Raw genomic sequence first — 57671 nt, 5'->3', positions numbered from 1 at the left:
TCTAAAATCCGTGAGTTTTTCTGTGTGAATAAAATCTTTCAATGCACCTTGATTATCGCCTCGTGTAGGCGATTTTTTAAATAGACTCATTCTTTCACACCAAAGAAAATATTGAATTGCATCGGTGGCACCATCAAGCGTGATGCTGATTTGCTTTACACTTTCATTATTATTTAACGGTAAATCAAGGCAGGCAGTTTGTTTTTTCTCCTCTGTCATTTTTTGCAGTTGTAATGTTCTTTCCACATAGTGTTTTCGTTGATTTTGTTGCGCACGAAAAAAACTTAAATGGCTGTCATCTAACAATAAGAGCGCGGTTAATAATCCCGAAATAAAAATCAGAATGGTCAGCGTAATAATGCCTTTTTGTATTGTCATTATTTTTGATTCCGTTATTTTTGATTCCGTTATTTTTGATTCCAGAGCGCAACGACAAGGGATGTTTCATAACTGATGTTTGGGGTTTGTTTTAAATTTCCTTTTAGCTTGATTTCTAATCCTTTGCCTTCAATTAACCAATTAAATTGTAGGGTAGTGACTTCGTATTCATTGTTGTCTAATAAATCCGTCCAACCGCCTCCAGCGTTGCAAGCTGATTGTTGAAAAGCACGTTTACAAGTTTCTGCTGTGCAATTAGTAGGAATAACACGTTGATAAGTCAGTTTGGTTTTTATCATTTTGTTACTCACTTTATAACCGAATAATTCTTCAGTGCTGTTTTTCGATGTATTTTTCCCATTTTTCATACAGGTTTTCGGCGAATCTTTGCCAATACACCCATTTTTATTTAAATCATAAAAGAACAACACGCAGCTGTTAAGTGGGGCGTTATCTTCTTGGCTAATGAAAATGGCAGTGCCTTGTTCATCTAATTCAAATAAAGATAAATTGCTTTCTGTTGCTTTTGTATTTAATGCTCTAAATCCCAATCGACGAAGATCTTTACCAATAAGCTGTAATATTCGTTGTAATTCTGCTTGTAGTTTTAAATGCAATAACATGTGTTGATTTTGAGTTTGTATTTGCACATAAAAATGCGAAATGCTTAGCAATAATAAAGACGACAACGCCAGAGAAATCATCAGTGCTAATAGGGTTTGTCCTTTTAATAATGTTTTCATGATTGATTGCATGCACTAGCCGCTTGATTGGTTTTCAAACGAATACTGCCAACATTGAAAAATGAAAATAATGTACGTTCATTTTCCGCTTGTAGAATAAAGCAACGAGTAACACTGGTATTACGAGCACCATAAAACCTTGTTATTTCTTTGGGATAAATATAATGGCTTTGAATCATCGTTTTTTTAGGAAAATAAGGATAGTAAAAATGAGCATAGGCTTCTTTCGGGCAGTTTGTTGGGTTTAAACAATCACAAGTTTGATCGTTTTTTACTTGTGCCGTTAAGCACCATTGTTGTGTCGCAAGGTTACGATTGATAAGTAAGAACCACACTTCTGATGAATTTTCTGCACGAGCCTGAATTTGGCGTAGAAATAAATACAGGCGATGTTGCTCTTTGGCTAAAATCGTTTTAGGTGAATCCGTTTGCCATAATGGCACGGCAAAACTCAGCGCAATGCTGATAATGGCTAACCCAATCAATAATTCCACTAATGTCACACCTTTCTGCATAAAACTCTCCAATTTTCTACCGCACTTTAATGGTAAATAATGAGTAGAAAAATCGCTTCATACTATTTTTGCGATCCGTATCGCAAACTTTTCCTGAAAACCTATAAAAACCATTGTTTTATGATTTTCAACTGGTTATTTTGGCAAATCTCGCTATAATGGCGCGGAATTTTTCTGTTCTTTAAAATCTGGTGGAAATATGAATCCAATGTTAAATATCGCAATTCGTGCGGCACGAAAAGCGGGCAATGTGATTGCTAAAAATTATGAACGCCGTGATGCTATCGAAAGCACTCAAAAAGGTATTAATGATTATGTGACAAACGTTGATAAAGCGGCAGAAGCAGAAATCATTGAAATTATTCGTAAATCTTATCCTGACCACACCATCATCAGCGAAGAAACAGGTGCGCTTGAAGGCAAAGATAGCGATGTTCAATGGGTGATTGATCCACTAGATGGTACCCGTAATTTTATGACGGGCCTTCCTCATTTTGCCGTGTCTATCGCAATTCGTGTAAAAAATCGTACTGAAGTTGGTGTTGTTTACGATCCAATCCGTAATGAATTATTTACCGCGGTGCGTGGTGAAGGCGCAAAATTAAATGAAGTACGTTTACGTGTAGATAGTAAACGTGAAATTCAAGGTTCAATTTTAGCGACCGGTTTCCCATTCAAACAACCAAAATTAATGCCAACTCAATTTGCAATGATGAATGCCTTAATTGAAGATGCCGCAGATTTCCGTCGCACTGGTTCTGCAGCATTGGATTTATGCTATGTGGCGTCAAACCGTATTGATGGCTATTTTGAAATGGGCTTAAAAGCATGGGATTGCGCAGCTGGCGATTTAATCGTGCGTGAAGCGGGTGGTTTAGTCTGTGATTTTGATGCAGGTAACGGCTACTTACGCAGTGGCAATATCATTGCCGCACCATCACGCGTAATAAAAGAAATGTTAAATAAAATCCGCCCTTGTTTAGGTGCTGAATTTAATAATTAATTCTTTGATAACTAGAATAGCGCCAATAGGGCGCTATTTTTTTAGCTACGTTTAGATAATAAAAAACCCGACTTTCGCCGGGTTTTTATTTTACTTACAAGTTAATTACCATTGGTAGCCAACACTTGCACTTGCACCTGCATGGCCTTGTGAATTGCTGTTTACCGTGAATTTAACTCCAACTTTACCATTATCTGATAAGCGAGAGTAACCCACCGCTAACGCATTTTGTCCACGATATGTACCTGCACCGACAGACACCATAGATTTACCTGCTGTCGTAACATGATATAACCCACCTGATGCTAAAGCACCCGCAATACCTGCACGTAAGCCTTTATCAACATTATTGATTTGATTGCTGATATTACCTGCAACATATTTTAATTGGTTTACATTTACAGCATCAGTGCCATCTTTACCTGGTGCAACATTGGTAATACGTTTACCACCAGCGTTGATACCGTTTTCGTTGATATTAACGTCACCTACTTTCACTTCTTTTGCAGTGACAGAGTTTACTTTAATATCATCTTTCATCGATACTTTCACACCGTTTTCATCTGCAGTGGTGGTAATGTTTTTACCATCACCATTGACAGCCACCTTGCTACCTAGTTTTTTCACACCGGTGGTGCCTGTATCTGCATTAAAGGTTAAACCTTCCGTGGTAACTTTTGTATGCGCATCTACACCTTTCTTGATATCTTCTTTCGTTTTATCTGAAAGATCAACGGTATAGTCAGTCACACTTGTTGAACCATCTTTACGCGTCTTATCAGCTTTTGTCACTTTAACATGATTAGAACCAGCTTCAACTGCTGCAGAAGTATCATTAATACCTTTCGCACTCACTTTATAGATAGTTTGACCATTTGTTGCATCTGTACGAGATGTGATCTCAATATTTTCACCAGCTTCAACTTCTGTTTTCGCGGCTTTTAATTGTTTCACATTTACTGCATCGTTATCTGCTGTGCCATCTTTCACATTAGTAACGGATTGATTACCAGCATTGACACCACCTTTAGTTACACTTGGTCCACCTGTTATTGTTAAGCCATCATTATTTACAACTGTATCGCCAATAGTGATAGTACCATCATTACCCAACTTAACATCTTTAGAAAGTTTAACTTTCAAGCCGTTGGTCTCTTTGTCGTAAACCACACCGATATTATTTTCAGTGAGTTTAGTTGAGTCTGCCCCACCTGTAATATTTACTTGAGAACCTAACTTACGATTAATCACTTCTTTAGAGTCGCCTTTAAATTTCAAGCCATCATCTAAAGTCGCAACTTCACGTTTGATGTCGTTACCATTTTTATCTTTGTCAGTATAAACAATGCGAGTAACCTCTTTACCACCATCACGGTCATCATTAACCGTTGTCGTGCCTTTTTCTACGGTAATCGTTGCACTAGCTCCTGGTGTACCATCTTTTCCTTTCGGACCAGTTAATCCGATAGATCCATCTTTACCGCTGATTTCAACAGATGCGCCATCTTTGCCACGAACAGCAAGTGAGCCATCTTTTCCATCTTTGCCAGATTTACCTAAGCTAACATCAGGTCCCAGGCTTAATGTTACATTTGAGCCGTTTTTCGCAATTTTGATATTGCCATCATCATTATTCAAATCGACTGTAGTATCTCTCGTGATTTTGCTTGCATCCTTGCCGTGATTTACGCTTAGGTTCCAGCCATAGCCACCCACTTCATTTTTAAATTCTTTCAACTGTTTCAAATTCACGGCATCATTGTCATCAGTACCTGCTTTCACATTGTGAATTTGGTTTCCACCCATATCCACATTTCCACCACTCTTCACAGTTAAGTTCGTGGTGGTTGTATTGGTTGTGGTTACATTGGTAAATGTCACGTCATCTTTCGTAGCATAGATAAACTTGTTGCCGGATTTTTGTAACGCCATGTTTTTACCTGCAACGAAAGTCACGTTATTACCCGCTGCAACATTGCTATCTCCGTCACCAGAGTCCTCATTGGTTGTTACGCTATCGCCACGTTTAGCCACCCAATAACTTTCGTTAATCGCTTTCGTAATATTTTCTGCTGTAACCAGCTTGCCTTTGTCTGTGTCTTTTGGTGCTTCAACTTTACCTGCGTTATCGCCTGTTTTATTAACGGTTAAATCCACTTTTTCAACGGCTGGGATAACAGCTTTTAATACGCCACCTGTTTTTGTAATAGTGGTGCCATCAACAGCTACATCTAACTCATAGTTTTTAGCATTATCAGCACCAGTTGCGTTAATTGTGATTGGGCTATTCGTTGCTTTAGATACACTCGCTTGCGTGTTGGTATCTGTTGCCTTAATTGTGAAATTGCCATTACCATCATTATCAACAGTGACATTATCTCCACCTGTTAAGCTTGCTACGTTCGCATTCACTTGAACATCGCCATTCGCATTAACAACTGCTTTGGTGCCCTGTCCATCTTTAAAGGTTAAGCTATCACCTGGGTTGATAACAGTTTTAGCTGTAGTTTCATCCCCTTGTTTTAATTGGAAACCTGATTTTGCAATCGCATCGGCGACTGTTTTATCAGTCACTAAACCTGTTGCAGTTGTAATAGGGGTCACTGCGCCTGTTGCTTCTGTGACAGCAATCGTACCTGTTTTAGCCGCAACTGTATGGGTTTTTAAATGCTCCCCATCTTTCGGGGTGACGGTAATAAAATCACTACCTCTCACATCAACAGCTTCTTTCGCCACATCTTTCACATCATTTTTAGTCACGCTAACTTGATAAGTTGCACCTGCATCACCTTTAGCTTTGCCTGATTTCACATCTACCTGTGCAATGTTGTCATTGTCTTCTTTGCGCTCGACAACCTCAATCGCTTTCGCCTGAGCTTTAGCGGCTAATTTTCCGTTTTTAACCTCAAGCGTGCCCTCATCAATGTCTAAGCCAACTTTATAATCTGTTGTATGCTCTGTTGTATTCGGGGTTGGGGTTAATGTAATTGGACTATTATCCTCTTTTGATACAGTTGTTTTTTCTGAATGCACGGTAAATGTTTTACCTGTTGATGCATTTTCTGCAACATCTACAGATACATTTTTACCCGCAACAACAGTTGCAGCATTCGCTTTCAACTGAGCCACATTTACCGCATCCGTGTTGGCTTCACCTGCTTTCACGCCATGAATGATATTGTCACCCATGTTAATGGTTGAGCCTGCACCTACAGTAAATTTACCGTTTGGATTTACCGCAAGGTTAGTTGTATTGGTAGTTGTGAATGTGACCTCATCTTTTGTACCGTAGATAAATTTATTGCCATCCTTTTTCAATGCCATGTTTTTACCTGAAGCAAAAGTGAGTTCATCCCCAGCTTTGATTTTGCTATCAGCAGCGTCAGTTGATTCGGTGTTATCCTCTGTGTGCCCACCTTGTTTTGCTGTCCAGTATGTATCACCTACAATTTTAGCTACAGTGGTTGCATTGACCAATTTTTTACCGTCATCTCCAGTGACGTTTTCAACACCGCCCTTATTGCTAACGTTGAGGTCGGTTGTTGCTGCACTTAGCACCCCGCCCTTCTTGCTAATAGTTTTACCATCAACTGCAACATCTAACTCATAGTTTTTAGCATTATCAGCACCAGTTGCGTTAATTGTGATTGGGCTATTCGTTGCTTTAGATACACTTGCTTGAGTATTGGTGTCAATGGCGTTAATGGTAGAAACGCCATTTGTGGTCTTCACTGTTACATTATCACCCGCTTGAATACCAGCAACTGTCGCATTAATGGTAATTTTAGAAACGCCATTCGCTTCTGTAGTTGGTGTCACGGTAATGCCATTACCTGATGCAATATTGACTTTATCGCCTGGGTTAATTAAGCCTACTGTTTTATCACCAGCTTGTAATGTCCAGCCGCTATTATTAATAGCATTAGCAACTGCTTTATCGGTAGTTAATCCGGTTGGCGTGGTAATATTGTTGGCAGCCCCCGCTGTGAATTGAAGTTCGTTTGATTTGGTTGTATTGATTTCTAATTTATTATCATTTGCTTTGGTTGTAATAAAACTATCTGTCGCACCAACAACAGATAAACGTTGATCGTGTAAACGTACATCACCTTTTGTATTGTTGTCACCTTTGAAGGCAAGGTTCACGGATTTTAATTGCGCTACGTTTACCGCGTCATCATCTTCTTTACCTGCAGCTAGGTGGTTGATTTGACGGGTTTTGTCACCATTACCAATTGATAGTCCAGCAAGGTTAGAGGTAAGCGTTTTTCCATTGAGTCCACTATAGTGATTTGCTCGCTCATCATGTGTAGATGCATCAAAGCCAGTTTGACCTGAAGGTGCAGTTGTTTTTGATTCTGAACCTAAAGCAATACCATTGGCGATGTTTGCTATGGCACCTGAGCCAATGGCTACGGTGTTTCCTTCATTACTTATAGCTATATCATATGCATTTCTTTTTTGATCCCTTGAATCTTTAGATTTATCTGCAAGTTGAGCTTTTGTGATCAGGGCAGTTACTTTTGCATTGTTGCTCGTAGCTGTTTTTATTTGATTTATCGCATTAATGGCATCATTACTATTCGTAATTTTACGCAATTCATCTAGTGTCGCTTTATCTCCAGCAATAATCTCCCGGAAGGCTCTATCATAATCATAAAGTTTTGTTTGATAGTCTTTTTGTGCACTAATATACTCATTCACCGCTTTATTTTGTGAACCCGCAGTTGCGCCCGCACCGATAGCAACAGATTTATTTCCTGAAACTGAAGAATTTACACCAATCGAAATGCTTTGGTCACCAGCGGAAGACGCTGATTTTCCCATAGCAATAGCATCTGTTGCCATCGCATTAGCATTAGGACCAAGTGCTAATGCACTATTTTGATCAGAAATTGCATTGTTGCCTAATGCAAAACCATTTTCACCATAAGCACGAGAATCTTTACCTAAGGCGACCGCACTTCTTGCACGAGTATGTGCAGCTGTTCCTATAGCCATGGAGAATTCTGCATCAGTAATTGCTTCGTTACCTAATGCTATAGTTTTTTGACTGCGAGCTATCGTATCTTTACCTATGGCAATAGCATTATTGCCTTTCGCTCCATCATTATTTTCATTTCCGCCACCGCTAGATTTAACAGAGAAATATTTGATTTTATATTTAGGATTTATTTTTAAATCCCAAACAGTCTTATTTGGATCGGTGGTATCGGGATTAACGGTAATATCCCCATCTTTAGAGGTCACGTTATAATGTTTGATTGTCCCCACAACCGCCTTTAATTGCGCCACGTTTACAGCATCAGAATCTGCGCTACCTGGTGCTAGATTAGTGAGTTGGCGAGTAGTGGTGTCGTTACCTAGGGAGACTGCACCGGCAGTACCTTTAATAGTATCTTTTACTCGTGTTAATATTTTAGGATCGTTGATTAATTTAACTGGGGCATAAACGTCATTGTTGTTATTATTTTTATCATTATCATCAGTAATATGATTTGATTTTACGACATTGCCTTCTGAGCTGATTGTGATGTTTTTACCATCTAATGCAGCTCGAGTAGATGCTGATCCTTGACCTAATGCTACGCCACCTGCTTTGGTTACAGTTGCGCTAGTACCTACAGCCGTACCGTTCTCGGCTGTTACGCTTGATAAGCTTCCTAGTGCCGTGCCATTTGCGGCTGTAACACTCGCTTCTCGACCTAACGCAGAGCCGTATGTTGCTCCAGTATCTACCTTGCTATGCGCCCCCACCGATGTTGCATTTACTTCTAAGGCTTTTGCTTCATTACCAAAGGCAGATGCGTCCGCTTTAGTTGCTTGAGAATTATTACCAAATGCAGAAGAATAACTACCACTGGCTGTAGCGTTTGAGCCAAATGCGGCATCATAGATATTGGTTGCTCGTGCTGTTGCTCCAACTGCAACTGCAGAGTCTCCAGAAGCAGTAGCTTGTTTACCTAGTGCTGTTGCGTTGTTTGCTGTAGCTTTAGATTCGCCACCAAGTGCAGATGCGTACGAGCCGGTAGCGTTTGCTGATGCACCAGCTGCAAATGCAGCCTTACCATCTGCAATTGTTCTGTTCACTGCAATATCATCTTCATCGATTTTACCATCTCCTGTTAAATCCTCGCTAGGGACAACTCCAGAGCCAAGAGCTAGAGAAGATAATCCTTTGGCTTCTGTTTTAAAACCAACGGAAGTACTAAAGCTTTTTTCTGCGTGTGATTCTTTGCCTAATGCTATTGCATACATCTCTTTTGCTTCGGCGCCTTTACCTAAAGCTGTACTGTAATCAGCCTTGGCTTGCGCACCTTCACCAAACGCAGATGAATTATTTCCTAGAGCTTGAGCTCCATTACCTACAGCTGTTGAAAATTGTCCTTCAGCTTTTGCATTGGAACCAATAGCTGTATCTCCCTCTTTTTTAGCGTAGCTATTGCTACCAATAGCGATTTGACCTCTGGAGTCCGCAACGCCTACTGAACCTGCAGTCACTCTTTCCGTAACTGCATTTGCACCAATTGCAACGGCATATCCATCCTTGGCTTGAGCTTTATTGCCATACGCAACAGAATCGTGGTTATTAGCAAAGCTGCCTGTACCAATTGCCATGCCGTTTCCAATAACTTCTCCAGGAGGTATAGCTGATCTTGCAGCTTCAGCATCCCCAATAATAGCCCCAGCAGAAACTGCTGCTAAAACTACCGCACTTAATGTTTTACTTGATTTTGTTTTGCCTTTTGCTCGGCTAAGTTCGGAAACGGCAACCCATGTTTGTGTGATCGTATTCCAAATAACTTTATAGATATGATTCATATTTTTTAATCCTATTTTGAAAAATTGAGATGTCCCAGTTCAATACTCAGAGGAAAACTTGAGAAGATTGAATGAGTGGATGGTTTTACAAATTAAAGTGTTTAATGAAAAGAATGTTTCCGCCTGGAAAGTAGAAAGATGTGAAAAACTAATTGAGTGAGTAATGACTTTGTTGCATTAAAAAAGCCAATAACATTCCATGTTATGCAATGTATAAAGTTCATTTTATGACCTGATTTATTATAAAAATAGTGAGATTAACTTTTTAGAGATATCAATTCATTTGTTTACTGAACTAGAAATAGACAAATAGAATTTGGGAAGAGATTGTACCACTTTATTATTTGAAATAGAAAGAAAATTTTTAAGAATAATAACCATAACCATAACCTGCATATTTTTTCTATTTATTCATGTTATTTATTTCATGTTATTTATTCTTTATTATGCAATTAGTTTTAATCACAAACCACGTGCAAAATTTAGGATTTTCGGTAGAATTCGGGTGAGAAAAATGCACTTTAATACGGATTTAAATTGGCGTGTGTTTTTTAATTAGTAAATAACTCGTCAATGGACGAATCTGAACCTCAACGAAGAAAACGACGACATTATGCTTCCAGAACTTGGCTTTTTCCTTCTTTTACTCGCAACAGCTAGCGCATTTTTTCTTGCGTTAGTGCCTCAATTTGGGTTATTCAAAAAAAATTCGACTTTAATTAATGCCGCTTGGCCGCTTAGTTATATTTTTACCCTTGCGACGACGTTATCAATTGGTTTGCTTGCTTATTCTTTTGCGGTGGATGATTTCACCCTTGAATATGTAGCGGCACATTCTAATTCCCAATTACCTACATTTTTTAAAGTGGCTGCCACTTGGGGCGGGCATGAAGGTTCAATGTTGTTTTGGTTATTTTCATTGAGTTTATGGCTTGCTGCTTTTGCTTTTTTTAATCGAAAAAATGACCGCACTTTTTCCGCTCAATCTTTATCTTTATTGGGATTGATTTGCTTTGGTTTTGCAGTGTTTATTTTATTTTATTCCAATCCATTTGGACGCATTTTCCCTGCACCGGCAGAAGGTCGCGATCTCAATCCAATGTTGCAAGATGTGGGATTAATTTTCCATCCGCCTTTGTTATATGTTGGTTATGTGGGCTTTGCGGTAAATTTTGCGATGAGTTTGAGTGCGTTGATTTATAATCAATCAGCACGACAAATTGCACGATCAATGCGTGGCTGGGTGTTGGTTTCTTGGTTGTTTTTAACCATTGGGATTGTGCTCGGTGCGTGGTGGGCTTATTACGAACTCGGCTGGGGCGGTTGGTGGTTCTGGGATCCCGTAGAAAATGCGTCTTTAATGCCTTGGTTGCTTGGTTTGGCGTTATTACATAGTTTAATGGCGACGGAAAAACAAGGCGTATTTAGTTATTGGACAACGCTTTTTTCTTTGCTTGCTTTTGCCTTTAGCGTATTAGGCACGTTTATTGTTCGTTCTGGCGCTCTCACTTCTGTGCACGCTTTTGCATTGGATAACACGCGCGGTTATGTGTTGTTATTAATTTTCTTTGTTTTGACAGTGTTAGCCTTTGGGTTATTCGCCTTACGAGCGGGCAGTTCATCAGAAAGTGCGGTGAAATTTCAGTTCGTTTCTAAATCGGGTGGCATTTTATTGCTGAATATTTTGCTTACCATTGCCACTGTTTCCACCTTTTTAGGCACCTTTTACCCGATGTTATTCCAAGCAATGAATTGGGGATCAATTTCGGTGGGAAGTCCTTATTTTAATAGTATTTTCTTCCCAATTATTACGGTGGTTTTAATCCTAATGGTGATTTCACTCACCATTCGTTGGATGCAATTTGATCGCACATTATTGATACGTTGCGTATGGTTGCTGATTCCGTCTTTAATTCTTGCTGGCTTGATGATTTGGCAACAGCTACGCCATAATTCAGCATTAAATTTCCATGCTTTCGCCTTTGTGTTATTAACTCTTGCGATTTGGCTTTTGTTCGTCACTTTGTGGCAAAATTGGAGACAAATTCGTTTGTCTCAATTTGGTATGATTTTAGCGCATTGTGGCGTGGCGATTGTGACTATCGGTGCGGTAATGAGTGGTTATTTTGGCAGCGAAATTGGTGTGCGTTTAGCACCGCAACAAAGTCAAACGTTGGGGCAATATGAATTTCATTATCGCCAATTTTCTAATGAAATTGGGCCAAACTTTACCGCGGAAGTCGCCTTTTTTGACGTAACTGAAAATGGCAAGCCTTATGCAGAAATTATCCCAGAGCGCCGTTATTACGATGTGCGAACAATGACAATGAGTGAAGTGGGGCTTGATGGCGGTTTTTGGGGCGATTTATATATTGTGATGGGTGATTCTCTCGGCAAAGGAGAATTTACTTTTCGCTTACACTATAAACCACTGATTCGTTGGCTTTGGGCTGGTGGTATTTTAATGGCCTTTGGTGCACTTTGTAGTGTTTTTGGATTACGCAGAAAACAGGAAAAATAATGAACAAAAAACTTATCTTTTTTGCACCGCTCTTTGTGCTTTTAGGCGTGTGTGTATTATTAATTGCTGGGTTAAATCAAGATCCAAAAAAAATTGCATCGGCTTTAATTGATAAACCTGTTCCAGAGTTTTATCAGGCTAATTTACATGAGCCATCACAAATCGTAAGCCCGAAAGATTTCCCTAAACAGCCATTTTTATTAAATGTATGGGGCAGTTGGTGTGGTTATTGCAAAGAAGAACATCCGTTGTTAATTGAGATTGCAAAAACGTTGCCTATTGTGGGCGTGGATTATCGCGACAACCCTCAAAATGGCATTGAAATGCTCAAGCGAATGGGCAATCCTTTCGTCTTAACTATTGATGATAGTCATGGGGAATTGGGATTAAAATTAGGCGTGGATGGTGCGCCAGAAACTTATCTTGTGGATGAAAATGGTGTGATTCGTTATCGTCATTCAGGTTTACTGGATAAAGAAACTTGGCAAACGGTATTTTTGCCAAAAATTGAAGCATTGAAGAACAAATGAAAAGCATATTAGATATTTTTACTCGTGGTTTTATTCAGGTTCAAAAAATAGTCTTTTTTGCGACCGCACTTTTATTCGCATTTTCCTTATTTGCCCAAGCGGAAATGGTGGATACCTATCAATTCCAAAATCAGGATGATCGTACTCGCGCCGTAGAGTTGGCAAAATCTTTACGCTGTCCACAATGTCAAAACCAAAATTTGGTGGAATCTAATTCGCCTATTGCTTATGACTTGCGTCTTGAAGTGTACAAAATGGTGGATGAGGGCAAAAGTAATCAGCAAATTATTGATCAAATGACCGCTAGATTTGGTGATTTTGTGAATTACAAACCGCCGTTTAAATGGAATACGGCGTTATTGTGGCTGTTGCCAGTCACTCTTTTAATTTTAGCTGCAGCATTGCTTTATTTCTCAAATAGAAAAAAATTGGCTCTATCTTTAGTCGAGCAGGGAACTGCGTTGGAAAAAGAACAGCGATATTTTTCTGTTAATGCTGAGTCTCATTCGGATCCTAAGCAAAAGGAACAAAAGACAGATTTCTTTGGGAAAAGTAATTACAAACTTTCTTTTGTGATTTTCTTTTTATTAATTGCTATTCCAACCGCTTATTATTTTTCTCTTGATCGTTTTAGTCGTGTTCAACAAGGCGAGCAATCGATGATTGAGCAACATAATCAAAATATTGAAATGAATGATGAACACAAAAATGAAAATGTGATTGAGAAGATCCAAAATAAACTGAGAACTGATCCGAATAATACGGAAACTTGGCTTCAACTTGGGGAAGCCTATGTGCAGAATAATGAATTTGACAGTGCGCTTATTGCTTATTCTAACGCAGAAAAAATATCAGGCAGTAAACCTAATATTTTAGGTTTGGCAGCCACCGCACTTTATTATCAAGCAGGCCAGCAAGTGACACCAAAAGTCGAACAACTTTTGAATGAAGCTTTGGCAAAAGATAAAAATGAAGTATCGAGCCTTTCTTTGCTGGCGACGATTGCCTTAGAAAATCGTCAATATCAGCAAGCCGGTGTATATTTACAACAATTATTAGATTCTGGTAATGCGGCAGTGGATCGTCGTTCAGTTATTCAACGAATGAAGATGTTGGATTTTTTACAACGTGGTGAAAAAGGGCAAAATCCGTGAGCCAATATTCTGAAAACATTATTATTGGTGCGGGGGCAGCAGGATTATTTTGTGCTGCACAATTGGCTAAGTTAGGCAAGTTGGTGACAGTTTTCGACAACGGCAAAAAAATTGGACGTAAGATTTTGATGTCGGGCGGTGGATTTTGTAATTTCACCAATTTAGAGGTTACGCCTGCTCATTATCTTTCGCAAAATCCTCATTTCGTCAAATCGGCGCTTGCGCGTTATACCAACTGGGATTTTATTTCCTTAGTGGCGGAGCAGGGGATTGCTTATCACGAAAAGGAATTGGGGCAATTATTTTGCGATGAGGGCGCAGAACAAATCGTTGAAATGCTGAAATCTGAATGCGATAAATATGGCGCTAAGATTTTATTGCGTAGCGAAGTTTCTCAAGTTGAACAGATTCAACATGATGAAAAAGTGCGGTTTGTTTTACAGATAAATTCAACTCAATGGCAATGTAAAAATTTGATTGTTGCTACGGGCGGGCTTTCTATGCCAGGGCTTGGCGCAACGCCATTTGGCTATCAAATCGCGGAACAATTTGCCATTCCCGTTATTCCTCCACGCGCGAGTTTGGTACCTTTTACGTATCGAGAAACAGATAAATTTTCAACCACACTTTCAGGCATTAGCTTGCCAGTCACGATCACGGCACAGTGCGGAAAATCTTTTCATAACCAGCTTTTGTTTACTCATCGTGGTATTTCAGGCCCTGCGGTATTGCAAATTTCCAATTATTGGCAGCCCACTGAGTCAGTGGAAATCGATTTATTACCGAACCACAATGTGGAAGAGGAAATTAATCAAGCAAAACAGCATTCGCCAAAACAAATGTTGAAAACCATCTTGGTTCGATTATTGCCGAAAAAATTGGTTGAGCTTTGGATTGAACAAGGCCTTGTGCAAGATGAAGTTATCGCTAATATCAGCAAAGTGCGGGTAAAAAATCTGGTGGATTTTATTCATCACTGGGAATTTACTCCAAATGGCACAGAAGGCTATCGTACAGCTGAAGTGACAATGGGCGGGGTGGATACCAAAATGATCTCTTCTAAAACTATGGAAAGTAATCAAGTCAGGGGTTTGTATTTTATTGGTGAAGTGCTGGATGTGACGGGCTGGCTCGGTGGCTATAACTTCCAATGGGCGTGGAGCTCGGCTTATGCTTGTGCAATGGCGATTGCGGAATAGCGTGAGGACTTTAGGATGGTTGATTTAGGAGGATAAAAATATCCTCCTTTTTTATTTTAGATTAAAGAATATCTAATAATTCTACTTCAAATACGAGTGTTGAGAATGGTGGAATTGATGCGCCAGCGCCACGTTCACCGTAAGCAAGTTCGTGTGGAATAGTGAGTTTCCATTTAGAGCCGACAGGCATCATTTGTAATGCTTCAACCCAACCACGAATAACGCCATTTACTGGGAATTCAGCTGGTGTGCCACGAGCCACAGAGCTGTCGAATACGGTGCCATTTGGTAATGTACCAGTGTAGTGTACACGCACTTTATCTGTTGCAGCTGGTTTTGCGCCATTACCTTCAGTCATGATTTCGTATTGCAAACCGCTGTCGGTTACGTTTACACCTGCTTTTTTCGCATTTTCTTCTAAGAATTTTTTGCCTTCTTCTTCAATGGCTTTAAATTGCGCTTGTTGTGTTTCAGCTGCTTGTTGTTGAAGTGCCTGAACCGAATGCATTAACTCATTGATGTCTAATGCAGGTTGATTATGATTTAATGCGTCAAAAATCCCTTTCGCTACAGCTTCAACGGTGATTTCCATTTGGCTATCGGCTAATTGTTGGCCAATTTGCAAACCAATACCGTAGCTACCTTTTTCAGAAACGCTTTCTAATTTTACTTGTTCAAAATTCATTTGATGTTTTCCTTTCGTTAAAAATTATTTTTTATATGCCAAGATTTCGCCCATGCGAACAGGTTCGTTGACGCTTAAATGATCAGCTAAACGGACTTGATTTGCTTGGAATAAATTAATTACTGTCGAACCAAGTTGGAACCAACCCATTTCTTGACCTTTCAATAATTTGACCGCACTTTCGTCTTCATAAGTCCAAGTTTTCACTTCATTGTGGCGCGGTGGATTAATTACGCCCGCCCAAGTTGTGCCAATACTTGCTGTGATGGTTGCTCCGACTAAAATTTGTACCATTGTGCCAAATTTAGTATCAAAAACACAAATCACGCGTTCATTACGCGCAAATAAATTTGGTACATGTTGGGCTAAAAATGGGTTCACAGAGAATAAATCGCCTGGCACATAAATCATTTTGCGTAGCGTACCATCGCACGGCATATGCACTCGGTGGTAATCACGAGGAGAAAGATAAGTGGTAGCAAATTCACCATTTTTAAAGGTTTCCACTAATTCTTTATCTTCTGCCAGTAAGTCTTCTAGGCTGAAAAAATGCCCTTTAGCTTGCAATAAAAGATTATCGTCAATATGACCGCACTCGCTAATGCGTCCATCAGCAGGTAAACAAAGTGCGGTAGGATTTTGATTAATTGGACGCGCGTTTTCTTTTAACGGACGAATAAAAAATTCATTAAAACTTGCGTAATCAGAAAATTGTTCTTTTTGCGCAATGCTCATATCAATGTTGTATTTTTTCGCAAAAGCTTTAATTACAACATGGGTTAGCACACCCCATTTTTGTTTAGCAAACCAGCCTGCAATTTGGGTTAAATAAATTTGCGGCATGACATATTGAAATGCCACTTTTAAGCGTTGCCAATAAGAGTTTGAAGTCATCATTATCTTTCCTTGTTAAAAAAAGAGGCGTGATTATAGCAATTTTTGTTATAGTTCCAACCTTTTTAGTTAGCGGATAATTTCCTTTATTGAGTTATCCAATAAAAAATGTGATTTCCCTTTGACTATCTTCGCAACAACAGGTAATATTCACGCCCTATGCAAAAGGTAAAACTACCCCTAACCGTTGATCCGGTAAAAGATGCTCAAAGACGGCTTGATTATGTTGGTTATTATGCTGCTAATCAGCTTGAGCGTTTGGCGGAATCAGTGGTAAACGTGCTCAGCGATGCACAGGTAACATTATCGTTTTATATTGATCCACAAAAATTAGTGGTGATGAAAGGTAAAGTACAAGTTGATGTTGAATTAGAATGTCAGCGTTGTAACGAGCCTTACAAACAAACATTGGAATGTGAGTTTACTTATAGTCCAGTGGCTAATTGGGATCAAGCTGATGTATTGCCGGAAATTTATGAGCCAATCGAGTTCAATGAGTTTGGCGAAATAGATTTAATTGGCACGGTGGAAGATGAGCTAATTTTAGCTTTGCCGCTTGTACCAATGCATTCATCTGAACACTGTGAAGTGTCCGCGCAGGAACAGGTTTTTGGCGAATTGCCTGACGAATTGGCAAAAAAACCGAACCCGTTCGCTGTATTAGCTAATTTAAAGCAAAAGTAAATTAAATTTAGGAGTATGGCCAATGGCTGTTCAACAAAATAAAAAATCTCGTTCACGTCGTGACATGCGTCGTTCACACGATGCGTTAACTACTGCTGCAGTATCAGTGGATAAAGCAAGCGGTGAAACTCACTTACGCCACCACGTAACTGCAGACGGTTACTACCGTGGTCGTAAGGTGATCAATAAGTAATTTTTACTTATAGGTATTCACTTGACTCGTCTAACCTTGGCGTTAGATGTGATGGGCGGGGACATTGGTCCCCGTATTACTATCCCTGCCTCTCTTTTAGCGTTGGAAAATGATCCTGAGCTTTCTTTAATCCTCTTTGGCGATAGCCAACAAATTTCTCCTTTTCTCAATAACTGTTCTCAATCAGTTTTAGAACGAATACAAGTTCAACATTGCTCAAGTGTTATAGAAAATAATCAAGGCATATCTTATGCGTTGCGTCATAGTAAAGGTACATCAATGCGTTTAGCATTAGAAACGGTACAACGTGGCGAAGCGCAAGGTTGTGTCAGTGCGGGCAATACAGCGGCATTAATGGGATTATCGAAGATTTTATTGCAGCCTTTACAAGGTATTGCACGCCCTGCATTGATTTCTTTGATTCCGACCATTGATGGTGAAAAATCAGTGATGTTGGATCTTGGTGCAAATATTGAGTGTAGTGCGGAAAATCTTTATCAATTTGCTATAATGGGCGGCGATTTTTGCTGAAGCTCGTCTTAATTTGGTGTATCCGAGAATTGGATTATTGAATATAGGTATTGAAGAAATTAAAGGCCATCAATCTATTCGTGATGCTGCTAATTTACTGCAAAAATCAACCGCACTTAATTATGTCGGATTTATCGAAGGTGATGTTTTACTGAATGGGAAAGCCGACGTGATTGTGAGTGATGGATTTGCAGGCAATATAGCGTTGAAAACCTTAGAAGGGGCGGTGAGAAATTTGTTATCTCTGTTTAAAGATAAAGTGAATTCACGTTTTATAAAGCCCATTCTTGCTTGGCTTTTTCGCTTTGTATTTAAACAACGTTATAAACGCTTGAAACGAATTAACCCTGATGAATATAATGGCGCATCACTTATTGGTTTAAAAGCTGTGGTGGTAAAAAGTCACGGTAGCGCAAATGTGAATGCTTTTGCACATGCTATTGCTGATGCCGCTTTCCAAGCTCGCCAGCAACTTCCAGAAAAAATATTGGCTGGGCTTGCTCGTTATTAATGACTTAATTTTTATTTATTATGAATAGCAGAATTTTATCTACTGGTAGTTATTTACCAAGCTACATCCGTACAAATGCGGAATTGGAAAAAATGGTTGATACATCAGATGAATGGATTGTCACTCGTTCCGGTATTCGTGAACGTCGTATCGCAGCGGCAGATGAAACTGTTGCAACAATGGGATTTGAAGCAGCAAAAAATGCGATCGAAGCTGCTCAAATTAATCCTCAAGATATTGAACTTATTATTGTTGCAACAACAAGTAACTCACACGCTTATCCAAGTGCCGCGTGCCAAGTACAAGGGTTATTAAATATTGATGATGCGATTTCTTTTGATTTAGCCGCAGCTTGTACAGGCTTTGTCTATGCATTGAGCGTAGCAGATCAATTTATTCGTGCCGGCAAGGTGAAAAAAGCCTTAGTGATTGGTTCAGATCTCAATTCTCGTAAATTAGATGAAACAGATCGCAGTACTGTTGTGCTATTTGGTGATGGTGCGGGCGCGGTCATTCTTGAAGCGAGTGAACAAGAAGGGATTATTTCTACTCATTTACATGCTTCAGCAGATAAAAATAATGCGCTTGTTTTAGCTCAGCCAGAACGTGGTGTAGAAAAGTCTGGATATATAGAGATGCAAGGTAACGAAACGTTTAAATTGGCAGTTCGTGAACTTTCAAATGTGGTAGAAGAAACGCTTTTAGCAAATAATTTAGATAAAAAAGATTTAGACTGGCTTGTGCCACACCAAGCAAATTTACGCATTATTACAGCAACAGCTAAAAAATTAGAAATGGATATGTCGCAAGTGGTGGTAACGTTAGATAAATACGCTAACAACAGTGCAGCAACTGTGCCAGTCGCTTTAGATGAGGCTGTTCGAGATGGCCGTATTCAACGTGGGCAGTTATTATTATTAGAAGCCTTTGGCGGTGGTTGGACTTGGGGTTCAGCATTAGTACGCTTCTAATTAATTTGTTAGAATGGATAAGTAATTTAAAAAGTGCGGTTAATTTTGACCGCACTTTTGGTATTTTGTTGTCAGGTTTCGCCTGACGGCGACCAACTTTCTTCTACTCGTGTAAAAGAAAGTTGGCAAAGAAAACACGCCCCAGTTAAATCGCTGTTCTTTGCTTTGTTTCAATTTTCTTAACGACAATTTGCTGAACTCGCTGCGCTCAAACAGACGCAAATTGCCTAAAAATTGAAAGTCGCAAAGGCGATTTATATGGGGGCCCGAATTTATCGGAGCATTATTTAAAAAGTGCGGTTAATTTTGAATTCATTTTAAGAACAAAAAATATTTTGAGTTTTGACCGCACTTTAAATCGGAGAAAGAACAAATTTGGTTCCCTTCTTTTCCTCCTTTGTGGAATTGAATTTGTAGGAAATTTTCGTCTGTTTGAGCGTAGCGAGTTCAGAAAATTTCCGTTAAGCAAATTCAATGGAACAAAGGAAATAAGGAAAAGCAGGGGCGCCTTTCTTTTTGCTTATTTTTTCTTTGGCGAGGCAAAGAAAAAGTAAGTCGCCATCGGCGAAACCCGATTTTAATTACCGAAGAAGAATTTTCAATTAAAAAACAATAGGACAAAACATAATGAAAAAATTTGCAATGGTCTTCCCAGGCCAAGGCTCCCAAACTGTCGGTATGCTTGCTGATCTTGCAACTGAATATCCAATCGTTACTGAAACATTTAAACAAGCATCTGATGCGCTTGGTTATGATTTATGGCATCTTGTTCAACAAGGCCCTGCTGAAGAACTTAATAAAACTTGGCAAACTCAGCCCGCACTTTTGGCAGCGTCAATAGCTATTTATCGCGTATGGCAAGAAAAATTTCCTCAATTAAAACCAGAAGTAATGGCAGGTCATAGCTTAGGTGAGTATTCTGCCTTGGTTTGTGCTGGCGTGTTAGATTTCCAAGATGCGATTAAATTAGTGGAATTGCGCGGAAAACTAATGCAACAAGCTGTGCCTGAAGGCACTGGCGCAATGTATGCGATCATTGGTTTGGATAATGAAGCGATTATTAATGCTTGTAAACAAGCAGAGGAAGGCGAAGTAGTATCTGCGGTGAACTTTAACTCACCAGGCCAAGTAGTTATTGCGGGTGCGAAAGCTGCAGTTGAGCGTGCGGCTGCATTATGTAAAGAAGCAGGCGCTAAGCGCGCATTGCCATTAGCGGTGAGCGTACCTTCTCACTGTGCCTTGATGAAACCTGCAGCTGAGCAATTAGCGGTAACACTTGAGAATATTCAAATTAATACACCAACAACATCGGTATTAAATAACGTTGATGTGAAAGCTGAAACTGAAGGTGCAGAAATTCGTACCGCACTTGTTCGTCAGTTATATAGCCCAGTTCGTTGGACTGAAACAGTTGAAAAAATGGCACAAGATGGTGTTCAAGCGCTTGTTGAAGTGGGACCGGGTAAAGTATTAAATGGTTTAACTAAACGCATTGTGGGTGATTTACAAGCAATATCTGTAAATGATGTTGCATCATTCAATGCCTTAGAAGAATTTTTAGCGTAAAAGGAAGGAAAAATGCAAGGTAAAATTGCTTTAGTGACAGGGGCTACTCGTGGTATCGGTCGTGCGATTGCAGAAGAACTTAGCTCAAAAGGTGCATTTGTTATTGGTACTGCAACATCTGAAAAAGGTGCAGAGGCAATTTCTGCATATTTAGGAGATAAAGGTAAAGGTTTAGTTTTAAACGTAACGGATAAAGAATCTATTGAAACTTTACTTGAGAAAATTAAAAATGATTTTGGCGATATTGATATTCTCGTGAATAACGCTGGTATTACTCGCGATAATTTATTGATGCGTATGAAAGATGATGAGTGGTTTGATATTATGCAAACTAACTTAACTTCGGTGTATCATCTTTCTAAAGCCATGTTACGTTCAATGATGAAAAAACGTTTTGGTCGTATCATCAATATTGGTTCAGTGGTTGGTTCAATGGGTAATCCAGGACAAGCTAACTATTGTGCGGCAAAAGCGGGCGTGATTGGTTTTTCTAAATCTTTAGCGAAAGAAGTCGCTGCACGTGGTATTACTGTAAATGTGGTTGCTCCAGGTTTTATTGCAACGGATATGACAGAAGTGCTTACGGATGAACAAAAAGCGGGTATTTTATCTAATGTTCCAGCAGGTCGTTTAGGCGAAGCTAAAGATATTGCTAAAGCCGTTGCTTTCTTAGCTTCTGATGATGCGGCTTACATTACAGGCACAACGTTGCATGTAAATGGTGGTTTATATATGAGCTAATGCTGAAAATCAGCATTTCTCTTTATTTAGACTTGAGTGACGTTCTAAACACAAAATCATAGCCAAAGATTTTAGATAATGTTAGAATCCCACTCGCAGTGTAGCTTGGTTACGCCTTGAGCGTATGCAAAGGTACGTAACTATTTTTAATGTGTGTATTCAGATTGCTCGTTTTGTGGTGCGACCAGCCTATAAAATAGTTGCAAGTTGATAAAAAATACATACACTAACCGCTCTTTTATGAGTTAAAACCAACAAAATAGGAAAAACAAATGAGTATTGAAGAACGCGTGAAAAAAATCATCGTTGAACAATTAGGTGTTAAAGAAGAAGATGTTAAATCTGAAGCTTCTTTCGTTGAAGATTTAGGTGCGGACTCTTTAGACACAGTTGAATTAGTAATGGCTTTAGAAGAAGAATTCGATATCGAAATTCCAGATGAAGAAGCTGAAAAAATCACAACTGTTCAATCTGCGATTGACTACGTGCAAAACAATCAATAATTTCAAGTTGGGCGACTTTTTAAGTCGCCTAATTTTTTTCAAAAATTTCTTTCTAACATCACCGCACTTTTCTCTATTCCTGAATTGTAAAATTGATCTGAATTACCTTTTAATTAAATTCTTGCTCTAAAATTTAAAAAATATTTAGTTTTATGCCTCAAAAAGGGTATTATTTTTACAGTTTTTTTATTTTTGAGGTAATTATGCTTTATTTAGAATTTTTATTCTTATTATTAATGCTTTATATGGGAAGCCGTTACGGTGGTATCGGATTAGGCGTTGTTTCTGGTATCGGTCTTGCTATAGAAGTTTTCGTATTCCGTATGCCAGTGGGGAAAGCACCGATTGATGTAATGCTCATCATTCTTGCAGTAGTGACTTGTGCATCCGTACTTGAAGCTGCAGGCGGTTTGAAATTTATGTTACAAATTGCCGAACGCATTCTCCGTAAAAATCCAAAACGAGTAACTTTACTCGGCCCATTAGTCGTGTATTTATTAACGTTTATGCTTGGTACTGGCCACTCTGTTTACACAATTATGCCAATCATTGGTGATGTTGCATTGAAAAACAAAATCCGTCCAGAACGGCCAATGGCGGCGTCTTCGGTGGCATCTCAATTAGCGATCACATCTAGTCCACTCTCTGCAGCTGTTGTCTTCTATCTAGGTAAAATTACTGCAATACCGGGTTTTGAGCATATTAGTTTGTTAGATATTATTTGTGTGACTGTTCCTGCAACCTTAGCGGGTACGATAGCGCTTTCTTTATATAGTATGCGTCGTGGTAAAGAGTTGGAACAAGATCCTGAATATCAACGTCGCTTACAAGATCCAGTATGGAGCGAACGAATTTTAAATACTACAAGCACAACATTGAATGAAGCCCTTCCACAAGGTGCTAAAAAATCAGTTTATTTGTTCTTACTAGCATTGGTGGTGATTGTTGCGATTGCGATGATTCCTGAAATTCGTACTATCGGTAGCGGAAAAGCAATTTCCATGTCGCTAATCATCCAAATGATGATGCTTTGTTTTGGTGGTGTGATTTTACTCGCAACGAAAACGAATCCTCAAATCGTGCCAAATGGCGTGGTATTTAAGTCTGGTATGGTGGCAGCGATTGCGATTTATGGTATTGCTTGGATGAGCGATACTTACTTCCAATATGCAATGCCAGAATTTAAAGCCGCGATTACTGATATGGTTCAAACTTATCCTTGGACATTCGCCTTGGCATTATTTGCAGTTTCAGTCGTAATTAATAGCCAAGCTGCAACTGCAGTTATGTTATTACCTGTTGGTATTGGTTTAGGAATTCCAGCACCAATCTTGGTTGGTTTAATGCCTGCAACTTATGCCTATTTCTTTATTCCAAATTATCCATCAGATATTGCAACAGTAAACTTTGATGTAACGGGTACAACGAAAATTGGTAAATATTATTTTAACCACAGTTTCATGGTGCCAGGTTTAATTGGGGTTGTTGTCGCTTGCTTGGTCGGTGTTTCTGTAGCGGAATTAGTGATTCGCTAATTTACACACAAACTAAATCCTTTTAATATTAAAGCACCTTTGAATGGTGCTTTTATTTTTATGACAACCTACATCGCTTACGGCAATATAAATCAACCTTTTTCTTTGGAATCGTTACCCGATGAACTGATTCCAGAAAATCTATATCAAATTGAAACCGATAGCTCGCGTGTTTTTCAGCGTCATCAGTGCCGTAGGCTTGCTCATTTATTACTTTTCCAACTTCTAAAAATATCAGGAAAATCCACCGCACTTTTATCTCAAATTCATCGTACTGAAAGTGGCAGACCTTATTTTCTTGATGAGCGAATAGATTTTAATATTAGCCATTCTGGTGATTGGGTGGCGGTAATATTAGATATTAGAAATGAAGAAAAAAGTGCGGTTGGAATTGATATTGAATTTCCTAAAATAAGAAATTTTACGGCGTTGATGGAACATATTGCACCAAAAGAAGAAATTGATTGGTTTCATCATCAGCAGGATTCTTTGAAGACTTTTTATCGTTGTTGGTGTTTGAGAGAGGCTGTATTGAAATCTCAAGGATTTGGGATCGTAAAATTATCCAATGTTCGTCATTTTCCTGAACAACAAAAAATTTTTTCAGATTATTGCCCGAAAGGCCAGTTATGGTTTACTGATGAACTCCCTGTTTATTTAGCCGCTTTTGTCAATCATCAAGAAAAAATACCGCACTTTTATGAATGGAGTGGGGAAAGTTTACAGATAAAAGAACTTCAAAAATGCGTTCTTTATAATGTGAATTAATCAAGAAAATCTTTGTGTAAAATCAAGGATTTTTTATTGCCTAAAAAGCCTTGTATTTTCATAGACGAGCCCCATTTATTTAGCTAAACTCTTAACAATTTTTTGACAAATGGAGAATGAAATGTCACAGAACGGTTCAGATCGCGATCCTTGGAGTAAACCAGGGCAAAGCAACGACCAACAGCCGGAAAATTCATCCAATAATAATGGATGGAATAACAATCAAAATCGTGGGAATCAAGAACAATCTCCGCCAGATATTGAGGAGATTTTTAATAACCTTCTCAGAAAATTAGGTGGTGGAAATAAAAAGAGCGGTCAAAATAATGGTGGTTCTCAAAACAGTACGCCATTTAATTTTGGAAAAGTGGTTCCACTTGCCGTGGCTATTGGTGCGATTATTTGGGGCGTAAGTGGTTTCTACACCATTAAAGAGGCTGAGCGTGGTGTGGTGCTTCGTTTTGGTGAATTGCATTCTATTGTTCAACCTGGTTTGAACTGGAAACCAACATTTGTAGATAAAGTATTACCAGTGAATGTAGAGCAAGTTAAAGAACTTCGCACGCAAGGTTCAATGCTGACTAAAGATGAAAATATGGTTCGTGTGGAAATGACCGTGCAATATCGTGTGCAAGATCCTGCTAAATATCGTTTTAGCGTGACGAATGCGGATGATAGTCTAGGTCAAGCGACTGACAGCGCATTGCGTTATGTGATCGGCCATATGTCAATGAATGATATTTTAACAACAGGTCGTGCGGTTGTTCGTGAAGATACGTGGAAAGCATTAAATGACATTATTAAATCCTATGATATGGGACTTGAGGTTATTGATGTGAACTTCCAATCTGCGCGCCCACCTGAAGAAGTCAAAGATGCGTTTGATGATGCGATTAAAGCGCAGGAAGATGAACAACGTTTCATTCGTGAAGCAGAAGCCTATGCTCGAGAGAAAGAGCCGATTGCGCGTGGTGATGCACAACGTATTATTGAAGAAGCGACAGCTTATAAAGATCGTATCGTGTTAGATGCACGAGGCGAAGTGGAACGTTTGCAGCGTTTGTTGCCTGAATTTAAAGCTGCGCCAGATTTACTGCGTGAGCGTTTATATATTCAAACCATGGAAAAAGTCATGGCAAATACGCCAAAAGTGATGCTTGATGGCAATAATGGTAACAATTTAACTGTGTTACCGTTAGAACAAATCATGGGTAAAAAAGTATCAGCTAAAGCGTCAGCCGTAACAGAAAGAGCGGTAGAATCTGCGCCTGTTTTATCACAGCCAGAGCGTATTAATCATTCTTCAAGCCAACTACCAAGCACTGTTGAGCCGATTCGCCAAGGGAGATTTAACTAATGCGTAAATTTTTATTACCAGCTATTTTTGTCATTGCTGCAGTGTTGTATTCCAGTGTTGTGGTCGTGACTGAAGGTACTCGAGGTATTATGTTGCGATTCAACAAAGTACAACGTGATGCAGATAATAAAGTGGTGGTATATGAACCAGGCTTGCATTTTAAAGTTCCTTTGATTGATAGCATTAAAGTTTTAGATGCACGTATTCGTACTTTAGATGGATCGGCAACACGTTTTGTTACTGTTGAGAAAAAAGACTTGCTAGTAGATTCTTATGTGAAATGGAAGATTAGTGATTTTGGTCGATTCTATACATCTACTGGTGGTGGCGATTATACCCAAGCTTCAAGCTTGTTAAGCCGTAAAGTAAATGACCGTTTGCGTTCTGAAATTGGTACAAGAACCATTAAAGATATCGTTTCTGGTACGCGTGGTGAATTAATGGAAGGGGCAAAAAAAGCTTTAAATTCAGGGCAAGATAGTACGGCAGAATTGGGTATTGAAGTAATTGATGTGCGTGTAAAACAAATTAATTTACCGGATGAAGTATCTTCTTCAATTTATCAACGTATGCGTGCAGAACGTGATGCAGTCGCGCGTGAACACCGTTCTCAAGGTAAAGAAAAAGCTGCATTTATCCAAGCAGATGTAGATCGTAAAGTGACGTTAATTCTTGCTAATGCAAATAAAACTGCACAAGAATTACGAGGTTCAGGCGATGCTGCAGCTGCAAAATTATATTCAGATGCTTTTGCTCAAGAACCACAATTCTTCAGTTTTGTACGTAGCTTAAAAGCCTATGAAGCAAGTTTTGCAAGCTCTGACAATATGATGATTTTAAAACCAGATAGTGATTTCTTCCGCTTTATGCAGGCACCGAAGAAATAGATTTAAAATTGATAAAAAACACCTTCTTCGTGAAGGTGTTTTTTTATAGCCAGCGTCTTACTTTTTGTTTGTAACGACGATATTCATCGCCAAATTTACTTTCCAAATAGGTTTCTTCTCGGGCTATTTGAAAGCGATTCATAACTAGTATAAAGACAATCACGCCTAACCAAGCCAAACTATTACCCAACCAAAGAGACCATGCAATTAACATTAACAGCAAACTTAAATACATTGGATTACGGCTAAATCTAAATATGCCTGTAGAAACTAATTGTGTTGTATGTTTAAAGTTATGAGGATTGATGGTCGTTTTTCGGATAAAAAACTGAAGCACACTGCCCCCAGCAATCAAAAATGAAAGAGTAATGACAAAGGCAATAACTGCAAAATGGATAGAATAACTAGCAACTTTTGGCAAAAAATACATTGCTGTGCCAATTAATAAACAGAGTAGTGGTGGTGGAATAAATAACATCGCTAAATCTCATTAATAAAAATGCCGCCTAGTGATAGACGGCATGTAAAGTGCGGTCAAAATTTATTTTAATTTTGCTTTAATCGCTTCTGCCACAAGTTCAGCCTCAGGCCCTAAAATGACTTGTAATCCATCATTACCTAATTTTACATTGCCTTTTGAACCAAGTGCTTTAAGTTGATCTTCATTAATATTGTGATGATCAACTAAAGTTAAGCGTAAACGAGTGATACAAGCATCCACAGTTTTGAAGTTTTCTGAACCACCTAAAGCCGCAATAAATTTCACCGCTCTTTCTTCGCGAGATTGGTTGCTTTGTGTTGGGGCAGCTGTTTCTGCTTTATCTTCACGTCCTAGCGTTTTGAGATTAAAGGCATTAATTGCAAAACGGAACACAAAATAATAGATAGCAAAGAATACAATACCTTGTACAAGTAACATATACCAGCTAACGGCAAGTGGGTTGCGGCTAGAAAGTACCATATCCACTAAACCAGCACTAAAGCCGAAGCCTGCAATCCAGTGCATTGTGGCTGCAATGAATACAGAGATACCTGTTAATAACGCATGCAATACATAAAGTACAGGCGCAACGAACATGAATGAGAATTCAAGCGGTTCAGTGATCCCTGTAAAGAAAGAGGCTAATGCACCCGCAAGCATAATTGAGGCCACTTGTACTTTTTGATTTGGTTTTGCGCAGTGATAAATAGCAAGAGCAGCACCCGGTAAACCAAACATCATCACTGGGAAGAAACCAGCTTGATACATACCAGTGACCCCCACAGTTGCAGTGCCTTCAGCAATGGATTTAGCACCGCCCAAGAAGTTTGGAATATCGTTGATACCCGCTACGTCAAACCAGAATACAGAGTTCAAGGCATGGTGTAAGCCAACAGGAATTAATAAGCGGTTGAAGAAACCGTAGATCCCCGCACCGACTGCACCTAAATCTTTGATGGATTCACCAAATGAAACGAGCGCGTTAAAAATATGCGGCCAAATATAGAGTAAGGCAAATGATACGGCGATCATCACGAAAGAAACCAAAATTGGGACGAGGCGTTTTCCGCTAAAGAACGAAAGCGCTTTTGGTAATTCAACTTGATAGAAACGGTTGTAAAGTTCAGCTGAAATCACACCAATTAAAATCCCGATAAATTGGTTATTGATTTTTTTGAATGCTGCAGGCACTTCACTAATATCAATGTGTTGTAATTGTGCTACACCAGCAGGGGAAAGTAGGGTGGTCACTACGTAGAAACCAACAAGACCTGAAAGTGCGGCGGAACCGTGTTTGTCTTTTGCAAGCCCAAACGCGACGCCCACAGCGAAGAGTAAGCCCATGTTGTCAATAATTGCTGCACCAGATTTAATTAATAATGCCGCTAATTGACTGTTTGCCCCCCAACCATCTGGGTCTATCCAATAGCCAATACCCATTAATAATGCCGCAGCAGGTAAGGCTGCCACAGGCACCATTAAGGCTTGACCGATTTTTTGTGCGTAACTAAGTACACTCATATAATCTCCTTAATTTTTATATTTTGATGAAATCAAAAGGCTTGAGCCCATTCTTTGCCTCAAGCCTTATACATTATTCTATGCCAAATTATTCAACGGTCAATTTTTTACCATCGTAGCTAATGGCTTTGACGCTGGTTAATGCTTTACCACCGTCAGTTTCACCACCGATGAGCAATACTTTATTGTTGTAAGACACAGAGAAACCATAGCCAATATTCATTGGTAATTCACCAACGATACTCCATTTACCATTATTTAAAGTATAAACTTCATTATGCCATGTTTTGGTTAAACCTTTATGCGCATGAAGTTTGCCTTCTTTGAATTGTTTAATTGAACCAGGGAAGTTTGCTCCACCCGTGACTAAATAATGGCCATGACTATAGCCTGCGAGTGCACCAGCTAAACCATCTTGTGATTTACCTTTTGGCGCAGGTAAGTCAGGTAAGTTTTTCCATTGCACACCTTTAGCAGTGAATTTACCTTGATGCGTTTCTGCGGTACGAAGTCCCGGTTTCACTTCACCATTAACAACCACTAAGTCATTGCCTTGGATAGTGAATGCCGCACCAGCACGACCAGAAAATGGAATACGACCTTCATTGCGCCATTTATTGGTTGATGGTTCATAGCTCAATAATTCTGTTGTGAAGAAATAATCTTCTGGACGTTGATCGAAATAAGCTGCTGCGATTTCATCTTTTTTCGCTTTATCTTCACCTGCTGCCACGGTGTCTTGGAAGAAACCATTAAATATAGAGAGGTTAGAACCACCTAAAATATAAACTTTATCACCGTGAGATGCGCTGCTTGAACCGACTAAACCACGCGGAGAGCGAGTAGGAAGTTTCACCCAAGTATTATCAGCTGGGTTGTAGCTGTAAGCATCATTAACAAGTTGGAGTTCGCCCTTTTCATTTTTTTGCAAACCACCGAATACATAAAGTTTTCCATCTACGGCTGCTGCAACAGGTTGATTACGTTCACCACCAGGGAATGCTGCAATTTCTTTCCATTGTGCAGCAGGATCTTTTAAGTCTAAAGAATAGAATTTATTGCCACCTGAACCTAAGCCTACATATACGGTATCGCCGATGAGTGCGCCAGTTCCGCTTTTGATGCCTACTGGTAAATCTGGATAGGCTTGTGCGTTAGCTGAAAATGCAACAGTTGTAAAAAGTGCGGCGCATAATGCTGTTTTTGTCAATTTCATAATAAACCTCATTTATTAAGTTATGTTTATGGTTTGCTATTCATAAAACCGCATTGAATAGGATTTATTTTATAAAAAAAGTGCGGTTATAAAAGCCTTACTTTTTTTAACCGCACTTTAGTGTTAAGACATCAATAGATTTGGTACAAAAGTAATGATTTGTGGGAAAATCGTAATTAATACTAATGTTAAGAATATCGGTATTAAGAACGGCAATACCCCTTTAGTCACAGTGGATACTGACATATTACCCACACGCGCCACCACAAAGAGAGCCATACCCATTGGCGGTGTTAAGATACCGATCATCATATTCAAGGTAGTCATTACACCGAAGAATACTAAGTCGATATTAAATTGCATTGCGATTGGAATTAACATTGGTAACACTAAGAATTGCAATGCTAATGCATCAATGAACATACCCAAGAAGAGCAAGAGTGCATTGATCATGACTAATACCATAAGTGGAGAATCAGCTACGGCAACGAATACATCTGCAATACGCATTGCAACTTGTTCACGCGCGATCATATCTCCGAAGAAGGTCACAGTCATAATCATTAATGCAACCACACCAGTAATTGCCATTGCTTCAACGCAGCTATTAAAGAGCATTTTCATGGTTAATTCTTTATAAACGAATTTACCAATGATTACGGAATAAGTCGCAGCAACAACGGCAGATTCTGTTGGGCTAAATAAGCCAGAGAAGATACCACCGATGATGAGTAATGGGGTTAAAATTGCCCAGAACGCTTTTTTGAATGATGTGCAAAGTTCTTCACGAGTTGCTTTTGGTGTTCTTGGATAACCACGTTTTTTGGATACGTAGTAGTTCATGATCATCAAAGCAATTGTTACAAGTATGCCTGGTACAAAACCTGCAACGAAGAGTTTCGCAATGGATTCGTTGGCGATTACACCGTAAATAATCATGGCGATACTTGGTGGAACTAATGGACCGATGATACAAGATGCTGCAGTGATACCACCACAAATATCATCATCATAACCTGCATCGCGCATAGCCTTGATTTCTAACTGACCTAAGCCACCCGCATCAGCAAGTGCAGAACCTGACATCCCTGAGAACAATAAACTTGCACCAATATTTACATGACCCATACCACCAGTGTAGTGACCGAGTAAGGCTTTTGCGAAATTAAAGATACGTTCTGTGATACCGCCAGTATTCATTAAAATACCCGTTAGGATATAAAACGGCACAGCAAGTAATGAGAAACTATCTAAACTCATGGTCAGTTTTTCAGCTGCTGCGTTTACTACGTTCCATCTGGTCATTGAGAAATAAAGCAATGTAGTGATAAACAATGACCAACCTACCGGCACGCCCAGGAACATAATAACTAGCCAGAATATTAGGGCAACGTATACGGAGTTAGACCCAAATTTCACATATTCTGTAATGCGTAATACTTTGTACCACTCAGGGAACGTAAATAAAATGCCTAATAAAATGACCGCACTTACAATGAAGAATGTCGCCGGTAAATAGCTTTTATCTTCTTTAAAATTGTCTGCTTGTGCTTGGAAGAAGCGCACTAACATTAGGATAGAAATGATCGGCAGAGAAGCATAAATCCATTTCTCTGAAATTCCACCTAATGCGTCAATAGGGAAATCTGCACCAAGGAATGTTTTAATACCAAAATGGATAAAGAAAATAATGCCAAGGAAAATCATCAATTGCACAAAAGAGTTTGTTACTTTTTTGATAGAAGCAGGCATTAAATTGGTTAAGAAGTCGATGTAAACGTGTTCTTGTTTGCGGATAGCAACACTAATACCGAGCATACCTACATATACAAACAATAGCTTAGCGAGTTCTTCACTCCAAATTAACGGCGAGTGGAAAGCTTGGCGGAATAGGATTTGAGCAACAAGAATACCGAAGATGACAAGGAATAGCGCGCCGCCAATCCATTCTTCAAGTTTGTTAAAAAATTTCATACTTCACTCCGGGAGATTGTGGAGAACGAAAATGAGTGCGCCAACCAAATTGCTGGCGCACGTGATAGAGATTATTTAAGAGCTTGGATTTCTTTTAATGCTTTTTCACCTTTCTCACCAGTTTGTTTTACAAACTCAGCATAGAATGGTTTCATCGCATCTTTGAATGGAGTTAAATCAGGGTGAGTCACTTTAACGCCTTGTTTTTCAAAGAATGTCACTAAATCTTTTTCGCCATCTACGAATAATTTAGTGTGGTATTTTGCTGCATTTTCAGCGGCGTCTTTGACTACTTTTTGAAGATCTTCTGGTAATTCTTTATAAGTTTCGTTACTCACTAAATAAAGTTGGTCATTCAAAATGTGGTTAGTCATCGCTAAGAATTTTTGCACTTCATAGAATTTTTGCGCTTGTACTGTTGCTAATGGGTTTTCTTGACCATCTACAGAGTTAGTTTGAAGTGCAAGATATACTTCAGAGAATGCCATAGGTGTTGGCGATGCGCCTACATATTTTGCGTATGCTAAGTTAGTTGCAGCATTTGGTACACGAAGTTTTAAGCCTTTCATATCTGCAATGCTATTGATCGCTCTATTTGAAGTTGTTTGGCGAGTACCGTTGTAAGCTTGTGATAATAAGGTTAAGCCTAATTCTTTATTCATTTTTTGAACTAAATCTTTACCAAATGCGGTTTCTTGTAATGCTTTTTGTGCAACATTGTAGTCGGTGATCACATATGGTAACGCGAACACTGCTGCTTCAGGATAGAATAATTGGAAACGAGCTGATTCAGCAAAAGTGAAGTCAAGAGAACCGTCTTTTAATTGTTTTAACATTGCACGGTCATCACCAAGTTGTGAACTTGGATAAAGTGAAACTTCAATTTTACCATGTGATTTTTCTTTTACTTCTTTTGCAAACATTTCTGCTGCTTTGTACTCATTAGATGAAGTACCCGCATTCATACCAAATTTTAAGTCATAATCTGCGGCAAAAACGGCTGAAGAAACGCCTAATGTGATAGCAGTTGCAAGGAAAAGTTTAGTAAATTTCATAATGTTCGCTCCTGTGTGAACCTATGTTGATATAAGCCATAATTGGCTTGGATTGAAAGTGAATGCTTGATGTTTTAGACATCAAAAAAAAACTACTCGGGCTCTATTCTAAAGTAAAAAAATACTTTTTGAACTGATCTTTGAAGTTTTATTTCAAAATTGAGAGGTAGATCACATTTGCAAAAAAATACTTCAAAAAAACTTTTAAAATGGAGTTATGTTTTTATATAATGCTGAGCACTGACGAAAATGCAGGCTCAGTTATATTTTTGAGGATGGTTGAGTCTAAATAATGCTAAAGCCTAGATGGCTTGTAATAAAGCATTTGAGCATTATCGGCCTCAATATATTTAGGAGTGATATTATGTCGAAATTATCTCATCAAGATGTGCTTTCTCAAATTCAATATGGTCTCATTGCTTCTTGCCAACCTGTTGATGATGGCCCAATGGATAAACCTGAAATTGTTTCTGCTATGGCCCAAGCTTCCGTTGCTGGTGGCGCATCAGGTTTACGTATTGAAGGTGTAGATAACCTTAAAGCGACACGTCCTTTTGTAAACATTCCAATTATTGGTATTGTAAAACGCGACTTACCTGATAGTCCGATTCGTATTACGCCATTTCTGCAAGATATTGAAGATCTTGCCAATGCTGGGGCAGATATTATTGCGGTAGATGGCACTAGCCGCCCTCGTCCAGTTGATATTGAAAGTGCGGTGAAAAAAATCCATGAAATGGGCTGCTTGGCTATGGCAGATTGTTCTAATTTAGAAGAAGGCTTGTATTGTCAAAAACTCGGTTTTGATATTGTGGGCAGCACAATGTCTGGTTATACAGGTGGTCCAGTTCCCGAAGAACCTGATTATCAATTAGTGAAAGATTTAAAAGCCGCGGGCTGTTTTGTGATGGCAGAAGGTCGCTATAACACGCCTGAATTGGCAAAAGTGGCGATTGAAATTGGCGCAGATTGCGTAACCGTTGGTTCAGCATTAACTCGCCTTGAGCATATCGTGAGTTGGTTTGCTAATTCTGTGAAATCTGCAAGATAGTCGTAAGACGTGTGAGAAAATACTTCATACTATAAGGATAAGTTATGCGTTGTTTAGCTCTAGACATTGGCGGTACAAAAATCGCGGCGGCTATCGTAAAAAATGGCGAAGTTGAACAACGCCAACAAATTCATACGCCGCGTGAAAATGTGGTAGAAGGAATGCATCAAGCATTGGAACAACTTCTTACTCATTATGCGGGTCAATTTGATTATGTGGCGGTGGCTTCAACCGGTATTATAAATGACGGTGTTTTAACCGCACTTAATCCTAAAAATTTAGGTGGTTTGAATCAATTTCCACTAAAAGAAAGTATTGCTAAACACACGGATAAACCAATTGGCTTATTAAATGATGCACAAGCCGCAACTTATGCGGAATACCAACTCCAAGATTCAGAAAAAGTATCAAACTTTGTTTTTATTACTGTTTCAACTGGCGTGGGTGGCGGTGTCATATTAAACCAACAATTACAAACTGGTCCAAAGGGAATCGCGGGACATATCGGGCATACATTAGCGGATCCAAATGGCCCAATGTGTGGTTGTGGTCGCCGTGGGTGTGTAGAAGCCGTTGCTGCGGGTCGTGCTATTGAAGCGGTATCTTCCCAATGGGATGATCCTTGTGAGCCAAGAGAAGTTTTTGAACGTTTTAGAAAAAATGATGAAAAAGCTACCGCACTTATAGAACGTTCAGCCCAAGCCATTGCGAATTTAGTAGCGGATTTAGTGATTGGATTGGATGTTCAAAAAGTTGTTATAGGTGGTAGTGTCGGGTTGGCTGAAGGTTATTTACCATTAGTCAAACGTTTCTTACAGGCTATGCCTGCTGTATATAGCTGTGATATTGAATCTGCTAAATTTGGTCAAGATGCAGGATTAGTCGGCGCAGCTTATTGGGTGAAAGATGTTCTGCTTGATAAACCAAAAGGAACAATTTATGGCTAAATCCGGAAATGTGTTAAACACTATTAGTTCGCTTTACCATAGTCTAACCAAATCAGAGAAAAAAATTGCTGATACGATTTTGCGTTCGCCTGATTTGGTGTCTCAGTGCCCCCTTTCAGAAATCGCTAAACATTTGGAAGTTGGAGAAGCGACACTCGTCCGTTTTTGTCGAACCATTGGTTTTAAAGGTTTCAGCGATTTTAAATTAGAACTCTCCATTGAGCTTGCCACGAAAGATAACAATGATGAAACTGTGCTCGAAACAGAAATTATGCCGAGCGATGATTCTTTAACGATTGCACAAAAGTTGCAAGCGGCAGTTTCTAATGTAATGGAAGAAACGGTTAATTTATTAGATTTGAAACAGCTTGAACAAGTCGTTAAAGCCATTAAAAAAGCACGTCGTATCTTTTTATTTGGCGTGGGATCATCTGGCGTGACAGCTGAAGATGCGAAAAATAAATTGATGCGCATCGGTTTCCAAGTGGATGCAACAGGCAATAATCATTTTATGTATATGCAGGCGGCATTACTTACGTCTTCTGATGTAGCAATTGGTTTGAGTCATTCTGGCTATTCCGCTGAAACAGCACATACACTCAAAATTGCTAAACAAAATGGTGCAACGACAGTGGCATTAACTCATAGTTTGCGTTCACCCGTTACAGAATATGCTGATTATGTTTTGGTAAATGGTAATAAACAAGGGAAGCTACAAGGTGACTCTATTGGTACCAAAATTGCACAGCTTTTTGTATTAGATTTAATTTATGCTTTGTTAGTGCAGGGCGAAGAAGAACTTGCAGCTCAAACCAAGCAAAAAACCCTCAATGTGATTCTTGAACAACGTATAAAATAGGAGAAAACTTATGCGTGATTTAAAAGGTATTTTTAGTGCATTATTAGTGTCATTTAATGAAGATGGCACAATTAATGAAAAAGGTTTACGTCAAATTATCCGCCACAATATCGACAAGATGAAAGTTGATGGTTTATATGTAGGTGGTTCAACAGGCGAAAACTTTATGCTTTCAACTGAAGAGAAAAAAGAAATCTTCCGTATTGCAAAAGATGAAGCAAAAGATCAAATCGCGCTAATTGCTCAAGTGGGTAGCGTAAACTTAAAAGAAGCAGTTGAATTAGGTAAATATGCAACAGAATTAGGCTACGATAGCTTATCTGCGGTTACTCCGTTCTACTATAAATTTAGTTTCCCTGAAATCAAACATTATTACGACACCATTATTGCAGAAACGGGTAATAATATGATCGTGTATTCTATCCCGTTCTTAACTGGCGTGAATATGGGAATTGAACAATTTGGTGAACTTTACAAAAACCCGAAAGTATTAGGGGTAAAATTCACAGCAGGTGACTTCTATTTATTAGAACGTTTGAAAAAAGCTTATCCAAACCACTTAATTTGGGCTGGTTTCGATGAAATGATGTTACCTGCAGCCGCACTTGGTGTGGATGGCGCAATTGGTTCAACTTTTAACGTAAACGGTGTTCGTGCTCGCCAAATTTTTGAATTAACCAAAGCGGGTAAATTAGCCGAAGCGTTAGAAATTCAACACGTAACCAACGATTTAATCGAAGGCATTTTAGCGAATGGTTTATATTTAACCATCAAAGAATTGCTTAAATTAGAAGGTGTGGATGCGGGTTATTGCCGTGAGCCAATGAAAGCAAAAGCAACAGATGCTCAGCTTGCTAAAGCAAAAGAGTTGAAAGCGAAATTTTTATAATTAATGGAATATCGTGAGAACCTAGGGGATTGATTTCCCTAGGTTACTCATAATTTATCCCTCTTGGGGTAGCAATTCTCGTTTCCTGCTTCTCAGTTTTTCTATTTCGTAGTGGGGAACCATTATGTTTAACCGTTGGTTTGTTTATCCACGGTATTGAAAATAAAGGAAGTATAGTATGCGTCTTATCCCTCTACACAACGAACAACAGGTGAGTCGTTGGGCTGCACGCCATATTGTTGATCGTATCAATCATTTTAATCCTACGGCTGAACATCCATTCGTTATAGGTTTACCAACTGGTGGTACGCCATTAAAAACTTACCAAGAATTAATCGCACTTTGTAAAGCGGGAGAGGTGAGCTTTAAGCATGTAGTAACATTCAATATGGACGAATATGTGGGTTTACCAGAGGAACACCCTGAAAGTTATCATAGTTTTATGTATAACAATTTTTTCAATCATATCGATATCCAGCCAGAAAATATCAATATTCTTAATGGCAACACGGATGATCATGATGCGGAATGTCGCCGTTATGAAGAAAAAATTAAATCTTATGGAAAAATTAATTTATTTATGGGCGGAGTCGGTAATGATGGTCATATCGCCTTTAATGAACCAGCGTCATCATTGAGCTCTCGCACTCGTATTAAAACGTTAACTCAAGATACACTGATCGCAAATTCACGTTTCTTTGATAATGATGTAAATAAAGTACCTAAATATGCTTTGACGATTGGCGTAGGCACATTATTAGATGCCGAAGAAGTGATGATCCTTGCGACAGGCCATCATAAGGCGCTTGCAGTTCAAGCAGCTGTAGAAGGTGGTGTGAACCATATGTGGACAGTGAGTGCACTTCAGCTACATCGCCATTTTGTGTTAGTTTGTGATGAACCTGCACAACAAGAATTGAAAGTAAAAACTGTTAAATATTTTACTGAATTAGAACAGCGCGCCATTCATAGCGTGTTATAAGCACCTACCGCTCAAAAGAGAGGTAATTTTTCTGATTATTTTATTTAAGGACAAAAAATGAGATATGCATTAACGAATTGTGTGATTTACACAAAATATGATGTTTTACGTGATTTTGCTGTAATTATTAACGGTGAAATTATTGAAGCGGTAGTTCCACAAGCTGAATTAGAAACAGGTATCAAAGCCATTGATTTACAAGGTAATAATTTAACCGCAGGTTTTATTGATCTTCAATTAAATGGCTGTGGTGGCGTGATGTTTAACGACCAAACTAGCGTTGAAACCTTGGAAATTATGCAGGAAACTAACTTGAAATCAGGTTGTACAAGTTTCCTTCCTACTTTTATTACGGCACCGGATGAAAACATAAAAAGTGCGGTAAAAATTATGCGTGAATATTTAAACAAGCATAAAAACCAAGCACTTGGTTTACATATTGAAGGACCGTTTATCAGCGTTGAGAAAAAAGGGGTACACCGTCCCGAATATATTCGTGAAATTACGCCTGAAATGAAGGATTTCCTCTGTGAAAATGGTGATGTCATTACAAAAATTACCATTGCCGCAGAAAACCCAACTATTAACTATACGCCTGATTTTGTGAAAGCGGGCATTATTGTCTCTGTAGGCCATTCTAATGCGACTTATGAAGTCGCTAAAGCAGCCTTCCACAAAGGCGCAACTTTTGCGACTCACTTGCATAATGCAATGTCGCCAATTAGTTCTGGACGTGCAATGGGCGTAGTAGGTGCGGTACTAGATTCTGATGTTTACACAGGTATTATCGTGGATGGTGTGCATATCAATTACGGCAATGTTCGCATTGATAAAAAAATCAAAGGTGACAAACTTTGTATTGTGACTGACTCTCTTGCTGCAGCAGGTGCACCACCTGAATTGGAAACATTCACCTTTGTAGGTAAAACTATTTATATCCGAGATGGTCGCTGTTTTGATGCAAACGGTACGATTGCTGGTGCATCAATTACCATGATCGAATCCATTAAGAATGCAGTGGAGTTTGTTGAAATTCCACTTGCTGAAGCAATTCGAATGAGTAACCTTTATCCTGCACGAGCAATTGGTGTTGATGATCGTTTAGGTTCGGTAGAAAAAGGAAAAATCGCAAATTTAGCCGTGTTTACGTCAGATTATAAAGTGACAGCAACCGTGCTCAATGGTGAATGGAAACCTAATTGATTTAAAGTGCGGTAAATTTTACTGATCTTTTAGAGCCCAACCAATTGGTTGGGTTATTTTTTGCTTTACTACTTTAATAAGAATAATTTTCATCTATAATATAAAAACCAAGTTAATTACTAGGAGATAGATATGGCAAAAGATGAAGTAGGGCATAATTTTCTTGCACGTTTAGGTAAAACTCGTTTGCGTCCAGGCGGTAAAAAAGCAACAGATTGGTTAATTGCCAATGGCGATTTTAGCCAAGATAAAAAAGTGTTAGAGGTTGCCTGTAATATGGGAACGACAGCCATTGGATTGGCGAAACAATTTGATTGCCATATTGAAGGTGTTGATTTAGACGAACATGCGTTAGAAAAAGCACAAGCAAATATCGAAGCAAATGGCTTGCAAGAAAAAATTCATGTGCAGCGTGCGAATGCGATGAAATTGCCTTTCGAGGATGAAAGTTTTGATATTGTCATCAATGAAGCGATGCTCACAATGTTACCCGTGGAAGCTAAGAAAAAAGCCATTGCAGAATATTTTCGAGTGTTAAAACCAAATGGTTTATTGCTTACTCACGATGTTATGCTGGTGGGGAATGATCATCAAACTATTCTAGAAAATATGCGCAAAGCGATTAACGTGACGGTCACACCATTAACGAAAGATGGCTGGAAAGGCATATTCCAAGAAAGTGGCTTTAGAAATGTTGATACTTTCTCTGGTGAGATGACATTACTTTCACCAAAAGGAATGATTTATGATGAGGGCATTCTGGGGACGTTAAAAATCATCCGTAATGCTATGAAAGCGGAAAATCGCGAGCAATTTAAAAGAATGTTTAAAACCTTTAATGATCCTGAACATAAATTACATTTTATTGCTGTATGTAGCCAAAAATAATATAAAAAACGAACCGCTCTTTTATGTGCGGTTCGCTTTTTCTTACGATAATTTTTTAAATCGGGTTGTTTAGATTTATTTTGAATAATCCCTTGCACCGAAAATTGCAGTACCAATACGTACCATAGTAGAACCGCATTTTATTGCGCTCGGCATATCATCCGTCATTCCCATAGAAAGCGTATCAATTTGTTGATTAGGTAAGGCTTGTTTAAGTTGTTCAAATAGATCTGACATTTTTCTGAACACGGCTTCTTGTTCAGCGATTTTATCGGTCGGCGCGGGTATTGCCATTAAGCCACGTAAGCGTAAGTGCGGTAAATTTTCGATGTGTTTTGCCAGTGTTAACATTTCCTCTGGTTGAATGCCAGATTTACTTTCTTCATCGCTGATATTAATCTGAATCAAGACATTTAAGGGTGCCTTGTTAGTTGGTCGTTGTTCATTTAAACGATCTGCAATTTTTGCTCGATCAAGTGTTTGCATCCAATCAAAATGTTCTGCAACGAGACGGGTTTTATTCGATTGTAATGGACCAATAAAATGCCATTCAAGGTTAATATCTTGCGATTCAAAATATTGGATCTTTTCTACACCTTCTTGCACATAATTTTCCCCAAAGGCTATTTGTCCAGCTTGATAAGCCGAAAGAATAGCGGAAATAGGTTTGGTCTTAGATACGGCAAGTAATTTTACTGTATTTTGATTGCGTTTAGCTTCTTCGTAAGCTGTTTCAATTTTTTGATGAATTAGGTTGAGATTATGTTGGATATCCATAGGTTCTCCTTTATAAAAGTGCGGTTAGTTTACACGAAATTTATTTACTGAGAAAATTTCTGAAAAATTTGTTACTTTCTGTTTGACAAGCTCGGGAAATTTCGGTATTTCTTTACGCATTCATTTTTCAAGATAAAACACAATGAAAAATAACCGCACTTTATCCGTAATCATTAGCACGATTACCACCATTATGATGACCATTACTATGATTAATGGCGCGGGTTAGTGCACCAAAAAACAGGATACAGAAAACCCGCGATTCAACTGAATAGCGGGTTTTTTTATAAATTTAAAAACACAATATCTCTAGGAGAACCAATCATGCGCGTACTTAAATTTGGCGGCACTTCGCTTGCAAATCCAGAACGATTTTCCCAAGCAGCGAAATTGATCGAGCAAGCTCATTTAGAAGAGCAGGCAGCAGGTGTTTTATCAGCACCAGCAAAAATAACTAATCATCTCGTCGCCCTTTCTGAAAAAGCTGCATTAAATCAACCAACCGATACGCATTTCAACGAAGCAATCGAAATTTTCTATAACATCATCAATGGCTTACATGCCGAAAATAATCAATTCGACTTAAATGGGACAAAAGCGCTTATTGATGCTGAATTTGCTCAAATCAAAGGATTATTAGAAGAAATTCGTCAAGCAGGAAAAGTAGAAGATGCAGTTAAAGCGACAATTGATTGCCGTGGTGAAAAACTTTCTATCGCAATGATGAAAGCTTGGTTTGAAGCGCGTGGCTATAGCGTACATATTGTGGATCCGGTCAAGCAATTATTAGCAAAAGGCGGTTATCTTGAGTCTTCAGTTGAAATTGAAGAATCAACAAAACGTGTTGATGCAGCAAGTATTGCAAAAGATAAAGTGGTGCTTATGGCAGGATTTACTGCGGGTAATGAAAAAGGTGAGTTGGTACTGCTCGGTCGTAATGGATCTGATTATTCTGCAGCCTGTTTAGCCGCTTGTTTAGGCGCAAGCGTATGCGAAATTTGGACCGATGTGGATGGCGTTTATACTTGCGATCCGCGTTTAGTGCCTGATGCACGTTTATTACCAACTCTTTCTTATCGTGAAGCGATGGAACTTTCTTATTTCGGTGCGAAAGTGATTCATCCTCGTACGATTGGTCCATTGTTACCACAAAATATTCCTTGTGTCATTAAAAATACAGGAAATCCTTCTGCACCGGGTTCGATTATTGATGGCAATATGAAATCAGAAGGTTTACAAGTCAAAGGTATCACTAACTTAGATAACTTGGCGATGTTTAATGTATCAGGCCCTGGTATGCAAGGCATGGTAGGCATGGCATCTCGCGTATTTTCAGCTATGTCAGGTGCAGGCATTTCAGTCATCTTAATTACCCAGTCTTCATCTGAATACAGTATTAGCTTCTGCGTGCCAGTGAAATCTGCAGAAGTTGCGAAAACCGTACTAGAAACTGAGTTTGCTAATGAATTAAATGAACATCAATTAGAACCAATTGAAGTGATTAAAGATTTATCCATTATTTCTGTTGTGGGCGATGGAATGAAGCAAGCGAAAGGCATTGCTGCTCGTTTCTTCTCGGCGTTAGCACAGGCAAATATTAGTATTGTGGCGATTGCACAAGGTTCTAGTGAACGTTCAATTTCTGCGGTTGTGCCGCAAAATAAAGCGATTGAAGCGGTGAAAGCTACCCATCAGGCGCTTTTCAATAATAAAAAAGTCGTGGATATGTTTTTAGTGGGCGTTGGTGGAGTAGGCGGAGAATTAATTGAGCAGGTAAAGCGTCAAAAGGAGTATCTAGCAAAGAAGAGTGTTGAAATTCGAGTTTGTGCTATTGCGAATTCCAACCGCATGTTGCTCGATGAAAATGGATTATGTTTAGACGATTGGAAAAACGATTTAGAAAATGCGACTCAGCCATCAGATTTTGATGTATTGCTTTCTTTCATTAAATTACATCATGTGGTGAATCCAGTATTTGTAGATTGTACCTCAGCCGAATCTGTAGCGGGGCTTTATGCTCGTGCGTTAAAAGAAGGTTTCCATGTAGTCACGCCAAATAAAAAAGCGAATACACGAGAATTAGCTTATTACAATGAGTTACGCCAAAACGCTCAAGCAAGCCAACATAAATTCTTATATGAAACGAATGTGGGCGCTGGTTTGCCAGTAATTGAAAATCTTCAAAACTTACTTGCTGCGGGTGATGAACTTGAATATTTTGAAGGCATTTTATCTGGCTCGCTTTCCTTTATTTTTGGTAAATTGGAGGAAGGACTTTCTCTTTCAGAAGTCACCGCACTTGCCCGAGAAAAAGGCTTTACTGAGCCAGATCCCCGTGATGACCTTTCTGGACAAGATGTAGCACGTAAATTATTAATTCTTGCTCGTGAAGCTGGAATTGAGCTTGAACTTTCAGATGTTGAAGTTGAAGGTGTATTGCCGAAAGGTTTCTCTGAAGGAAAATCTGCAGATGAATTTATGGCAATGCTGCCACAGCTTGATGAAGAGTTTAAAGCTCGTGTTTCCACCGCTAAAGCTGAAGGCAAAGTATTGCGTTATGTTGGAAAAATTTGCGAAGGTAAATGTAAAGTATCTATTGTTGCAGTCGATCAGAATAACCCACTTTATAAAGTGAAAGACGGTGAAAATGCTCTGGCATTTTATACTCGTTATTACCAACCTATCCCACTTTTATTACGTGGTTATGGCGCTGGCAATGCAGTTACTGCGGCAGGTATTTTTGCAGATATCTTAAGAACATTACAACATTAATAAGGATTACCAATGTTAAGAATTTACGCCCCTGCATCTAGCGCGAATATTAGCGTAGGTTTCGATACTTTAGGCGCTGCGATCTCTCCTATTGATGGTTCATTGTTAGGTGATGTGGTTCAAATAGAATCTATTTCAAGTGGTTTTGAGTTAGAAAGTGCGGGCTATTTTGTTCGTAAATTACCGAAAGAACTACAAAAAAATATAGTTTACCAAGCTTATGTGCTATTTAGCGAGCAATTAAAATTACGCGGAGGAAATGTGAAACCTTTGCGTTTAACGCTCGAAAAAAATATGCCTATTGGCTCTGGTTTAGGCTCTAGTGCTTGTTCTATTGTTGCTGCATTAGTGGCATTAAATCAGTTTCATGATGGCCCTTTTTCGAAAATGGAGTTGCTTGAAATGATGGGAGAATTGGAAGGCCGTATTTCTGGTTCAATCCATTATGATAATGTTGCACCTTGCTATCTTGGCGGTGTGCAATTTATGGTGCAATCGCTCGGCAATATTTGTCAAAAGCTTCCATTTTTTGATAATTGGTATTGGGTGTTGGCGTATCCAGGAATTGAAGTTTCTACTGCTGAAGCGCGTGCAATTTTACCGAAAAGCTATACTCGACAAGACGTGATTGCCCATGGTCGTCATTTAGGTGGCTTTGTACATGCTTGCCATACCCATCAGGAAAACCTTGCGGCGATTATGATGAAAGATGTCATTGCCGAGCCTTATCGTGAATCTCTGCTACCTAATTTTGCTGAAGTAAAACAAGCTACGCGAGACTTAGGTGCACTTGCCACTGGTATTTCAGGCTCAGGGCCAACTATTTTCTCTATTGCTCCAGACTTACAAACCGCAATTAAACTTTCAACTTATTTAGAGAATCATTATTTACAAAATAATGAAGGTTTTGTGCATGTATGTAAGGTCGATAATGAAGGCGCAAGAGAAATTAAATAAGTTAATTTAAATAGATAAAATTAAATTAAAAACGGATTAAATATGAATTTATACAATATCAAACATCCCGAAGAACAAGTCACTTTTTCTCAGGCTGTTCGTCAAGGTCTTGGACAGGATCAAGGTTTATTCTTTCCTGAAGTTATTCCTCAACTTAATAACATTGATGAATTACTTGAATTACCTCTTGTTGAGCGTAGCCAAAAAATTCTAGGTGCATTAATTGGTGAAGAATTACCGAAAGCAACGTTAGACGAGATGGTGAGAAATGCATTCACTTTCACTGCACCGTTAGAAAAAGTTGAAGATAATATTTATGCACTTGAATTATTTCATGGTCCCACATTGGCATTTAAAGACTTTGGGGGGCGTTTTATGGCACAGGCACTTGCGGCAGTACGTGGTGATGGAAAAATCACCATTTTAACGGCAACGTCTGGCGATACTGGAGCTGCTGTAGCACATGCGTTTTATGGATTAGAAAATATTAATGTAGTTATCCTTTATCCAAAAGGCAAAATCAGCCCATTGCAAGAAAAATTGTTCTGTACCCTTGGGGGGAATATTCGTACAGTTGCGATTAACGGTGATTTTGATACGTGCCAGGCTTTGGTTAAGCAAGCCTTTGATGATGTTGAATTGCGCCAAGCTATCGGACTCAACTCTGCAAATTCTATTAATATCAGCCGCTTATTAGCTCAAGTTTGTTATTACTTTGAGGCTGTAGCACAATTGCCAAAAGAAAAACGTGATAATGTTGTGGTTTCTGTGCCAAGTGGTAATTTTGGTAACTTAACTGCGGGATTAATTGCAAAAACATTAGGCTTGCCAATAAAACGCTTTGTTGCCTCAACAAATGCAAATGATACAGTGCCACGTTATTTGAAATCGGGTAATTGGGATCCTAAAACGACAGTTGCAACTCTTTCTAACGCAATGGATGTAAGCCGTCCGAATAACTGGCCAAGAGTGGAAGAATTGTTTAAACGAAATGGTTGGAATTTAACTGATTTAGGTTCCGGAATGCTAAGTGATAGTGAAACAGAAGATACCTTAAAAGCGATGCAGTCAAAAGGTTATTTATGTGAACCTCATGGTGCGATTGCTTATCAGGTGTTGAAAGATCAAATTAAAACGGGTGAAACAGGAATTTTCCTGTGTACAGCACATCCAGCGAAATTTAAAGAATCCGTAGAACGTATTCTTGGTATTCAGCTTTCATTACCTGAAGCACTGGATAAACATAATCAGCTACCATTGCTTTCTGATGAAATGGATAATGATTTTGCACAACTACGGGCTTACTTATTAAAGTAATAAAGTGCGGTAAATTTTTATTGTATTTTGGATAGCGCTTGATTTTCAGGCGCTATTTTATTTTAGAAAATATAACGTAGCGATAAAATATATTAATTATTTTAGATTAGGTAGAAAGAATAGCTATTTCTCAATGAGCCAGTAATTGAAAAGTAGTACCAGATATTAGGCAATAAAAAAACACCTTTCGGTGCTTGCTTTATTTTTAAGTGGTGGGTCGTGAAGGATTCGAACCTTCGACCAACGGATTAAAAGTCCGCTGCTCTACCGACTGAGCTAACGACCCAATTAGATGATTTTAAAGTAAATTTTAAAATCTTTGGATTGGCGTTTAAATGGTGCCCGAAGCCAGACTTGAACTGGCACGCCTCGAAAGGCGAGGGATTTTAAATCCCTTGTGTCTACCGATTCCACCACTCGGGCTAATTGGAGCGGGAAACGAGGCTCGAACTCGCGACCCCGACCTTGGCAAGGTCGTGCTCTACCAACTGAGCTATTCCCGCATTTATCACTAATCAGCATTGCTGCGTGACAACGGGGCGTATTTTACGGTTTTATAGTCTTGTGTCAAATGAAAAAATAAAAAAAAACTTTGATTGATTAAAAATAAGACAAAATAATAAAAGTACGGTAGAAAATTCCGCAATTTATCCAGAATTAGAGTTTTAGGTCATCTAATAGGCTACCTTTTGCTGCCTGTAAATATTGGATCATTGACCATACTGTTAAAATGGCTGCTATGTAAAGCAAGATTATAGCGGCAATTTCCATATAGTTATTGTAACGCCATAATAATCCGCCTAGGGCTAACATTTGTGCGGTTGTTTTCCATTTTCCCCACCAAGAGACAGCGACTTTACTACGCTCTCCGAGTTCAGCCATCCATTCACGTAATGCGGAAATAATAATTTCTCGAGAAATCATAATAATGGCAGGAATTGTAATCCAAAGAGAGTGTTGGTATTCAACGATGAGAACCAAGGCTGCGACAACCATTACTTTATCCGCAACAGGATCCAAAAAAGCGCCAAATCTTGTAGTTTGTTTCCATTTACGAGCCAAATAACCATCAAGCCAATCAGTAACACCAGCAATAAAGAATATGAATGTAGTAATAAAAGGGGAGGATTCGATAGGTAAATAAAATGCAATCACGAAAAACGGAATTAGGATTACGCGAAACATCGTTAGGAAAATAGGAATATTAAATTTCATAGAAATGAACCGCTCTTGGTGTTAGAGATACGCCTATTCTAAAGTATCTAAGACTATAAAAAAAGCCACATTATGTGGCTTTCTTCTAAATAATTAAGGATTAAAGTTTATCAGCGTTTTGTTTTAAGTATTTTGCAACGCCTTCAGGGTTATCTTTCATCCCTTCTTTACCTTTTTCCCATTGAGCAGGGCAAACTTCACCGTGATCTTCATGAAATTGTAATGCATCAACCATACGTAACATTTCATCGATGTTACGACCTAATGGAAGATCGTTTACTACTTGGTGACGAACGATGCCATTTTTGTCGATTAAGAATGAAGCGCGTAATGCAACGCCTGCTTCAGGATGTTCAATACCGTATGCTTGAGCAATTTCGTGTTTTACGTCTGCCGCTAATGCATATTTAACTTGGCCGATACCACCATTTTCAGTTGGGGTGTTACGCCATGCATTGTGAGTGAATTGAGAGTCGATAGAAACACCAACTACTTCTACGCCACGTTTTTTGAATTCTTCATAACGGTGGTCAAATGCGATTAACTCAGAAGGGCAAACAAAGGTAAAGTCTAATGGGTAGAAAAAGATTACTGCAGCTTTTCCAGCAATGTGTTTTTTTAAGTTGAAGTTATCAACGATTTCGCCATTGCCTAATACAGCAGATGAAGTAAAATCTGGTGCTTGACGGGTTACTAATACCATAGTCATAATTCCTATATAAAGTTAAGTTAAAGTTTTGCCACACAAAATAGCGGCGCGGTTCTATTTGAAACGCCAACATTTTATACTCGATTTTATCTATTAAAGCAATTAATCTTATCTAAAATAAGGTGGAAATATGCAACAACACAATCTCTCAACAACATTTGTCCATGCAGGGCGTAAAAAACGCTTTTCACAAGGATCTGTAAACCCCGTTTTACAGCGAGCTTCTTCATTAGTATTTGACAGTATTGAAGATAAAAAACACGCTACTCAACATAGAGCAAAAGGCGAATTATTTTATGGTAGAAGAGGGACGCTAACACATTTTGCTTTACAAGATTTAATGTGCGAAATGGAAGGAGGGGCAGGTTGTTATCTTTATCCTTGTGGTGCAGCAGCAGTAACTAATTCGATTCTTTCTTTTGTGAAAACTGGCGACCATATGTTAATGAGTGGCGCAGCTTACGAGCCAACCCAAGATTTCTGTAATATTGTGCTGAAAAAAATGCAGATCGATACAACTTATTACGATCCTCTTATTGGTGCTGATATTGTAACGCTTATTCAACCGAATACAAAAGTACTTTTTTTGGAGGCACCGAGTTCTATTACAATGGAAATTCCAGATATTCCGACTATTGTGAAGGTTGCAAGAACTGTGAACCCTGATATTGTGATTATGATTGATAATACTTGGTCGGCAGGTGTTCTATTTAAAGCGTTAGAGCATGACATTGATATTTCTATTCAAGCGGGTACGAAATATTTAGTGGGTCATTCAGATATTATGATTGGTACTGCTGTTGCGAATGCGCGAACTTGGGATCAACTTAGAGAACACTCCTATTTAATGGGGCAAATGGTGGATGCAGATTCTGCTTATACGACCGCTCGTGGTATTCGCACATTGGGTGTACGATTAAAACAACATCAGGAAAGCAGTATTAAAGTAGCAAAATGGTTGAGTGAGCAACCAGAAGTAAAAACTGTGTACCATCCAGCTTTACCAAGTTGCCCTGGTCATGAATTCTTTTTACGAGACTTTAGTGGTAGTAGCGGTTTATTTTCTTTTGAATTAACTAAGCGATTGACATCGGAACAAGTCTCAAATTTCATGGATCATTTTCAACTTTTCACTATGGCTTATTCATGGGGAGGATTTGAGTCTCTAATTCTTTGTAATCAACCAGAAGAAATTGCACATATTCGTCCAAATATTAAACGTAACCTTACAGGTTCATTAATTCGTGTGCATATTGGCTTTGAAAATGTAGATGAATTGATTGCAGATTTAAAAGCTGGATTTGAGCGAATTGCCTAAAAGTGCGGATAAAAAAATGCCTGTTTTACACAGGCGTTTTTTATAGGATTATTTTTGTTCTGATACTAAGCCAACTTTCGAACCGTCAGCAAAATGTACTGAAGTCCCGATAATATCTACTTGGATATTTTTTCCTTGTTGCAAGTGCGGGCGAATTTGAGAAAGCACAGCTTCTTCAGTTGTTGATAATGTTACTGTTTCGCTAGCTTTTGGTGCAATTGTTTTTCCAAATTGTAATGCTGGAAGATTTGCTACATAGAATGGTTGGTTATTTTCTTTATAAACAGTTAACCATTGCGCTTCTAAAATAGCTTTATCACTTAAATTTGTGATTTCATAAGTGATAGAAAACGATTTTAAATCATCTGTTACAGAAACATTTGTTACTTTTACATTCGCAACTTTTAGAAACTCTGCATTTGCTTGAGTGACTAAATCATCAGTTTTTACTTGAGGTGGTTGTACTGCTTGTTGAGCTGGTTGAGTAGTTTTTGTTGCTGCAGGTTTTTCTGCTACTTTTTCTTCTTTATCATTACAAGCGGTTAATGCAATTGAACCTGCGATGATACTTGCGAAAAGAAATGATTTATTAAATTTCATTGTAAATTCCTTCATTATATTTTGTTAGTTAAGTTGTACTCGTTTTTTAAAGGCTCAATTATAGCCCATGTGAGCTTTTATGACAGTCTTTTATTTTGAAAGTTCATAGAAGTTGTTTTATTATACTTTTCATTTTCCTTAATAAGTTAAGTAGAGAAGTACAATGAAACATATTCATATCTTAGGTATTTGTGGCACATTCATGGGCGGCGTGGCGATGATTGCTAAACAAATGGGCTATCACGTGACGGGTTCCGATACTAATGTTTACCCTCCAATGAGCACTTTTTTAGAAGAGCAAGGCATCCAGATTATTCCAAATTATGATGTTGCGCAATTACAACCTGCGCCTGACATGGTAATCATTGGTAATGCGATGAAACGTGGAAATCCTTGCGTAGAATATGTGTTGGAAAATAATTTGAAATACACATCTGGTCCTCAATGGTTACATGATCATTTATTGCGAGATCGTTGGGTATTGGCAGTTTCTGGTACGCATGGAAAGACAACTACAACAGGCATGTTAACGTGGATCTTAGAACAAAATGGATTAAAACCAGGCTTTTTAATCGGCGGAATTGCCGGTAATTTTGGCATTTCAGCTCGTTTAGGAGATAGCCCTTATTTTGTTATTGAAGCTGATGAATATGATACAGCTTTCTTTGATAAACGTTCGAAATTTGTTCATTATAATCCGCGTACACTTATCGTAAATAACATTAGTTTTGATCATGCAGATATTTTTGATGATCTCAAAGCGATCCAACGCCAATTTCATCATATGATTCGAACTATTCCGGCAAGTGGCTTGGTATTAAGTTCGGCGAGTGAACAAAGTGCAAAAGAAACTTTGGCATTGGGATGTTGGTCGCAACAACAATTTTTAGGCAAAGATAATGAGTGGTTTGCTGAGCGTATTACAAATGATGCCTCACATTTTGCGGTCTTCCATCATGGTGAAAAAGTGGCAGAAGTAAAATGGAATGTAGTCGGACAACATAATATGCATAATGCTTTAATGGCGATCGCTGCTGCTCATCATGCGGGTGTGGCTATTGAAGATGCGTGTAAAGCATTGGGATCTTTTGTAAATGCTAAACGTCGTTTAGAAGTAAAAGGCGAAGTTAATGGCATCACCGTTTATGATGATTTTGCTCATCATCCAGAAGCTATTCTTGCTACGCTAACAGCTTTACGAGATAAAGTGGGTGGTGGCGTGCGAATTCTTGCAGTGCTTGAACCTCGTTCTAACACAATGAAAATGGGTGTTCATAAAGATGAAATTGCGCCTGCACTCGGCCGAGCTGATGAAGTGTTTATGCTTCAACCAGAACAACTTCCTTGGGAAGTGGCAGATATTGCAAACCAATGTGTACAACCTGCCTATTGGAATGCAAATTTAGATCGATTAGTCGATATGATTGTCGCTGAGGCCCAACCTACAGATCATATTTTGGTGATGTCTAACGGCAGTTTTGGTGGCATTCATCAAAAAATTCTTGATAAGCTTAAACAGAAATAATCAAAGTGCGGTTAATTTAGAAAATGTTTTTAGGTTGACCGCACTTTTTATTGAGTTGGCGTAACATCTATTTTTAATTTGTAATTTATAAAAGGAATCTTTGTAGAATGGCTGATCCACATGTTAAATCCCCGATGGATTTTTTAGATAATCTGACTGTCATTATCTATCGTTCCGGCTTTGTGATAGCTGCGTTGGCTATTCTTGCCATGAGTTGGTATCCAGATTTATCGCTCACATTTATATTAATTGCGACAACTTGCTGTTCCTCTTCATTACATATTTATCTCAAATCCTTCCGATTGCTGTTTCAATTTGCTACTTGGATAGGATTACTTTTTTATATTAATCATTATCCCGCTTTGGCCCTTGGCGGTGCGTTACTTACTTTAGGTGGTTTGTGTTTTAAAGAATATTTTTGTTTCCGCGTGCCTTTGCTAAATTTACAGCCGATATTTGTGGCTTGCTTGTGGTTTTCATGGGTGTTAAATAATCTTATCGCATTACGCATTTTTTCTATTATTTCTGGCGTATTACTTTTAGTTTTAGCGATACAAAAATGGCGAATGCCTTTGCATTTTGATATTGGAGACAAAACAAAATATCAAATTTAGAAAAGAAAATGACCGCACTTTTATGTGCGGTCATTGTTTTTAGAAAGGTTTATTTAGCTAAACATTCCATGTAACTATCTGCGGTAGATTGCAAGAATGTTGCATAAGAATTTTTGCCTAAATTGACTTTATCGCCAATTGGATCGAGTTGTCCTACATTGACTTTAGTATTTTGTGCTAAAGATTCAATCACTTTCGGCGTAAATTGAGGTTCTGCGAATAAGCAATTTACTTTATGTTCTGCGATTTCTTCTTTAATGTGCGCTAAAGTTTTTGCACCCGGTGCTACTAATGGATTGATGGTGAAGTAACCCGTTTGTTTTAAACCATAAGCATCGTTGAAATAACCGTAAGCATCGTGGAAAACGTAGAAACCTTTATCTTTAACGTTCGCAAGTTGTGCTGTGATTTTTTCACCTTGTTCTGCCAAAGTGCGGTTAAAATCTGAAAGATTTTGAGCAATCAAATCCTTTTTATCTGGGAATTGTGCCGTTAATTTATCCGCTACTTTTTGTGCAACAATTTTGCTGATAGCTGGAGAATACCAAACATGCCAGTTTGTTGTTAAACCTTCGTCATGATCATGGTGATCGTGGTCATGGTCGTGATGTTCATGCTCGTGCTTATGATCATGGCTGTGTTCATGTTCGTGATCGTGTTTATGTTCGTGTTTGTGCTCATGCTCATGTTTATGATCGTGATCGCCATCTTCATGGAAATGCTCGTGGTGAGCTTTGCTTAATAAAGGTTCAACATCCGCAAGATCGGCAATGGTAATCACTTTTTTACGTTCAATTTGGCTAATTGGCTTGTCTAAGAATGAATCAACATCTTCACCAATCCACACAACTAAATCTGCTGATTTTACTTTTTGAATATCAGATAATTTCAAATTGTAGTCATGCGGAGAGGCGCCTGCAGGAACAAGGACTTGTGTACCAGTTACACCATCAGCAATAGATGAAACAATAAAGCCTAAAGGTTTTACTGATGCCAATACATCGGCATTAGCCATCATTGGCGCACTTAAAAGTGCGGCAGAAATGGCGCTAATTTTTAAAAGTTTTTTCATATTTCTGTTTCCTTACGTGTTGGTAATAATTCTCAAAGGGAAAAAGAGTACGCCTTTTTATATAAATTGCAACGATTTTATAGAGAACGCGAGAGAAAATTTTTCATTTTCAAAGTAAATAGGTTTCATTCGATAAAAAATGCACATTTATGGTCAATGTGCATTTTCAAGAGGTGATTAAGATTTTTTCTTTAGTAATTTATCTATTACACGTGACACCGCAAAAAAACCAAAGGTTGCTGTAATCATCGTGGCTGCACCAAACCCATTTGCGCAATTCATTGTGGCAGAAATAGAACAGCCTTCTGTCATTTGTGGGAATATTAGAGGTTGTGTTGAAAATACCGCATCGATACTAAATTTACGCTTTGGATTTTGACTGAAATTGTAATCCTTGCGTAAAACTGAGCGCACTTTGGCGAGGAGCGGATCCTGAATGGTTTTACTGAGATCGGCAATTTGAATTTGGGTTGGATCAGTTTGACCGCCAGCACCGCCAATAGTAATCACATTAATTTTGTTACGTTTACAATAAGTAATCAGCGACGCTTTAGTTTTCACATTGTCAATGGCATCAATCACATAGTCATAGCCTCGGTTGAGATAATCCGATTGATTCTCTGGCGAGATAAAATCATCAATAATATTGATGGTACATTCTGGATTAATTAATTTTACCCGCTCTGACATGACTTCAGTTTTTAATTTGCCGATTGTGCCGCTCATCGCAGGAAGTTGGCGATTGATATTTGTGACACAAATATCATCCATATCAATTAATGTTAGTTCACCAACGCCTGAACGTGCTAAGGCCTCTACGACCCAAGAACCCACGCCTCCAATGCCTATTACGCAAATATGAGCTTGGCGTAAGCGCGCGAGTCCATCAGGTGTATAAAGTCGACCGATACCGCCAAATCGCTGTTCATAATTGTCCACTGGCGCCATTATTGCAACACCCATACTCGACCATAGTGTTTAGATAATCCTGCAATATGACCTGCTTGATCACCAATGCCGCGATATAAGTCAAAGTGGTGGCCTTTCACCGCACCGCCCACATCAAGTGCAACCATTAAATGTAATTTGTGTGTGCCAAGCCAGTTTCCGTTATTATCAATGTCAGGCACTTCGACTAAAAGAACAGTACCAGATGGTACAACGCTACGATCTGATGCTACTGATGCCATTGGTACAAGTGGTACGCCTGCAGAACCTTTTACTTTGCCACTCGGATCATTTTTAAAGAAGACATAAGAAGAATTACGTTCTAACAAACTTTGTACGCGAGAGGGATTGCGATTGCCCCATTCACGAATTGCTTGAATAGACATTTTCTCTTTTGGTACTTCACCATCTTCAACTAATAAACGCCCAACAGCGGTATAAGGAAAGCCATTTTGTCCTGCATAAGCGAAGTAATTAAGGTTGCCATCACCAAAATCTACATAGCCGCTGCCTTGTACCCCAAGTAAAAAGTTCTCTAACATGGAATCACTATACGCTAATTCTAATCCTTGACCCGCTAATGCTCCGGCATAGATTTGCGCTCGGCTAAAACGTTTATTTGCTGGCATACGATAAATTGGATTTTGGAATTGACCTTGTGGTGAACGGCGTGCATGAAGGACAGGAGAGTAGTAGCCTGTCATCAAAACATTTTGATATCCATCGAAACCACGCATAATTTGCGGGTTAATGCCAAATTTAGAAAGCTCACTTACATTGGCGCCAGAAAGCACCCAATTCGTAATTTTTTCATAGTTGCCATAGAAACGATCAGATAGTTTGCTTGAATAACTTTGTACATTCGAAAGTTGCGTTAAAAAATCACCCTGATTAATGACCGCACTTTGGTTTTCAACTTGAGAAACAGGCATAAACACAGCTTGTTGATAATTACGACCCGAATATTTCGCACCAAATTGTTGAGGATCGCTGCCATTTGAGGTGGTGGGAATTTGAGTTTTTGTTGTATTAGAAGAACCACAGGCAACTAAAAGTGCGGTTGTCACTGCAATAGAAAATGTTTTTAGTGAGAAAAATTTTCGAACTGACATTTTTAATCCTAAATAAGCTTAAATAAGGCTGCATACGCTATCAAAAATCATTCCAAACGACCAGTGTTATTTAGTCAAGCTGATTAATAAAAACTCACATTGAACATTTTATTAACAAATGAAACATAAACTTTTGTTTAATTCTTGCAAAAAAATATTAATAGCGTATAGTGCACCACATCAGACGCGGGGTGGAGCAGCTTGGTAGCTCGTCGGGCTCATAACCCGAAGGCCGTCGGTTCAAATCCGGCCCCCGCAACCAACAAATTCTAAAGCCCTGATTTAAGAAAATCAGGGCTTTTCTTTTTACAGTTTAACTCGCTATGATGATCTCAATTAGATCATCTTTTTCTATGCTATAATCCCTCAAAATTTTCAAAATCGGTACCTAAATGAAACAATTATTTTCAACGACTTCTCGTGGCTTTGAAGAATTATTAAAAGTTGAACTCACTGAACTTGGTGCGCAAGAGGCAAAAGTGGTTCAAGGTGGCGTTCATTATCAAGCAGATGACGAAACTTTATACCGCACTTTGCTTTGGTCACGTCTTGCTTCACGCATTTTATTTCCTTTGATTGAAACCAAAATTTACAGTGATTTGGATCTTTATGCGGCTGTTTCAGGCTTTAATTGGTTAGCGCAATTTGATGAACGAGTTACATTCTTTGTAGATTTTAATGGAACCAACCAAGAAATTCGTCATACTCAATTTGGTGCGATGCGCGTTAAAGATGGAATTGTCGATTACTTTGAACGTCAAGGTAAAACTCGCCCTGATGTAGATAAAATTCAGCCGGACGTGCGTATCCATGCTTATTTGAATCGTGAAAATTTAGTGATTTCTTTAGATTTAAGTGGGGATGCATTACATTTGCGAGGCTATCGTGAGGATGCCGGTCAAGCGCCTTTACGTGAAACTCTAGCGGCAGCAATTGTTATGCGTTCCGGTTGGCAGGCTGGTTCTCCATTAGTAGATCCAATGTGTGGGTCAGGCACGCTTTTAATTGAAGCGGCACAAATGGAAGCCAAAATTGCGCCGCAACTTTATCGTTTACATTGGGGATTTGATTTTTGGAAAGCGCATAATCAATCGGCTTGGGAAAAAGTAAAAAATGAAGCGATTGAATTAGCAGAAGAAAAACAAAGTGAACTTCAACCGCACTTTTATGGATTTGATCTCGATCACCGCGTATTAAAAAAGGCGCAGAAAAATGCACAAAATGCAGGCGTTTCACATTTAATTAAATGGCAACAAGGTGATGTTGCAGCGTTGAAAAATCTTCGTTTAAATGAAGTTGGTACGGTTATCTGTAATCCACCTTATGGGGAACGTTTAGGCACAACACCAGCTTTAATCGCGCTCTATTCTGTATTTGGGCAACGACTTAAAAAAGAATTTTGTGGTTGGAATGTTTCTGTTTTTAGTAGCGAATCCACATTGCTTGATTGTTTGAGAATGCGTGCCAGCCGACAGTTTAAAGCAAAAAATGGCCCACTAGATTGTGTGCAGAAGAATTATCAAGTTTCAGAACGAAAATCTGACGAAATTACAGCTGAAAATGAACTAGAATTTAACCGCACTTCGGAAATTGCAACCGATTTTGCTAATCGATTACAAAAAAATATTAAGAAAATTAGTAAATGGGCAAAGCAACAAGGATTAGACGCTTATCGTTTATATGATGCCGATTTGCCTGAATATAATTTAGCCGTCGATCGTTATGCTGATTACATTGTTGTGCAAGAATATGCAGCGCCGAAAAATATTGATGAAAATAAAGCGCGTCAACGTTTATTAGATGCGGTTACTGCAACTTTGCACGTTACAGGTGTCGAAACGAATAAGTTGATCCTCAAAGTTCGTCAGAAACAAAAAGGTACTAACCAATATGAGAAATTAGCCAATAAAGGTGAATACTTTTATGTGAATGAATATGGCGCGCAACTTTGGGTAAATTTGACAGATTATTTAGATACTGGCTTATTCTTAGATCACCGTTTAACAAGAAAAATGATTGGTGAGTTGGCAAGAGGTAAAGATTTCTTAAATTTATTTGCTTATACCGGCTCAGCAACTGTTTATGCGGCACTTGGTGGCGCTAAATCGACAACGACCGTTGATATGTCAAATACTTATCTTAATTGGGCGGAGCAAAATCTTATCTTGAATGATATTGAAGGTAAACAACATAAATTAATTCAAGCAGATTGCCTTCAATGGCTAGAAAAATGTGATCGTCAATTTGATTTAATATTTGTGGATCCACCGACGTTTTCGAATTCTAAACGTATGGAAGAGAGTTGGGATGTTCAACGAGATCATGTGAAATTGATGAGCAATTTAAAACGAGTTTTGTCGAATAATGGTACAATTGTTTTTTCGAATAATAAACGTGGATTCAAAATGAATTTAGTTGCGTTGGAAGAATTAGGTTTAAGTACGGTAGAAATTTCGCATAAAACGTTACCGCTAGATTTTGAACGTAATAAACAAATTCATAATTGTTGGATGATTCAACATATATAATGATTTGCTAAGTTGTAAAAATAGTCGAAAAAATAGTGAATTTTAAACAAACTGAATAAAAAACTATCGCTCAAACATTTTTTTTCAAAAAGTGCTAGACAAGGTTTTATTAAATCATTAATATACGCCTCCGCAACGACGCAATAACGCGTTCGTAGCTCAGTTGGATAGAGCGTTGGCCTCCGGAGCCAAAGGTCGCAAGTTCGAATCTTGTCGAGCGCGCCAGGTCAGTGCAATAACAACTTTTAATGGTGGCTATAGCTCAGTTGGTAGAGCCCTGGATTGTGATTCCAGTTGTCGTGGGTTCGAATCCCATTAGCCACCCCATCTTATCTTTATAAGATCTGACGGCGAGTAGCGCAGCTTGGTAGCGCAACTGGTTTGGGACCAGTGGGTCGTAGGTTCAAATCCTATCTCGCCGACCACTTTATTTTGCTCTTTAACAATGTA

The 57671-nt window shown here is 38.7% G+C and carries 47 protein-coding genes, 7 tRNA genes, 1 pseudogene and 1 other annotated feature (1 of these 56 running past the window's edge); of the genes and pseudogenes, 34 read left to right on the top strand and 21 right to left on the bottom strand.

The window, feature by feature from the left end; translation table 11 throughout:
- The 3 genes in view from A8M50_RS07770 to A8M50_RS07760 are tightly spaced (at most 29 nt apart) and all read right to left on the bottom strand, a layout consistent with a single transcriptional unit that may run on beyond the window.
- A protein-coding gene (locus A8M50_RS07770; RefSeq protein ID WP_005645957.1) for a DUF2572 family protein crosses the window boundary here: on the bottom strand, positions 1 to 378 show its 5' portion. The gene continues 306 nt to the left of window position 1, outside the view; the window shows 378 of its 684 coding nt (coding positions 1-378); the start codon lies at positions 376 to 378; the stop codon falls past the left edge of the window.
- A 29-nt stretch (positions 379 to 407) separates the two neighbouring features.
- A complete protein-coding gene (locus A8M50_RS07765) occupies positions 408 to 1124 on the bottom strand; it encodes a PulJ/GspJ family protein (RefSeq protein ID WP_032826561.1) in 717 nt (238 codons plus the stop codon).
- Positions 1118 to 1636 carry a type II secretion system protein gene (locus A8M50_RS07760; protein WP_005645912.1) on the bottom strand — a complete coding sequence of 173 codons (519 nt, stop codon included), beginning with the start codon at positions 1634 to 1636 and terminating at the stop codon, positions 1118 to 1120. Before A8M50_RS07760 ends, A8M50_RS07765 begins: the two co-directional genes overlap by 7 nt.
- Positions 1637 to 1835: 199 nt before the next feature.
- On the opposite strand from A8M50_RS07760, the gene suhB reads away from it, so the two are divergent.
- On the top strand, positions 1836 to 2639 hold the full coding sequence (gene suhB, locus A8M50_RS07755) for an inositol-1-monophosphatase (RefSeq protein ID WP_005633301.1): 804 nt from the start codon (positions 1836 to 1838) through the stop codon (positions 2637 to 2639).
- 105 nt (positions 2640 to 2744) lie between these two features.
- Here the strand turns inward: suhB and A8M50_RS08925 are convergent, their stop codons facing one another.
- Positions 2745 to 9461, bottom strand: a complete 6717-nt coding sequence (locus A8M50_RS08925; protein WP_081277089.1) for an ESPR-type extended signal peptide-containing protein — start codon at positions 9459 to 9461, stop codon at positions 2745 to 2747.
- A 613-nt stretch (positions 9462 to 10074) separates the two neighbouring features.
- Here A8M50_RS08925 and nrfE point away from each other — a divergent pair.
- Genes nrfE through A8M50_RS07700 form a run of 4 tightly spaced genes read left to right on the top strand, consistent with a single transcriptional unit; the run spans position 10075 to position 14865 of the window.
- Complete coding sequence (gene nrfE, locus A8M50_RS07715; protein ID WP_005646233.1) at positions 10075 to 11982, top strand: heme lyase NrfEFG subunit NrfE; 1908 nt, start codon at positions 10075 to 10077, stop codon at positions 11980 to 11982.
- Positions 11982 to 12512, top strand: a complete 531-nt coding sequence (locus A8M50_RS07710) for a DsbE family thiol:disulfide interchange protein (RefSeq protein WP_005646224.1) — start codon at positions 11982 to 11984, stop codon at positions 12510 to 12512. Before nrfE ends, A8M50_RS07710 begins: the two co-directional genes overlap by 1 nt.
- Positions 12509 to 13666 carry a heme lyase NrfEFG subunit NrfF gene (gene nrfF, locus A8M50_RS07705; RefSeq protein ID WP_005646251.1) on the top strand — a complete coding sequence of 386 codons (1158 nt, stop codon included), beginning with the start codon at positions 12509 to 12511 and terminating at the stop codon, positions 13664 to 13666. Before A8M50_RS07710 ends, nrfF begins: the two co-directional genes overlap by 4 nt.
- The gene (locus A8M50_RS07700; RefSeq protein WP_005646226.1) at positions 13663 to 14865 is read left to right on the top strand and encodes a BaiN/RdsA family NAD(P)/FAD-dependent oxidoreductase; all 1203 of its coding nucleotides are present in this window, start codon (positions 13663 to 13665) and stop codon (positions 14863 to 14865) included. Before nrfF ends, A8M50_RS07700 begins: the two co-directional genes overlap by 4 nt.
- Positions 14866 to 14926: 61 nt before the next feature.
- Here the strand turns inward: A8M50_RS07700 and bamJ are convergent, their stop codons facing one another.
- Both bamJ and asd read right to left on the bottom strand, forming a co-directional pair.
- Positions 14927 to 15550, bottom strand: coding sequence for a BamJ family beta-barrel-assembly machinery protein (bamJ, locus tag A8M50_RS07695; RefSeq protein ID WP_005646256.1), 624 nt, complete (start codon positions 15548 to 15550; stop codon positions 14927 to 14929).
- Between the two features lie 24 nt (positions 15551 to 15574).
- Positions 15575 to 16444: an archaetidylserine decarboxylase gene (gene asd / locus A8M50_RS07690; protein WP_032826582.1), complete on the bottom strand. Its 870-nt coding sequence runs from the start codon at positions 16442 to 16444 to the stop codon at positions 15575 to 15577.
- 159 nt (positions 16445 to 16603) lie between these two features.
- On the opposite strand from asd, the gene yceD reads away from it, so the two are divergent.
- The 11 genes and pseudogenes from yceD (at position 16604) to hflC (ending at position 26691) form a co-directional block, all read left to right on the top strand.
- Positions 16604 to 17128, top strand: a complete 525-nt coding sequence (gene yceD / locus A8M50_RS07685; RefSeq protein ID WP_005633285.1) for a 23S rRNA accumulation protein YceD — start codon at positions 16604 to 16606, stop codon at positions 17126 to 17128.
- Between the two features lie 22 nt (positions 17129 to 17150).
- Positions 17151 to 17321, top strand: a complete 171-nt coding sequence (gene rpmF, locus A8M50_RS07680; protein ID WP_005544470.1) for a 50S ribosomal protein L32 — start codon at positions 17151 to 17153, stop codon at positions 17319 to 17321.
- 21 nt (positions 17322 to 17342) lie between these two features.
- Positions 17343 to 18363 (top strand): annotated as a pseudogene (gene plsX / locus A8M50_RS07675) (phosphate acyltransferase PlsX).
- Between the two features lie 20 nt (positions 18364 to 18383).
- Positions 18384 to 19334, top strand: a complete 951-nt coding sequence (locus tag A8M50_RS07670; RefSeq protein ID WP_005646206.1) for a beta-ketoacyl-ACP synthase III — start codon at positions 18384 to 18386, stop codon at positions 19332 to 19334.
- A gap of 627 nt (positions 19335 to 19961) precedes the next feature.
- Positions 19962 to 20900 (top strand): ACP S-malonyltransferase, encoded by a 939-nt coding sequence (gene fabD / locus A8M50_RS07660; protein ID WP_005646246.1) that lies wholly within the window; start codon positions 19962 to 19964, stop codon positions 20898 to 20900.
- Positions 20901 to 20912: 12 nt separating this feature from the next.
- A complete protein-coding gene (gene fabG / locus A8M50_RS07655) occupies positions 20913 to 21641 on the top strand; it encodes a 3-oxoacyl-ACP reductase FabG (RefSeq protein WP_005646241.1) in 729 nt (242 codons plus the stop codon).
- A 272-nt stretch (positions 21642 to 21913) separates the two neighbouring features.
- Positions 21914 to 22144, top strand: coding sequence for an acyl carrier protein (acpP, locus tag A8M50_RS07650; protein ID WP_005627318.1), 231 nt, complete (start codon positions 21914 to 21916; stop codon positions 22142 to 22144).
- Positions 22145 to 22347: 203 nt separating this feature from the next.
- Entirely contained in the window at positions 22348 to 23679 is a 1332-nt protein-coding gene (locus A8M50_RS07645; protein WP_005646214.1) for an anaerobic C4-dicarboxylate transporter, read from the top strand.
- Positions 23680 to 23739: 60 nt separating this feature from the next.
- Positions 23740 to 24447, top strand: a complete 708-nt coding sequence (locus tag A8M50_RS07640) for a 4'-phosphopantetheinyl transferase family protein (RefSeq protein ID WP_005646258.1) — start codon at positions 23740 to 23742, stop codon at positions 24445 to 24447.
- 121 nt (positions 24448 to 24568) lie between these two features.
- Positions 24569 to 25804 carry an FtsH protease activity modulator HflK gene (gene hflK / locus A8M50_RS07635; protein WP_005646231.1) on the top strand — a complete coding sequence of 412 codons (1236 nt, stop codon included), beginning with the start codon at positions 24569 to 24571 and terminating at the stop codon, positions 25802 to 25804.
- Complete coding sequence (gene hflC / locus A8M50_RS07630) at positions 25804 to 26691, top strand: protease modulator HflC (protein ID WP_005646220.1); 888 nt, start codon at positions 25804 to 25806, stop codon at positions 26689 to 26691. Before hflK ends, hflC begins: the two co-directional genes overlap by 1 nt.
- 43 nt (positions 26692 to 26734) lie before the next feature.
- Here hflC and A8M50_RS07625 read toward each other — a convergent pair whose 3' ends face one another.
- The 5 genes from A8M50_RS07625 to A8M50_RS07605 all read right to left on the bottom strand — a co-directional run bounded on the left by A8M50_RS07625 (position 26735) and on the right by A8M50_RS07605 (position 32941).
- Positions 26735 to 27169 carry a methyltransferase family protein gene (locus tag A8M50_RS07625; protein WP_005646240.1) on the bottom strand — a complete coding sequence of 145 codons (435 nt, stop codon included), beginning with the start codon at positions 27167 to 27169 and terminating at the stop codon, positions 26735 to 26737.
- Positions 27170 to 27232: 63 nt separating this feature from the next.
- A complete protein-coding gene (gene nagE / locus A8M50_RS07620; protein ID WP_005646202.1) occupies positions 27233 to 28693 on the bottom strand; it encodes an N-acetylglucosamine-specific PTS transporter subunit IIBC in 1461 nt (486 codons plus the stop codon).
- An 88-nt stretch (positions 28694 to 28781) separates the two neighbouring features.
- Positions 28782 to 29909: an N-acetylneuraminate epimerase gene (locus A8M50_RS07615; RefSeq protein WP_005646222.1), complete on the bottom strand. Its 1128-nt coding sequence runs from the start codon at positions 29907 to 29909 to the stop codon at positions 28782 to 28784.
- 123 nt (positions 29910 to 30032) lie between these two features.
- Positions 30033 to 31883: a TRAP transporter large permease subunit gene (locus tag A8M50_RS07610; RefSeq protein WP_005646229.1), complete on the bottom strand. Its 1851-nt coding sequence runs from the start codon at positions 31881 to 31883 to the stop codon at positions 30033 to 30035.
- Positions 31884 to 31954: 71 nt separating this feature from the next.
- The gene (locus A8M50_RS07605) at positions 31955 to 32941 is read right to left on the bottom strand and encodes a sialic acid TRAP transporter substrate-binding protein SiaP (protein ID WP_075564433.1); all 987 of its coding nucleotides are present in this window, start codon (positions 32939 to 32941) and stop codon (positions 31955 to 31957) included.
- A gap of 361 nt (positions 32942 to 33302) precedes the next feature.
- Here A8M50_RS07605 and A8M50_RS07600 point away from each other — a divergent pair, with 361 nt between their 5' ends.
- The 7 genes from A8M50_RS07600 to A8M50_RS07570 all read left to right on the top strand — a co-directional run bounded on the left by A8M50_RS07600 (position 33303) and on the right by A8M50_RS07570 (position 39757).
- Complete coding sequence (locus tag A8M50_RS07600) at positions 33303 to 33989, top strand: putative N-acetylmannosamine-6-phosphate 2-epimerase (RefSeq protein ID WP_005646238.1); 687 nt, start codon at positions 33303 to 33305, stop codon at positions 33987 to 33989.
- 44 nt (positions 33990 to 34033) lie between these two features.
- A complete protein-coding gene (locus tag A8M50_RS07595) occupies positions 34034 to 34936 on the top strand; it encodes an N-acetylmannosamine kinase (protein WP_005646250.1) in 903 nt (300 codons plus the stop codon).
- Complete coding sequence (locus A8M50_RS07590; protein ID WP_005625613.1) at positions 34929 to 35795, top strand: MurR/RpiR family transcriptional regulator; 867 nt, start codon at positions 34929 to 34931, stop codon at positions 35793 to 35795. The genes A8M50_RS07595 and A8M50_RS07590 overlap by 8 nt, the downstream gene beginning before the upstream one ends.
- Before the next feature lie 10 nt (positions 35796 to 35805).
- The gene (gene nanA / locus A8M50_RS07585) at positions 35806 to 36684 is read left to right on the top strand and encodes an N-acetylneuraminate lyase (protein WP_005646248.1); all 879 of its coding nucleotides are present in this window, start codon (positions 35806 to 35808) and stop codon (positions 36682 to 36684) included.
- A gap of 178 nt (positions 36685 to 36862) precedes the next feature.
- Complete coding sequence (gene nagB / locus A8M50_RS07580) at positions 36863 to 37666, top strand: glucosamine-6-phosphate deaminase (protein ID WP_005646228.1); 804 nt, start codon at positions 36863 to 36865, stop codon at positions 37664 to 37666.
- Between the two features lie 57 nt (positions 37667 to 37723).
- The gene (gene nagA, locus A8M50_RS07575; protein ID WP_005646208.1) at positions 37724 to 38869 is read left to right on the top strand and encodes an N-acetylglucosamine-6-phosphate deacetylase; all 1146 of its coding nucleotides are present in this window, start codon (positions 37724 to 37726) and stop codon (positions 38867 to 38869) included.
- A gap of 132 nt (positions 38870 to 39001) precedes the next feature.
- Positions 39002 to 39757, top strand: a complete 756-nt coding sequence (locus tag A8M50_RS07570) for a class I SAM-dependent methyltransferase (RefSeq protein WP_005646219.1) — start codon at positions 39002 to 39004, stop codon at positions 39755 to 39757.
- Between the two features lie 75 nt (positions 39758 to 39832).
- Here A8M50_RS07570 and A8M50_RS07565 read toward each other — a convergent pair whose 3' ends face one another.
- Positions 39833 to 40534 carry a YggS family pyridoxal phosphate-dependent enzyme gene (locus A8M50_RS07565; RefSeq protein ID WP_005646245.1) on the bottom strand — a complete coding sequence of 234 codons (702 nt, stop codon included), beginning with the start codon at positions 40532 to 40534 and terminating at the stop codon, positions 39833 to 39835.
- Between the two features lie 170 nt (positions 40535 to 40704).
- Positions 40705 to 40823, top strand: a sequence feature (Thr leader region).
- Between the two features lie 35 nt (positions 40824 to 40858).
- Here A8M50_RS07565 and thrA point away from each other — a divergent pair.
- Genes thrA through thrC form a run of 3 tightly spaced genes read left to right on the top strand, consistent with a single transcriptional unit; the run spans position 40859 to position 45580 of the window.
- Positions 40859 to 43306, top strand: coding sequence for a bifunctional aspartate kinase/homoserine dehydrogenase I (gene thrA / locus A8M50_RS07560; RefSeq protein ID WP_005646216.1), 2448 nt, complete (start codon positions 40859 to 40861; stop codon positions 43304 to 43306).
- A gap of 12 nt (positions 43307 to 43318) precedes the next feature.
- Entirely contained in the window at positions 43319 to 44263 is a 945-nt protein-coding gene (thrB, locus tag A8M50_RS07555) for a homoserine kinase (RefSeq protein WP_005646252.1), read from the top strand.
- Positions 44264 to 44305: 42 nt separating this feature from the next.
- The gene (thrC, locus tag A8M50_RS07550; RefSeq protein WP_005646210.1) at positions 44306 to 45580 is read left to right on the top strand and encodes a threonine synthase; all 1275 of its coding nucleotides are present in this window, start codon (positions 44306 to 44308) and stop codon (positions 45578 to 45580) included.
- Positions 45581 to 45790: 210 nt separating this feature from the next.
- Here thrC and A8M50_RS07545 read toward each other — a convergent pair.
- The 5 genes from A8M50_RS07545 to A8M50_RS07525 form a co-directional block, all read right to left on the bottom strand.
- Positions 45791 to 45866: transfer RNA gene (locus A8M50_RS07545), tRNA-Lys, on the bottom strand.
- Between the two features lie 50 nt (positions 45867 to 45916).
- Positions 45917 to 46003, bottom strand: a tRNA-Leu gene (locus A8M50_RS07540).
- A 4-nt stretch (positions 46004 to 46007) separates the two neighbouring features.
- A tRNA-Gly gene (locus A8M50_RS07535) sits at positions 46008 to 46083 on the bottom strand.
- Positions 46084 to 46237: 154 nt separating this feature from the next.
- On the bottom strand, positions 46238 to 46795 hold the full coding sequence (gene pgsA / locus A8M50_RS07530; RefSeq protein ID WP_005625600.1) for a CDP-diacylglycerol--glycerol-3-phosphate 3-phosphatidyltransferase: 558 nt from the start codon (positions 46793 to 46795) through the stop codon (positions 46238 to 46240).
- A 100-nt stretch (positions 46796 to 46895) separates the two neighbouring features.
- Complete coding sequence (locus tag A8M50_RS07525) at positions 46896 to 47498, bottom strand: peroxiredoxin C (protein ID WP_005645124.1); 603 nt, start codon at positions 47496 to 47498, stop codon at positions 46896 to 46898.
- A gap of 136 nt (positions 47499 to 47634) precedes the next feature.
- Between A8M50_RS07525 and metC the strand changes: the two genes are divergently transcribed.
- Entirely contained in the window at positions 47635 to 48822 is a 1188-nt protein-coding gene (gene metC / locus A8M50_RS07520) for a cystathionine beta-lyase (protein ID WP_005645130.1), read from the top strand.
- Positions 48823 to 48870: 48 nt separating this feature from the next.
- Here metC and A8M50_RS07515 read toward each other — a convergent pair whose 3' ends face one another.
- Positions 48871 to 49422 carry a hypothetical protein gene (locus A8M50_RS07515; protein ID WP_005645135.1) on the bottom strand — a complete coding sequence of 184 codons (552 nt, stop codon included), beginning with the start codon at positions 49420 to 49422 and terminating at the stop codon, positions 48871 to 48873.
- A 163-nt stretch (positions 49423 to 49585) separates the two neighbouring features.
- Between A8M50_RS07515 and mpl the strand changes: the two genes are divergently transcribed.
- The gene (mpl, locus tag A8M50_RS07510; protein ID WP_005645139.1) at positions 49586 to 50947 is read left to right on the top strand and encodes a UDP-N-acetylmuramate:L-alanyl-gamma-D-glutamyl-meso-diaminopimelate ligase; all 1362 of its coding nucleotides are present in this window, start codon (positions 49586 to 49588) and stop codon (positions 50945 to 50947) included.
- A 107-nt stretch (positions 50948 to 51054) separates the two neighbouring features.
- A complete protein-coding gene (locus tag A8M50_RS07505; protein ID WP_005645122.1) occupies positions 51055 to 51561 on the top strand; it encodes a DUF2301 domain-containing membrane protein in 507 nt (168 codons plus the stop codon).
- A 49-nt stretch (positions 51562 to 51610) separates the two neighbouring features.
- Here the strand turns inward: A8M50_RS07505 and znuA are convergent, their stop codons facing one another.
- From znuA to mltA, 3 genes are all read right to left on the bottom strand, one after another.
- Positions 51611 to 52633 carry a zinc ABC transporter substrate-binding protein ZnuA gene (gene znuA, locus A8M50_RS07500; RefSeq protein ID WP_005645128.1) on the bottom strand — a complete coding sequence of 341 codons (1023 nt, stop codon included), beginning with the start codon at positions 52631 to 52633 and terminating at the stop codon, positions 51611 to 51613.
- A gap of 177 nt (positions 52634 to 52810) precedes the next feature.
- On the bottom strand, positions 52811 to 53581 hold the full coding sequence (gene tcdA / locus A8M50_RS07495) for a tRNA cyclic N6-threonylcarbamoyladenosine(37) synthase TcdA (RefSeq protein ID WP_005645126.1): 771 nt from the start codon (positions 53579 to 53581) through the stop codon (positions 52811 to 52813).
- The gene (mltA, locus tag A8M50_RS07490; RefSeq protein ID WP_005633213.1) at positions 53581 to 54693 is read right to left on the bottom strand and encodes a murein transglycosylase A; all 1113 of its coding nucleotides are present in this window, start codon (positions 54691 to 54693) and stop codon (positions 53581 to 53583) included. The genes tcdA and mltA overlap by 1 nt, the downstream gene beginning before the upstream one ends.
- A 185-nt stretch (positions 54694 to 54878) precedes the next feature.
- Here mltA and A8M50_RS07485 point away from each other — a divergent pair.
- The 5 genes from A8M50_RS07485 (at position 54879) to A8M50_RS07465 (ending at position 57646) form a co-directional block, all read left to right on the top strand.
- A tRNA-Met gene (locus A8M50_RS07485) sits at positions 54879 to 54955 on the top strand.
- Positions 54956 to 55085: 130 nt separating this feature from the next.
- The gene (rlmKL, locus tag A8M50_RS07480; protein ID WP_005645137.1) at positions 55086 to 57221 is read left to right on the top strand and encodes a bifunctional 23S rRNA (guanine(2069)-N(7))-methyltransferase RlmK/23S rRNA (guanine(2445)-N(2))-methyltransferase RlmL; all 2136 of its coding nucleotides are present in this window, start codon (positions 55086 to 55088) and stop codon (positions 57219 to 57221) included.
- Between the two features lie 148 nt (positions 57222 to 57369).
- Positions 57370 to 57446: transfer RNA gene (locus tag A8M50_RS07475), tRNA-Arg, on the top strand.
- A gap of 26 nt (positions 57447 to 57472) precedes the next feature.
- Positions 57473 to 57548, top strand: a tRNA-His gene (locus tag A8M50_RS07470).
- Positions 57549 to 57569: 21 nt separating this feature from the next.
- Positions 57570 to 57646: transfer RNA gene (locus A8M50_RS07465), tRNA-Pro, on the top strand.
- The last annotated feature ends 25 nt before the right edge of the window (positions 57647 to 57671 follow it).

It is taken from the genome of Haemophilus haemolyticus (assembly GCF_001679045.1).
GTDB classification, from domain to species: Bacteria; Pseudomonadota; Gammaproteobacteria; order Enterobacterales; family Pasteurellaceae; genus Haemophilus; species Haemophilus haemolyticus.
This window is presented reverse-complemented; position numbering and strand designations above follow the sequence as displayed.

What these genes read in the sequence shown, in the direction of transcription:
- A8M50_RS07760 (WP_005645912.1), bottom strand. Translation starts at nt 1,636, where the DNA reads ATGCAGAAAGGTGTGACATTAGTGGAATTATTGATTGGGTTAGCCATT.
- suhB (WP_005633301.1), top strand. Translation starts at nt 1,836, where the DNA reads ATGAATCCAATGTTAAATATCGCAATTCGTGCGGCACGAAAAGCGGGC.
- A8M50_RS08925 (WP_081277089.1), bottom strand. Translation starts at nt 9,461, where the DNA reads ATGAATCATATCTATAAAGTTATTTGGAATACGATCACACAAACATGG.
- nrfE (WP_005646233.1), top strand. Translation starts at nt 10,075, where the DNA reads ATGCTTCCAGAACTTGGCTTTTTCCTTCTTTTACTCGCAACAGCTAGC.
- A8M50_RS07710 (WP_005646224.1), top strand. Translation starts at nt 11,982, where the DNA reads ATGAACAAAAAACTTATCTTTTTTGCACCGCTCTTTGTGCTTTTAGGC.
- nrfF (WP_005646251.1), top strand. Translation starts at nt 12,509, where the DNA reads ATGAAAAGCATATTAGATATTTTTACTCGTGGTTTTATTCAGGTTCAA.
- bamJ (WP_005646256.1), bottom strand. Translation starts at nt 15,550, where the DNA reads ATGAATTTTGAACAAGTAAAATTAGAAAGCGTTTCTGAAAAAGGTAGC.
- asd (WP_032826582.1), bottom strand. Translation starts at nt 16,444, where the DNA reads ATGACTTCAAACTCTTATTGGCAACGCTTAAAAGTGGCATTTCAATAT.
- yceD (WP_005633285.1), top strand. Translation starts at nt 16,604, where the DNA reads ATGCAAAAGGTAAAACTACCCCTAACCGTTGATCCGGTAAAAGATGCT.
- rpmF (WP_005544470.1), top strand. Translation starts at nt 17,151, where the DNA reads ATGGCTGTTCAACAAAATAAAAAATCTCGTTCACGTCGTGACATGCGT.
- A8M50_RS07670 (WP_005646206.1), top strand. Translation starts at nt 18,384, where the DNA reads ATGAATAGCAGAATTTTATCTACTGGTAGTTATTTACCAAGCTACATC.
- fabD (WP_005646246.1), top strand. Translation starts at nt 19,962, where the DNA reads ATGAAAAAATTTGCAATGGTCTTCCCAGGCCAAGGCTCCCAAACTGTC.
- fabG (WP_005646241.1), top strand. Translation starts at nt 20,913, where the DNA reads ATGCAAGGTAAAATTGCTTTAGTGACAGGGGCTACTCGTGGTATCGGT.
- acpP (WP_005627318.1), top strand. Translation starts at nt 21,914, where the DNA reads ATGAGTATTGAAGAACGCGTGAAAAAAATCATCGTTGAACAATTAGGT.
- A8M50_RS07645 (WP_005646214.1), top strand. Translation starts at nt 22,348, where the DNA reads ATGCTTTATTTAGAATTTTTATTCTTATTATTAATGCTTTATATGGGA.
- A8M50_RS07640 (WP_005646258.1), top strand. Translation starts at nt 23,740, where the DNA reads ATGACAACCTACATCGCTTACGGCAATATAAATCAACCTTTTTCTTTG.
- hflK (WP_005646231.1), top strand. Translation starts at nt 24,569, where the DNA reads ATGTCACAGAACGGTTCAGATCGCGATCCTTGGAGTAAACCAGGGCAA.
- hflC (WP_005646220.1), top strand. Translation starts at nt 25,804, where the DNA reads ATGCGTAAATTTTTATTACCAGCTATTTTTGTCATTGCTGCAGTGTTG.
- A8M50_RS07625 (WP_005646240.1), bottom strand. Translation starts at nt 27,169, where the DNA reads ATGTTATTTATTCCACCACCACTACTCTGTTTATTAATTGGCACAGCA.
- nagE (WP_005646202.1), bottom strand. Translation starts at nt 28,693, where the DNA reads ATGAGTGTACTTAGTTACGCACAAAAAATCGGTCAAGCCTTAATGGTG.
- A8M50_RS07615 (WP_005646222.1), bottom strand. Translation starts at nt 29,909, where the DNA reads ATGAAATTGACAAAAACAGCATTATGCGCCGCACTTTTTACAACTGTT.
- A8M50_RS07610 (WP_005646229.1), bottom strand. Translation starts at nt 31,883, where the DNA reads ATGAAATTTTTTAACAAACTTGAAGAATGGATTGGCGGCGCGCTATTC.
- A8M50_RS07600 (WP_005646238.1), top strand. Translation starts at nt 33,303, where the DNA reads ATGTCGAAATTATCTCATCAAGATGTGCTTTCTCAAATTCAATATGGT.
- A8M50_RS07595 (WP_005646250.1), top strand. Translation starts at nt 34,034, where the DNA reads ATGCGTTGTTTAGCTCTAGACATTGGCGGTACAAAAATCGCGGCGGCT.
- A8M50_RS07590 (WP_005625613.1), top strand. Translation starts at nt 34,929, where the DNA reads ATGGCTAAATCCGGAAATGTGTTAAACACTATTAGTTCGCTTTACCAT.
- nanA (WP_005646248.1), top strand. Translation starts at nt 35,806, where the DNA reads ATGCGTGATTTAAAAGGTATTTTTAGTGCATTATTAGTGTCATTTAAT.
- nagB (WP_005646228.1), top strand. Translation starts at nt 36,863, where the DNA reads ATGCGTCTTATCCCTCTACACAACGAACAACAGGTGAGTCGTTGGGCT.
- nagA (WP_005646208.1), top strand. Translation starts at nt 37,724, where the DNA reads ATGAGATATGCATTAACGAATTGTGTGATTTACACAAAATATGATGTT.
- A8M50_RS07570 (WP_005646219.1), top strand. Translation starts at nt 39,002, where the DNA reads ATGGCAAAAGATGAAGTAGGGCATAATTTTCTTGCACGTTTAGGTAAA.
- A8M50_RS07565 (WP_005646245.1), bottom strand. Translation starts at nt 40,534, where the DNA reads ATGGATATCCAACATAATCTCAACCTAATTCATCAAAAAATTGAAACA.
- thrA (WP_005646216.1), top strand. Translation starts at nt 40,859, where the DNA reads ATGCGCGTACTTAAATTTGGCGGCACTTCGCTTGCAAATCCAGAACGA.
- thrB (WP_005646252.1), top strand. Translation starts at nt 43,319, where the DNA reads ATGTTAAGAATTTACGCCCCTGCATCTAGCGCGAATATTAGCGTAGGT.
- thrC (WP_005646210.1), top strand. Translation starts at nt 44,306, where the DNA reads ATGAATTTATACAATATCAAACATCCCGAAGAACAAGTCACTTTTTCT.
- pgsA (WP_005625600.1), bottom strand. Translation starts at nt 46,795, where the DNA reads ATGAAATTTAATATTCCTATTTTCCTAACGATGTTTCGCGTAATCCTA.
- A8M50_RS07525 (WP_005645124.1), bottom strand. Translation starts at nt 47,498, where the DNA reads ATGGTATTAGTAACCCGTCAAGCACCAGATTTTACTTCATCTGCTGTA.
- metC (WP_005645130.1), top strand. Translation starts at nt 47,635, where the DNA reads ATGCAACAACACAATCTCTCAACAACATTTGTCCATGCAGGGCGTAAA.
- A8M50_RS07515 (WP_005645135.1), bottom strand. Translation starts at nt 49,422, where the DNA reads ATGAAATTTAATAAATCATTTCTTTTCGCAAGTATCATCGCAGGTTCA.
- mpl (WP_005645139.1), top strand. Translation starts at nt 49,586, where the DNA reads ATGAAACATATTCATATCTTAGGTATTTGTGGCACATTCATGGGCGGC.
- A8M50_RS07505 (WP_005645122.1), top strand. Translation starts at nt 51,055, where the DNA reads ATGGCTGATCCACATGTTAAATCCCCGATGGATTTTTTAGATAATCTG.
- znuA (WP_005645128.1), bottom strand. Translation starts at nt 52,633, where the DNA reads ATGAAAAAACTTTTAAAAATTAGCGCCATTTCTGCCGCACTTTTAAGT.
- tcdA (WP_005645126.1), bottom strand. Translation starts at nt 53,581, where the DNA reads ATGGCGCCAGTGGACAATTATGAACAGCGATTTGGCGGTATCGGTCGA.
- mltA (WP_005633213.1), bottom strand. Translation starts at nt 54,693, where the DNA reads ATGTCAGTTCGAAAATTTTTCTCACTAAAAACATTTTCTATTGCAGTG.
- rlmKL (WP_005645137.1), top strand. Translation starts at nt 55,086, where the DNA reads ATGAAACAATTATTTTCAACGACTTCTCGTGGCTTTGAAGAATTATTA.